Raw genomic sequence first — 57671 nt, forward strand, 5'->3', positions numbered from 1 at the left:
ATTCTGACCGACACATGGATTTTGTTTGATGACATTGTCTCTCGACACCAGGTGCGATCGCCTGCGACTTCTTGTTTTAACGCCACACTACACAGATTTTCTGTGGTATCGGTCGATGCTATCGAATGAGGCTGATCTGAACCCGGATGCCACTTGGTGCCCGGACCTTATTGATTGTGAAGATCTGATCACTAACGCCAGTTTTGATGTCATCGTCTGGGACTGTGTGTTTCATGGTGGCTCAGAGCTGGCTTTTCTGCAGTATCTGACGGTATCCAGCGAAGACCGGCCCATCCTGGCGGTGAGTGCCGAGCCTTGTTGTGAGAGAAGCGCCGATATAGTTGCAGGCGGAGCCGCAGACTACTTGTGCCGGCAGACCCTTGATAGATGGAGCTTCGCAAGGGCCGTCAAATGCCTTTGGTATCGAAAACAGTTGTCGGAGCTGGCCCATGGTCAGTTTGGTCGTGAGGTGGCGACGGGCGTGATCAACAGGGATCTGTTCTTTGACCGGCTACAGCGGGCTCTGTTGAGAGCAGAGCGGGCCAACAGCAGGTTGGTTCTGATACATGTGAATCTGGATGGTTTTCGCAGCATTAACGAAACCTTTGGTTACAAGAAGAGTGACCTGCTGATGCTTCAGCTGGCAGAGCGCTTGCGAAATAAATTGAGACGGGTGGATTCGCTGGTTCGTATTGGTGGTGATGAGCTGGCAATTATTGTTGAAAAAGTTGAAGACTCTCTGGATATCAGTCAGGTTATCCGTAAGGTGATAGAGGCGCTGGATGAGCCTGTCATCGTAGCTGGCCATAACGTTGTGGTCAGTGCCAGCCTCGGCGTGGCAACCTATCCGGAGGCTGGCGACAGCCCTGAGGAGCTTTTGCGTCAGGCTACCAGGGCTATGTATGAAGCCAAGCGGGACACTGGCACCAGCTACCGGTTCTACGACCGGGAACTGCATATTTCAGCGGGCCACCAATTGCGATTGGAGGGGGACCTTCGGAATGCCATTCGTGGTCAGGAACTGGAGCTGTATTATCAGCCCAGAATCGACCTGGCTACGGAAGAAGTGCGAGGTGTTGAGTGCCTGTTGCGCTGGAATCATCCAGAGCGGGGGATTGTGGGGCCTGATGAGTTTATCCCCGTGGCTGAGCGCAGCGGTCTGATTGTACCCATTGGTTATTGGGTGATAGAACAAGCCTGCCGGCGCTTGCAGGAAAGTGTTGAACTGGGCTTCCCTGGCCTGGTGTTTGCGGTCAACCTGTCTTTCCGGCAGTTCCACGATCCGAAAATGACTGAAACCATCTTCCGGATTATCTTCAATGCCAGTGTGGATACCAGTTTGCTGGAACTGGAACTGACCGAAAGCGCTATGATGCATGATCCTAAGTACGCCCAGCGCTGCCTGAGGGAGCTTAACCAGTTGGGTATCAGCTTCGCCCTGGATGATTTTGGTACAGGGTACTCTTCCTTGAGCAACCTGCAGCACCTGCCGATCTCTCTGGTTAAAATTGACAAGTCCTTTGTGCAGGAGCTGGGGCATTCTGCTGATGCAGAACACATCATCCGGGCCATCATCACTCTGGCTCATAGTTTACAGATGAGCGTGGTGGCCGAAGGTGTTGAGACCAAAGGCCAGCTGGAATTCTTGCGCCAGCATCATTGTGATGAGATCCAGGGTTATTATTTTGCCCGCCCTATGCCCTGGGACGATCTTGTTCAATTTCTGACCCGCCAGAATCAGTCGGCTTGCCTGTAGGGGGAAGCCGCTGTACCTTTGCGCTTTAATTTCGCAAGCGATATCACAGAGGTTGCATGAACAGTATCTCCCGGCGAATTGCTGAAGAACTCGGAGTACGCGAGCAACAGGTTAATGCCACCGTTGCTATGCTGGATGAAGGGGCCACGGTTCCGTTTATTGCCCGTTACCGGAAAGAAGTCACAGGTTCACTGGATGATACCCAGCTGCGAACTCTGGAAGAGCGCTTGCGCTACCTGCGCGAGCTGGAAGACCGTCGCGGCGCTATTCTCAAAAGTATTGAAGAGCAGGGCAAGCTGACTGATGAGCTGCGGGCAACCATCAACACCGCAGACACCAAAAACCGCCTTGAAGATTTGTACCTGCCCTATAAGCCCAAACGCCGTACCAAAGCGCAGATTGCCCGCGAAGCTGGCCTGGAAGCTCTGGCGGACGCTTTGTATGAAGATCCTACTCTGGACCCCGAAAGCACTGCGGCAGGCTATCTCAATGCTGAGGCCGGTGTCGACGACACCAAAGCCGCCCTGGACGGTGCTCGTTACATTTTGATGGAGCGCTTTGCTGAAGATGCTGAGTTGTTGGGGGCTTTGAGAAGCTTTGTCTGGCAAGATGGCCAGTTGAAAGTAACCGTGGTTGAGGGCAAAGAAACCGAAGGCGCCAAATTCCGGGATTATTTCGACCACGTTGAACCGCTTAATAAGGTCCCTTCACACCGGGCACTGGCCATTCTGCGTGGCCGCAATGAAGGTATTCTAAGCTTTGCCATTGTGATGGGTCACGCTGAGGACGACCGGCGTCAGCCACATCCGGCAGAGCAGCGAATTGCGGCGCACTGGAATATTCGTGATAACGGGCGTGCCGCTGATAAATGGCTGAGCGAGGTGGTTCGCTGGACCTGGCGGGTGAAGCTTTCTACCCAGATTGAAACTGACTTGATGTCTCAGGTGCGTGAAGCTGCCGAAGCTGAGGCTATCAATGTTTTTGCTGCCAACCTTAAAGACCTGCTGTTGCTGGCACCCGCAGGCCCACGGCCAACGCTGGGGCTGGATCCCGGTCTTCGTACCGGAGTTAAAGTGGCTGTCATTGATGGTACGGGGCAGGTGCTGGATCATGGTGCCATCTTCCCACACGCGCCAAAGAACCAGTGGGATCAGTCGATCGCTCAACTGGCCGCCTGGTGCCAGAAGTACAAGATCGAGTTAGTCGCTATTGGCAACGGTACGGCTTCCCGGGAAACCGAAAAGCTGGTGGCCGATCTGACCAGGCGTCACCCGGAGTTGAAACTGGCCCGGATTGTCGTGAACGAATCCGGTGCTTCCATCTATTCAGCTTCGGAATTTGCTTCCCGGGAGCTGCCAGACCTGGATGTGACCATTCGTGGTGCGGTTTCGATCGCCCGCCGGTTGCAAGACCCGCTGGCGGAATTGGTGAAAATTGAACCGAAATCTATCGGTGTGGGCCAGTACCAGCACGATGTATCTCAGGTGCAATTATCCCGCAGCCTGGATGCGGTCGTAGAAGACTGTGTAAACGGTGTCGGGGTGGACCTGAATACGGCATCTGTACCTTTGTTGGCAAGGGTTTCCGGCCTGAGTCAGACCATTGCCCAGAACATTGTGGATTTCCGGAGTCAGAACGGAGTGTTTACCAGTCGCAGGCAGCTGATGAAAGTGGCGCGTCTGGGTGAACGTACTTTCGAACAGGCTGCCGGCTTCCTGCGCATTGCCAGTGCTGAAAATCCGTTGGATGGCTCCTCTGTTCACCCGGAAGCCTATGGCGTGGCTGAGGCCATTGCCCGGCGTAACAACCGGAAAGTAGAAGACATTATGGGCGACTCCAGTTTCCTGCGGAGCCTGAACCCGCAAGACTATGTCACCGAGCAGTTCGGCTTGCCCACGGTGAAAGACATCATCTCGGAACTGGAAAAACCGGGTAGAGATCCTCGCCCTGAATTCCGGTTCGCCAGCTTTGAAGAGGGTGTGGAAACCCTGAGTGACCTGAAACCGGGTATGGTACTTGAAGGTTCTGTCACCAATGTAACCAACTTTGGGGCATTTGTGGATATCGGCGTGCATCAGGACGGATTGGTGCATATCTCAGCCTTGTCCCATAATTTCGTTAAAGATCCGCGCGAAGTAGTCAAAGCCGGGGATATTGTTAAGGTCAAAGTGATGGAAGTCGATATCCCGAGAAAGCGGATTGCTCTTTCTATGCGCATGGATGATCAGCCGGGTGCCGAAAAACCGGCAAAGCCGGCGAGAGGCGGCGATCGCAATAGTGGTCGGTCCTCCAGCAAGTCTCAGGGTGGTCAGGGCCAGCAGGGCGCCATGGCGGGGGCTCTGGCTCAGGCACTGGCATCTGCTCGCAAAGGCGACAGGTAACCACTTCATTGATTCAGTGGCGGATTACCCTTCACAAGGGGGTAGCCGCCCTAACAGGAGCTCACCATGGCTGATTCCCGCCACTCCCTGTTTCACCAGTTCGCCGCATCTGACTGGGACGGATTTTTAAAAGGTGTTGAAAAAGAAGGTCTGCGGGTTGATGCCAGCGGGTTTATTGCCCAGACGCCGCATCCCTCAGCACTGGGTTCAGCGCTAACTCATCCGCAGATTACCACCGACTACTCTGAATCGCTGCTGGAGCTGATTACGCCCGTTTTCAGCAATACTGATGGTATGCTTGCGTCGCTTCGGGATACCCATCGGTTTGTGCAACAGAACCTTGAAAATGAAGTGTTCTGGGCAGCCAGTATGCCGTGTGAGATCAATGGTAACGACAGCATCCCCGTTGCTGAGTTCGGCAGTTCCAATATCGGTCGGCTGAAACACGTCTACCGGCAAGGTTTGTCGGTGCGCTACGGTCGTATCATGCAGAGCATTGCAGGTGTGCATTACAACCTGTCCTTTCCCGACAGCTTCTGGCGGAAATGGCAGCAAGTAACCGGTAACGACAATGCCCTGAAAGACTTCAAGTCTGAGCAATATTTCTGGCTGATCAGAAACTTCCGCCGGCGTAGTTGGTTGTTGATGTTGTTGTTTGGCGCTTCGCCGGCACTGGATGCCAGTTTCGTGGCAGGCGTGAACCATGATCTCAGTCGTTTTGATGATCGCACCTGGGCAGGCAAGTACGCGACATCCCTGAGAATGGGGGATTTGGGCTACCACAACAATGCCCAGGCCTCGCTGAACATCTGTTTCAATGAGTTGAAAACCTATACCCGCACATTGGATCAGGCTATCCATACCAATTGGCCTGCGTATGAGGCCATTGGTACTCGCCGGGGCGATGAGTTTATCCAGATTAATACCAGTATTCTGCAAATCGAGAATGAGTATTACAGCTCTGTTCGCCCAAAACGTACCACTGAGCGTGGCGAAAAGCCGATACAGGCGCTGGACGCGCGGGGCGTGGAGTATATCGAGGTCCGCTGCCTGGATCTTGATCCATTCTCACCGGTTGGCATAACCCGGGAACAGGTCGATTTCCTGGATTTGTTCTTGCTTGACTGCCTGTTAACGGACTCACCGGTTATCGGTGAGGCTGAGTGTGAACGTTTGGACGACGGCTACAAAGATGTTGTGGCAAAAGGCCGGTGGCATGAGCTCATGTTGTGTCAGGGCGGGCAGCGGGTGCCGGTTGGATCTGCAGCGCAGGAGCTTATGGAGAGCATGCAGCCGTTGGCAGAGTTGCTGGATAGTTGGGGCGGGAGCCATACTTATCGGTCTGCACTGGCTGCCCAGCGGAGCAAGGTCGAAGGTGAAGACTGGTCAGTACCTTCGGCGCGAGTGCTGGAGGCTATGAGTTCGTCCGGCCTTGGCCATAGAGATTGGGTGCTCTCGATCTCACAACAGCATCAGAACACTCTGAACGATGAGCCCATGTCGCCAGAAGTCTTAGCTCGTTTTGAGGCTATGAGCCGTGAGTCTCAAACAGAGCAGGCCGCGCTGGAAGCCACGGACACCAAGCCGTTTTCAGAGTTTCTTGAGGACTACCTGAAGTCATGATCAGGCGTTGAGTTACGTCCCGAAAGGGACGTAACTCACAGATTATGGATTCTGATTTGCTGTCTTGATTACCTGCTGTTACTTTTGTTAACACTAGGTGGGGAGGTGCAATATGGCGAAGGATATCAAACTCGGCTGGGATGTAGAGGCGCTTAACAAAGCCTACCGCCAGGGATCTCTGGCGGGCAAGATGGGGATGGATAAAACCCGCTGTCCTTATCGTGGTGAAGTTGTGATTGCCGCCTGGGAAGCCGGCTGGGATGATGCCCAACAGGCCATTCAAGCCCAGAAACAGCATCAGGACAACAATCTCTTCGATCGTATCGCCTGACGTCCGGTTTAACGCTGCACCACAAATTCTGTGAACAACACGTCGGTAATGGATTCTCCTGTTTGTTGCTCTTCCAGTACGGCATTTATCCGGCGGGCCGCTTCTTCTCTCAGAGCCTGCTGACCTTCCATCGATGACAGTTTGTCCAGGTCTGTTTGCTCCCCGAAGAGCATGACCAGCTCATGGCGCAGGCGTGGAATATGAGCTTCTACAGCAGGTCGCACCGTTTGGCTGGACGCCCTCAGACTTACCGCAGCCTTCAGGTAATTGATCTTGTTGCCCGGCTCGCCTATATGGGTCACGAATGGGGGATCCATCGCAATGTAATCCGTTACGCCTCGTTCTTCTGGGGTATTTTCATCTTTTTCTTCGTCGGCCAGTGCCTGGCTCTGTAAGAGCATCACGGAACAAAGCGCCAATAACAGATTCAGGGCAAGTTTTCTGGCTGTGGTTGTGTGCTTGGTTATATTCATGGGTTACGATTGGGTCCATCAGCTGTACGTATCTAACATCATGATTCCGGGGTAACGTTTTGACAAGTAGATGGGTGTTTGGCTTTGTATTTTTGATGTGCGCGGCGCTATTGACTGTGGCGTTTTATATGGAACACGTCATGGGTTTAGCACCTTGTCCGTTGTGTTGGTTGCAGCGCTTCGGGTTCATGGGGGCCGGCCTGGTGAGTCTGATAGCCTTTTTGCACGGCCCGGCAGGATTCGGCCGCCGGGTGTACGGATTCTTTCTGGTGCTTACCGCTGGCGCTGGTCTGGGGGTTGCTGGCCGACAGTTGTGGCTTCAGAGCTTGCCAGCGGATCAGGTGCCTGCGTGCGGGCCATCGGTCGATTATCTGTTACAGGTACTGCCCTGGTTCGATGTGCTGAAAACGGCACTCAGAGGAACGGGTGACTGCGCCGAGGTGGTGTGGAGATTTCTGGGCTTGAGCATTCCTGGCTGGACCGCAGTGTTTTTTGGTCTGGTGATTTTGACCGGTTTATTCATGATGTTTCGTAGCGTACGCCCAAAGGGTTGGTTGCAGGGCTGAAATAGTTGCGGCTCACGGTAGCCATGGGGTAACGTGATTACACGAAAGCGAAGTCATCCGATAATTAGCCAGTGAGCTGGCAGCTTGATCGAAGGGAGGCAAGCGTCATGTTGGAGAATTGCCAGAATGCCAGGGAGCGCTGGGGTGGCGTTAACGAGCTGATTGATCGTTGGTTGCAAAATCGGCAACAGCTTCTTGTTCATTACTGCGAGTTATCTGGTGAGAATGATTTCACCCCAACTGAAGCTCTGAGCAAAAAGTTTATACGGTTGTGTGAGGTATTGGTGGATTATGTGTCCGCCGGGCACTTTGAGATTTATGAGCAGCTCATTCAGGAAGCCCGGGATTTCGATGATGGGGGGCTGGAGCTGGCTGCCAAAGTCTACCCTCAGATCGAGAAGACGACGGAAGTGGCGCTGAGATTTAACGATCATGTGGATGGGCGCGTCCTGACTGAGCAAGATGTGGCAACGTTGTTTGAAGAACTGTCGCGCCTGGGTGAGGTGCTGGCGAATCGATTCGAAATGGAAGATTTTCTGATTGAGAATTTACACAACGCACACGCTGGAAAGCTGGCTTCGGCTTGAAAAACGGGTTGTAGCTAAGTCTGAAGAATATAAAAAACCGGCCTAAGGTGTTCCTTGGGCCGGTTTTTTTATGTGCTGCCCGGAACCAATTGGCTACGGGTTGATTTTCAACAACTCAACATCAAAAATCAGCGTTTCATTCGGTGCAATCGCCTGGTTTCCAGAGGCGCCATAGGCAAGATCCGAAGGAATAAACAGCTTGTAACGAGAGCCTTCGCTCATCAGTTGCAGGCCTTCGACCCACCCAGGGATAACCTGGCCAACGCCAAAGGTTGTTGGCTGACCACGTTCCCGCGAGCTGTCAAAAACGTCGCCGTTAATCAATTCACCGGTGTAATGAACCTGAACACGGTCTGAAACGGTTGGTGTTTCACCGTCGCCTTCTTCAATGACTTCGTATTGAAGGCCGGACTCTGTTGTTTGCACGCCGTCTCGCTTCGCGTTTTCTGCAAGGAATGCTTCACCGGCCTCTTTATTTTTTTTGGCCAGTTCGTCGTACTGCTGCTCTTGCTGCCCCTGCAATTCTTCCTGATAGGCCAGCAGGGCAGTCTGAATTTCTTCGCGAGTCAGGCGCTTGGCCTCTTCATTGCCGACTTGTCCGTGCTTAAAACCTTGAATGAACTGTTGCATCTGAAGGTCAGGCAAGTCCGCACTAATGCGCTCGCCCATCACCAGCCCCATGCCGTAGCTGATTTTCTCCGGTGTTGTTTCCAGTGATGGGTCCTGCTCGGCCGTGGAGCAGCCAGCTACGATTCCGGCCATGGCGATGGCTAACAGAGTTTTTTTCATGAATGGTTCCTTTGCACATGTTTCAGGGCTCTATGGCCCTGTTGGAATTTGAAAAGGGACAAGTTAACGGGTTCGGGATCAGTATGCTACTGAACAAGTGTTAAGACGCCGGTTATCATCATGATTCGTTGTTGAAAGGTGAACCATTTAATGAAAAGGGCGCGCGGTAAGGCGATTGCCAGTCGTTATCCGGGTCGGCTGAATTGCCTTCTTTAGGTGCCGGTTCCGTACGTTCGATAGCCAAAGCGTTCCAGGGCCCTTGGGCCGGGGGTTGGTCAGCATAGTGCCAGTGGCCATCGGTGTCTTGCCATTTGAAGACGATTTCCGGGCCATCAGAAGGAATCGGGGACGGTAGTAAATCCTCGAATGGAGGCATTGGGGCTGCAGGTTGGGTTGGTGTCGGGGCTGTAACCTGCTCGGGTGTTCCCAGGCCAAAAAACATCAATAACAGCAGCAGTCCCAAAGCAGGGAAGGATAACCGAATCAGCCATTTCATCAGCATGGCTGAGGTCTCCCACAGTAATTATCAGACAATAGGCTGGCAAGCTTGGTAAGGTCGTTCATTGGCTGCGGATCTCGTTTCTGGAGTGGTGCTGCAGCAAGAAGATTTTGCACGATGGTCAAGGTGCAATCCTGCATGCTGGCGACCTCCAGGTTGACGTCGTTAAGCGTATGCCATGCCAGTGCCAATTCAGTTTGCTCGGCCTGGAGTTCGGCTTTCGCCAGTGCGTTCCGGAGTTCATGGCTGGCGGCATGTTGCCGGGGAATCGATTTTCGGGCAGAGCGAATGCGACCGGTTACATAGCGGCGCCACTCTGTTACCTTAGCGTCCTCGACGCCGGTGAACACGCGCCCGTTCACGCCTAACCAACCGGCGCACAGAATTCGGGTCACGCTCCAGCCCTGTTCTTGTAAACTAAGGCAGGTCTCAGCCAGTTCCGGTTTTTGCCAGCAGGCCAAAGCATAACGCCAGAGAGGATTGTCCGGTTCCATTGAAGCCGGCAGAGTCAGTGATTCTGTCTGCTTAACGGTCACGGTGGGGCGCTTCCCTGGCTGAAATCCATGGGTAAAGTAATGCTATGTTAACGATAACCGATCTCAGTTTACAACGAGGCGGCGTCTGGTTGCTAGAAAACGTCAGCCTGACGGTTCAGCCGGGCCAGCGTGTTGCCATTGTCGGAGCCAATGGTGCCGGTAAATCCAGTCTGTTTCAGCTTTTGCTGGGTCAATTGGCCCCGGAGCAGGGCAGTGTTTCCGTGCCTGGAGGCTGCCGGATTGCTCATATGGCTCAGGAAGTAGCGGCCTCTTCTCGTACCGCGAGAGATTTCGTGCTGGATGGCGATTTTGAGCTTCGCCGACTTGAACGTGAATTGGCTGAAGCAGAAGCCCGTGGCGATGATCACGCCATTGCGCACTTGCATGGCGAACTGGATATTCATGAAGCCTGGTCAGCGCCTCGGCGTGCTGAATCCCTGATTCGGGGACTGGGCTTTGCGGACAGCGACGCTGACAGGCCCGTATCCGCATTTTCTGGTGGTTGGCGAATCCGTCTTAATCTGGCTCAGGCACTGATGCGCCCCTCAGACCTGCTCTTGCTGGACGAACCTACCAACCACCTGGATCTGGACGCTTGTTTGTGGCTTGAGAACTGGCTGCGCAAATACCAGGGTACTTTGCTGTTTATATCCCACGACCGGGACTTTATGGACCGGGTGGCTACCCATCTGGTGCATTTCGATAACAAGAAACTGGTACTTTATACCGGCAACTATTCTGCGTTTGAGATTCAGCGTAGCGAACGTTTGGCCCAGCAACAGGCCAGCTTTGAGCGCCAACAGGTGCGTATTGCTGAAATTCAGCGTTTTATTGACCGGTTCAAGGCCAAAGCCACTAAGGCCAAACAGGCTCAGAGCCGGGTTAAGTCGCTGGAGCGTATGGAGCGGATTGCGCCAGCCCACGTCGATTCGCCGTTCAGTTTTGAGTTTCCGGTTGCCGATAAAGTGTCTAACCCGCTGCTGTCCATTCGTCACGGCGCGGCCGGGCATGGCGATGCGATCATCTTGAGGGACATCAGCATTACCCTGCTGCCGGGCTCCCGGATTGGTTTGCTTGGCCCTAACGGTGCTGGTAAATCGACATTTATGGATGCGCTGCGCGGTATGGGGACTTTATTGTCGGGCGAGCGCACCTGCGGTGAAAACCTGGCAATTGGCTATTTTGCCCAGCACCAGTTGGAATCTCTGGACCTTGATGCGAGCCCATTCCTGCACCTGCAGCGCCTGGCCCCCAGAGCTTCAGAGCAAAAAGTCAGAAACTTTCTGGGAGGGTTTGATTTTCATGGTGACGAAGCTCTGAGCCCGATCCGTTCTTTCTCCGGTGGTGAAAAGGCCCGGGTGGCTCTGGCTGTGATTGCCTGGCAGAAGCCTAATCTGTTGTTGCTGGATGAGCCAACGAACCATCTGGACCTGGAAATGCGCCAGGCGCTCACTATGGCACTTCAGAATTTTGATGGAGCCATTGTGGTGGTTTCCCATGATCGGCACTTACTACGTAATACGGTAGACGAGTTTTGGCTGGTGTCTGATGGGGTGGTGAAAGAATACGATGGTGACCTTGAAGACTATGAGCGCTGGCTGGCAGATCGCCGTAAAGATGATGAAGAGCCCCCAAAGCGGCAGGTCGCAGGTGAAAGTGCTGAAGATAAATCCAGAACAACAACTTTGAGTGCCGAAGAGCGGAAAGCCCGAAAGCGGCAGGAAGCTGAGATACGCAAGAAAATTAGTCCCTGGCGCAAAAAACAGAGCACGCTTGAATCACGGATGGATCAACTGCATGAAAAGCTGTCCGCGGTAGAGGAGGCCTTGTCCGACGCTTCTGTCTACGATGACAGTAACAAAGCGCGGTTAAAAGAGCTGCTGGCGGAGCAGGCTCGGTTCAGGCGTGAGCTGGACGATACCGAAGCGGAGTGGATGGACGTCAGTGAAACGGTTGAAAGTCTGGAGGCCGAGCTAACGGTTTGACCTCCATGGCTATTCGGCGTTGATGTCTAGGGTGAAGTCTTGTCGTGCAAGATAGTCCTGCTCATTTTTGAGATCTGCGAGGGTGAGTGGGCGTTCGTCCAGCCAGCCCTCGGGAAATGTAATGGTCAGTTTGTTTTCTTCGGCTTTTAGAATGAACTCCGGAGCGGGCTCCAGGTTCCGGGAGTGCTGGATGACCACCGCTAGCCTCAGTAGAACACACAGGTAGCGAAGCCTGGCTTTTTCTTCCGGATCTGTCCCCTCAAATACGGAGGGTGAAAATTTGCGGCGGTGGCCACGAACCAGAGTCGCCAGATCTCTCTGGAACTGTTGGGTGAACCCTGGCAAATCGGAGTAGTGAAGCAGGTAAGCTCCGTGTTTGTGGTATTGGCTATGGGAGATGGTCAGGCCAATTTCATGAAGCCGGCAAGCCCAGCGTAAAAGATCTTCATCGGCGGGTGTAAACAGGCCCCACTGGTTTGCTGTCTGTTCCCAGGCTGCCAGAGCGGTTTGCTCTACCGCAGCACCATGAGCCTGATCAACGTGATAACGTTCTTGCAGTGCGGCAATGGTTCTTTCACGGACGTCTTCATGCTGTATCCGCCCAACAATATCGTAGAGCAGGCCTTCTCGGAGTGCGCCGTCAGCAAATGCCATTTCCTGAATATCGAGGGCACGGAAGGCTGCGTAAAGAATGGCGAAGCCTGCCGGGAAAATGCTTTGTCGGTCTTCCCGGACACCAAGCTCGGAGAGCTTCTCAACGTTCCCCATATCCACCAGACGAATGCGAAGCTCGTCCATGGCTGCCCGGGTTATGGTGCCGTCAGTGAGTTTCAGGGACGCCAAAATATTGGATATTGCTTTGATTGAGCCGGACGACCCCACAGCACTTTGCCAGCCCACTTTCCTGTAACGCCGCCAAATACTCTGAAGCTCTTGTTCAGCGTGTAGAACCGCTCTGTCCATCAGCTTGCGAGTAATTTTCCCGTCCGGAAAGTACAAGTTCCGGAAAGACACGCAGCCCATGTGCATGCTGTTCAATTCCTGGGGCTCAAAGCGCTCGCCAATGATGAACTCTGTACTGCCGCCTCCGATATCAATCACCAGCCTGCGGCCTTCGTCATCGGACAGGGTGTGTGAAACACCCAGATAAATGAGGCGAGCTTCCTCTCGACCTGCGATCACCTCGACAGGGTAACCCAGCACGTCTTCAGCCTTGTCGATAAACTCCTGTGCGTTCCTTGCGACACGCAAAGCGTTAGTGCCAACAATCTGAACCCCTTCTGGAGGGGTACCCTGAAGCCTTTGAGCGAAACGGCGAAGACAATCCAGGCCCCGTTGCTGGGCCTCTTCGGTCAAATTGTTATGTTCATCAAGGCCATCACCGAGCTGGACTTTTTCGCCCATTTTTTCAACGGTACGGATTTCACCATGAACCAGGCGAGCGACAACCATGTGGAAGCTGTTGGAGCCCATATCAATGGATGCTAGCAGGTCCGGGGATAGACCTTCTTTCTCGGCAATAGATGAGGCCGTCACGTTGATAGGCGTCCTGTGTGGAATGAGCTTGGTTGTACTATAAGGGAAACTTCATCGAAGTGTCAGTAGTCGACTGCGGTCATTACTGACAAGAATCAACCGGGCAGGGGATATAACCTACTTCACATTCACGCCGCCAATCGCGTAAAGTAATGCTTTATCGAGTTTCGGGCAGGCGGTTCACCGAGTAAAGGACTGGCCATCTGCTATAGCCAACAGCGACTCCTCAGCAGCGAAAAAGCAGCCTGGAGCGCCTGAATCAGGAATAGGTAATGAGCGGAAATATCGTTAATGTCACCGACGCTTCCTTCGAGCAGGATGTACTGAAATCTGACGTTCCGGTACTGGTAGATTACTGGGCCGAGTGGTGCGGGCCCTGCAAAATGATCGCGCCGGTTCTGGAGGAAATCGCCGATGAATACGAAGGCAAGCTCAAAGTCTGCAAACTGAACATCGACGAAAACGAGCAGACTCCGCCCAAGTTCAATATCCGCGGTATCCCGACGCTTATGCTGTTCAAAAACGGCAACGTTGATGCGACCAAAGTCGGCGCCCTGTCCAAGTCGCAGTTGGCTGCCTTCCTCGACAGCAACCTCTGATCTGCTGTTGATGAAAACCGCCCCTGAACACCGTTCACGGGCGGCTTTTTATATTACATACAGGCTCGGCAGAATCTCGGCTCAATCCCAGGACTGAGCGCGATCCCTGTCAGAAGCCTTCTGCTCCACCCAATGCTCAGCGCCTCCGGTTATCTCCTTCTTCCAGAACGGCACCGAAGTTTTCAGCGCATCCATGATAAATTCACCGGCAGCAAACGCATCCGCTCGGTGAGCGCTGCAAACCCCCACAAACACAATCTGATCGGAAAGCGCTAATTGGCCCACCCGGTGAATCACCCGTACTTGCCGAATACTCCAGCGCCGCGAAGCCTCATCAATCAGGTTTTGGATTACTTGTTCTGTCATCCCCGGATAATGCTCCAGAAAAAGGCCTGTAACCCCGGACAGATCACCCGAATCCCGCACCAGTCCCGAAAAGGTTAAAATGGCCCCTGTTCCAGAGCCGCTGGCGCGTAGTGCCTCGTATTCGGTGCCTGCATCGAAATCTTCGGTCTGGATCGAAATCATCTCAACCTCCGGTCACAGGGGGAAAAAACGCTACCTCATCACCTGCTTGAACTGGCGTGTTTGGTTTTGCCATTGCCTGATTTACCGCCACCATCACAGGCTGTCCGCTTTTCAGCTGACTCCAGGCACCATCACGGTTAGCCAGCTCTGACAAAATATCGCCCACTGTTTGCCCAGGAGTAACCGGTAGCTGCAGGCGGTCAGTTTCTAACTCTTCTCGCAGACGGGCGAAAAAGCGAACGGTCAGGGTAGGTTCAGTCATCGTCAGCTCAATAATTCAGAAAATGAGTAGTAGGCAACCGGGTCACCGATTTTTACGGTTGTGTTCTCCGGTACCATGGCTAGACCAGAACCCCAGCAGGCAGAGCTGAGTACGCCGGAACTTTGGTTTGGATAGGCTGTTACTGACGCCGTAGCTCCTGAACCTTTCTTGCGGGCCCGGATAAACTCTCTGCGAATTGAAGGTTTCGAAATTTCGAAATCCGCTGGCAGGAGCTCACTTGTGGAGTAAAAATCAAGTCGGCCCTGGCGTTTTCTGATGTAAGGCATGCCCGCCACCATAAAGGTGACCAGTACTGCCGCTGGATTTCCAGGCAGGCCCAGTAGCGGCGTGCCATCCACGTCTCCAAAGGCTAGTGGCTTGCCGGGCTTGATCGCCAGGCGCCAAAGCGAGAGTTTGCCGGATTCTTCCAGCACCGCCCGTACATGATCTTCTTCACCGACAGAAACACCGCCACTGGTAATGATCAGGTCAGCCAACTCGCTGGCTCGTTTGAGGGTGCTTCGTGTTGACTCCCGGGAATCTTCCAGAGTTTCACATAAAACCACATCACAACCGGCTTCCGCTGCCAGTCCGAGCATCGTGAAACGGTTGGTATTGTAGATTTGTCCGGGTGCAAGAGGCTGCCCGGGTTCCACCAGTTCATCACCGGTGGTGATAATGGCAAGCCTGAGCCGGGTCAACACTGGAACCTGACTAACCCCTATTGATGCCAGAAGCCCCATTTCCTGAGGCCGGATCCGGGTGCCTTTGGCTAGCGCGAGATCGCCCTGCGAGAGGTCCTGGCCGCGACTGCGGATATTCTGGCCAGGTTCTACCGGTGTATGAATGGCAATCTGGTCACCGGTGCGTTCTACCTGCTCCTGCATAACTACCGCATCTGCACCTTCGGGGATTTCCGAGCCGGTAAAGATGCGAGCAGCAGTTCCTGGTTGTAGGGGCCGGGGAGCAACGCCGGCCGGAATTCTGTCAGATACGGGCAAACAACCGGCGGCACTAACGTCACGCTGGCGGACCGCATAGCCATCTACCGCACTGTTATCGGCGGGCGGAACATCTGCGGGGACACGGTGATCGCTGGCCAGAATGCGTCCCAGACTCTCAGTAAGGCTGACCGTTTCTATCTGGGTGACGACAGGTGCCTGTGTCAACAGATGGTCGAGGGCATCATCCAGAGACGTCAGGTTGGGGTTGGTCATGCTATCTCCTGATTACCGCTCGGCGCGGTTGCCGATGATTTCGTGCATACGGTTATATGGGCGCTCAGGCTTGCAAAGCACCAGTGCTGAGAAGTTGCACGGACCGTGACGGCTGTCCAGCTGAGTCTTCAGTATGCCGTTCCAGCCAGTGCGGCAGGCTCCGGTGGAGCCGGGCAGGCAAAAAATGACGGTGTTGTTGGCCAGGCCGCCAAAAGCCCGGGATTGGATGGTCGAGGTGCCAATTTCAGCGGCAGAAATGCGCCGGAACTCTTCGCCAAAGCCATCAATTGTTTTGTCCAGAAGTGGACTCACTGCCTCGGGAGTGCTGTCTCTTTCGTGGAATCCCGTACCGCCGGTGATGATCACCACGTGAATCTCAGGGTCAGCAATCCATTGAGCAATCAACGCGCGCATCAGATACACATCGTCAGGCAGTATGCGGCGTGCAATCAAACGATGCCCGGCATCCGTTACACTGTCCTCAAGGTACTGGCCTGAAGTGTCCTGGTCTGCTGTGCGGGTGTCAGACACGGTTAGTAGGGCGATATTCAATGGTTTGAGCGCGCTGCTAGAATCACTGCTCATGGAAAAGCTCCGGTTAATGCGGGTTCAGGTATGAAGGATAGTCTCCGTACCCGTGATGTTTAAGGGAAGTCGGCAATTTTACCGGTATTGTGCCCTTGATCGGTGTCATATTGTTGGTTTAATTTTGCTCAGGGTCTTGACATATCCCTTCAAGGTGGTCGATTATGCTGACTGCCCGGCGAACAGTTGTTCCCACTCTCTGGCTTCAGCAAATATTACCGGATTCCCTCTGCACCGGTTGCTCCATCTGCCAGCACCTTGTTTCAACATATTTTTGATCAACGCGTTCAGGGGCATCCCTGCAATATCAACCGTCTTTTTACTTCCATTCCTGAAAAATTCTACAAATTATGAATCTTACTGAACTCAAGCAGAAATCTGTGCCCGAATTGCTCGAAATCGCGCATGAAATGGGCCTCGACAACCTCGCCCGTTCGCGCAAACAAGACGTCATCTTCAGCATTCTGAAGAAGCACGCTAAGGGCGGCGAAGACATTTATGGTGATGGTGTACTGGAGATTCTGCAGGATGGTTTCGGCTTCCTACGCTCCGCTGACGCCTCCTACCTGGCCGGCCCGGATGATATTTATGTATCACCCAGTCAAATCCGTCGTTTCAATCTGCGGACGGGGGATACCGTGGCGGGCAAGATCAGGCCCCCGAAAGATGGAGAGCGTTATTTTGCTCTGCTGAAAGTCAACGAGATTAATTTCGACAAGCCTGATAACGCCCGCAACAAGATTCTGTTCGAAAACCTGACGCCTCTGTTCCCGAATGAACGCCTGGTGCTCGAAGTCGGTAATGGCAGTACCGAAGATCTTTCATCTCGAGTGCTTGACCTGGTGTCACCGATCGGTAAAGGCCAGCGAGGTCTGATTGTATCTCCGCCTAAGGCCGGTAAAACTCTGCTGATGCAGGGCATTGCCCAGTCCATCGTTCGTAACAACCCGGAATGTCACCTGATCGTGCTTCTGATCGACGAGCGACCGGAAGAAGTGACCGAAATGCAGCGCACCGTGCGCGGTGAAGTGATTGCTTCCACCTTTGATGAGCCACCGGCCCGTCACGTTCAGGTGGCTGAAATGGTTATCGAAAAGGCCAAACGTCTGGTTGAACACAAGAAAGACGTTATTATCCTGCTTGACTCCATTACCCGTCTGGCTCGCGCCTACAACACCGTGATTCCGTCCTCTGGTAAAGTACTTACCGGTGGTGTGGATGCTCACGCACTGGAAAAACCAAAGCGTTTCTTTGGTGCGGCCCGTAATGTTGAAGAGGGGGGTAGCCTGACCATCCTGGCGACAGCTCTGGTAGACACTGGGTCCAAGATGGATGAAGTTATCTACGAGGAGTTCAAGGGCACGGGTAACATGGAAATTCACCTGGACCGTAAGATCGCTGAAAAGCGCGTTTACCCGGCCATCAACATTCGTCGCTCCGGTACTCGTCGTGAGGACTTGTTGATGACGGAAGCAGACATCCAGCGTGTATGGATCTTGCGTAAGTTGTTGCATTCCATGGATGATGACACTGCATCACTGGAGTTCTTGCTGGATAAGCTGCGGGATACCAAGACCAACGACGAATTCTTCCAGTCCATGAAGCGCCGTTGAGTTTGAACTCCGGAGTAAGGTTTGCGCCTGAGATGTATGGAACTCAAACCTGACATTTGAAGAAAAAGCCGGGACAGGAGGCAGACATTCAGGGAAGTTATTTTTCCCGGTTTGCCCCCTGTCCCGGCTTTGTTCCAGCTTCAGAGTCAGGCCCCCTGCATAATCCAAACTCTGACTTTGTTCGAGCATTTCCTCCGTAGTATCGTAAGCTCAAAACGGAGCACAACATGAAATACAACGACCTGAGAGACTTCATTGCTCAGTTGGAAAAGCTGGGTGAACTGAAGCGTATCAGCGTAGAGGTCGACCCTCATCTTGAGATGACCGAAATCTGCGACCGAACACTACGGGCAGGTGGTCCGGCGTTGTTGTTCGAGAATCCTAAAGGCTACGATATGCCTGTGTTGGCCAACTTGTTTGGCACTCCGAAGCGAGTTGCTCTTGGCATGGGGCAGGACGACGTATCGGCGCTCCGAGAAGTTGGTAAGCTTCTGGCATTTTTGAAAGAGCCTGATCCCCCTAAAGGCTTCAAAGACGCTCTGGAAAAGTTGCCCATCTTTAAGCAGGTCATGCGCATGAGCCCGAAGGTGCTCCGCAGTGCACCTTGTCAGGATGTTGTCATTGAAAAAGATCAGGTTGACCTTTACCAGATTCCGGTTCAGCACTGCTGGCCCGGAGACGCTGGTCCGTTGGTTACCTGGCCTCTTGTGATTACTCGTGGCCCTAATAAAGAACGCCAGAATCTGGGTATTTACCGGCAGCAGGTGATTGGCCGAAACCGCTTAATCATGCGTTGGCTAAGTCACCGGGGTGGCGCACTGGATTATCAGGATTTCCGCAAGGCTAACCCTGATAAGCCATACCCGGTGGCTGTAGCTTTGGGTGCAGACCCGGCCACAATTCTGGGTGCGGTAACGCCTGTACCGGACAGTCTCTCTGAATACGCTTTCGCAGGACTGCTGCGGGGCGCCCGGACAGAGCTGGTGAAAGCCGGGCTGAGTGACCTGCAAGTTCCGGCCAGTGCAGAGATCGTGCTGGAAGGCTTCATCTACCCCGATGATATGGCGCCAGAAGGTCCGTTCGGAGACCATACGGGTTACTATAATGAAGTCGATGAGTTTCCGGTGTTTACCGTTGAGCGCATTACCCACCGCAAGGATCCGATTTACCACAGCACCTACACTGGCCGCCCACCTGATGAACCTGCCGTGCTTGGCGTGGCCCTGAACGAAGTATTTATCCCGATTCTGCAGAAGCAGTTTCCGGAAATCGTCGATTTCTATTTGCCGCCGGAGGGCTGTTCGTATCGGCTTGCCATCGTGACCATGAAGAAACAGTACCCGGGCCACGCCAAGCGGGTGATGATGGGGGTGTGGTCATTCCTGCGGCAGTTTATGTACACCAAGTTTGTGATCGTCACCGATGACGATGTGAATGCCCGAAGCTGGGAAGATGTGATATGGGCTATGACGACGCGAATGGACCCAGCCAGAGATACCACTCTGGTAGAAAATACCCCGATTGATTATCTGGATTTCGCATCGCCGGTGTCTGGCCTGGGCTCCAAAATGGGGTTAGACGCAACGAACAAATGGCCGGGCGAGACTGACCGGGAGTGGGGCGTGTCGATCACCATGGCGGAAGATGTGAAACAGCGGGTAGACGATATTTGGGACAGCCTGGGGATTGAAATCCCGGATACATCCCCAAAGTGATGGAGTAGCCCATTTGCATCGTATTCATCTGTGCCCTGCAGATCTGCGTTTCCCGGTAGCAAGAGGAAATGACCTGCTATCGGCCGCTGCAGAGACCGGCATCCGGGTGCCGGTCGCTTGCCGTAACGGAGTCTGCGAAATCTGCGAAGCCCGGCTGATCAGCGGTCAGGCGTTGAATACCCGTAACCAGCAACCCATACCCACCGGGGAGCGCCTGATGATGTGTCGGACTCAGGCCCTCTCTGACATCGAACTGGAGATACCTGCCGTTATGGCAACAGGAATGTATCAGCCCAAAGTGTATATGGCTAAGGTGGTAGACGTAAGCGCCATCAGTCACGACGTGCACCGGGTCGAGTTAAAATTGCCCCGCCGCCGGGATGTGGGCTTCCATGCAGGCCAATACCTGTCCGTAAACCTGCCAGATGCTGACCCCTGTTATTTTTCGATTGCCAGCAGTCCTGCAGAAGACAATATTGTCCTGCATATTCAGGCCGCGCCTGATTGGGTGTCGGCACAAAAGGTGATTGATGCTCTGACTTCTGGCGAAGAGATTATGGTTGAGCTTCCCCATGGCAAAGCCTGTCTGGCGGCGGCACCTGATAAACCTTTAGTGCTGGTGGCTGCGGGCACGGGGTTTGCCCAGATGAAAAGTTTGGTGGAGTACCTGAAGACAACAAACTTCCGCCATACGGTTAAGCTGTTCTGGGGGGTGCGTAAGCAAGAGGATATGTACCTGCGATCACTGGCACAGCAATGGCACGATGAATGGGGTGCCTTTACCTTTGTGCCCGTGATCGGCGATGACGAGGATAACGATTGGGGTGGGCATCATGACCAGTTGGTTCGAGCTGTTCTGGCTTCAGGTGCCGACTGGAGTAACGTTGAGGTTCACGCCAGTGGCTCGCCTGCGATGGTTTATTCTTTGATGGATGCTCTGACTGAAGCCGGGTTGCCCGAAGGGGCTTTTCTGTCCGACGTACTGGAGTATGCCCCAAGGGCCTGATGTCTCAGGCCTTGGGCATGGGGAGTTCGGGTAGGGCGTTGTCTGTTGCAAGCCCTTGCATGATCAGTTTGACGCTGGTCTCTTCTGCACCCATGTGAGCATTCAGCCGGCTTAGCTCTGCTATGGTTTCACGGTCGCGTTTGAGGTGCAGGCTGGTTTCAAAATACTCTCTGGCCTTGCCCCAAAGCTCATTGCGCAAGCTTAAGCGCCCCAATGCCAGTAAGAGCTGAGGGTTGTTGGGGCGGTCTTTAAGCCATTGCTCTGCAATCAGCAACTGTTCCTCAGGCTGATTCCCTTTCAAGCGGCCATACAGGTTAATTAACTCATCACTCCAGTGGTTGCGAAGCACCTTCCGAAGTAAGGTCTCGGCCTGGGCTTCATCGCCTAACCTGGCCAGTAAACGTGCATAATCACGGATGGTATATTCGTCTCGGCGGACAAATTTTGGTAATTCATCCCACAAGCGCGTAATCGGTTCCAGAGATGCGTCAGGGTTGCTTTCACGCTTTTTCTCGCAGTCTTCTGCCGCACGTTCAAGCAGGTTATGCCAGACTTCGCGTTCAAGGTCGTCTACTTCTTTCTCGCTCAGTACGCTGCGTTTGCGTAGCTCTGGTATCAGTTTCGAGAGCTCTTTCCAGTCTTCCAGTCGAAGGTAGGTATTTTTCAAAAGTTTCAGGACGAAAGGGTGGTGAGGGGCTTCTTTTCGTAAGCGGAGTAACGTTGCCAATGCCTGCTCGAGCCTGTTGCCAGCCAGTTGCAGTTGGGCCTGAGTCAAGCCGACGGCCAGGCTGGATCCGGGCGTGCTTTCGAAGGCTTTTCGTAGCAGGTCGTCAACACCGTCGTGGTCCCCTGATTCAGACGCAGCTTGTGCCGCAGCCAGGTAGTTGATCAGTGGTGTATCGGCATGATTTGCCGCGCTGGATAGCAGTTTTCTTGCCCTGGGCCAGTTGCCTTCAGCAAGCGCCAGCAGGCCCTGGGTAGTTCGGCGCCTTGCACGGCGTTCATTGCCTCGACTGACCCAGTTGGCCACCAGACTCGTGCCCTCACGGAAGCGCTTGAGGGTGTTGATGGTGAACAGGCTCAGCACAACCAGCAGGGCTATCAGCGCAAGCCCCACCCAGAAATTGGTTTCGATCAGATAATTGCCCAGGCTGATGCGGATATAGCCAAGATCATAAGCCAGGCCAAGGGATAGCCCGGTTCCAATCAGCAATGCGACCAGAATAATCAGCAGCAGGCGAATCATGATTCATTCCCCTCGCTGGTTGACGACTTGCTCTCTGTTGCTGCACGGCCGGCCAGCCGTTCCTTCAGCAGGTTAAGGGACTGGCTGACATCGGGCAGTTCCGGGTCGACATGTATGCCTGACAGTTCGCTCAGGGTGTCACTAACGCCCTGAATGGCCGGGTTTGTTGAATCGTACCACTCACTGACGGTGCGCCTGGCTTTATCCAGAGCCCGCTCATAAAGCGGTTGGTTGCCCCGTAACACCGCCATTTCAGCCTCTTCAAGCATTAGTTGCAGATTCAGCCGGGCCCAGGCGCTTTGATCCGGAGAAAGTAAAGGTTTAACCGGCTCATCCATCCGGCGAACAACGACGACTTCCTTCAGTGTTGCCAGAAAGCGATTCCAGCCCCGGGTCAGCATGTTGCTGTCATCTTCGGGCGCGGTGGTATCTTCAGTTATGCTGAAGCCTGGCGCTTGGTCATGAATCAGAGCCTGGTCTGTGAGTTCGTTGATGCTGGCAATGGCTGCCTCTAACTTCAGGTACAAGCCGGTGCGGTCAACGTCCTGAAGGCTCCGGAGTGACAGGATTTCTTTGGCAAGCTGTTGTCGTACCGGGAAAACACCGATGTCATCGGACTCGGCAAGTACCTCGTCAGCGGACTCAAGGGCAGACAGTGCACCTTTGATATCTTTTTCAATCATCAGGCGCTGGTTACCAACGCGAAGGAGGTATTCGGCCTCGGCTAACAGCCAGTCAGTACGGGTACGGTTGCCGGCTTCCAGCAGTTCCCGCGCGTTGTGATCGATTTGCCGCTGTTGAGTGGCAATCAGCTCTCGCTGTTCTGATAATTTGCTTTCAAGAGATTGAATGCGTTGGTTTTGCTCTCCGCCACGACTACCGTACAGGTTTTCAAGTTGTGCGGTGTCCTGCTTCAGGCCTTGTATAACCTGGACGTTGGCGTTTTGATTGTTCCACTGTTGCCAGTTCCATAAGGCCAGCACTAAAACCAGAACCAGTGCAACGCTGGCGGTCACCCAGATAGGCCAAAGGCGAGGCTTATTGGGTTGGGTTGATTCAACCGGGGCAGGCAATTGTTTTGTTGTGTCAGTCACGGGCATCCTTACTTGGTTTTCCGTTGTTACCGGCTTCCGGCGTAAGCCATGAAGCCACACTGGTTACCAGGCTTTGGTCATCCAGGCCTTCGGGAACAAGAAGATTTCTGTAACCGGCAGCCCTGGCTTGCTGGGCAACACGTTCAGCCGGAACCACCACGAAAGCACTGTGCAGACTCTGATGGTAATCAGGCGCTGTTTCATTAAGATTGTTCAGGGTTTCGCCAGAAAGCGCAATGACCACTTCGGGCTGGAAATCACCGAAAATCTCTTGTACCTGCTCTGGAGGATAGTACGGCTGAGAGCGTCGGTACAGGGGCAGGACAGAGACAGTGGCTCCTCTTTGTTCCAGCGTTTGGCGAATCAGCTCCCGGCCTTGCTCGCCTCTGGCGATTAAAACTTTGTCGCCAGCAAGGTTTTGCAGCGATGGTAATTTCAATAGAGCTTCGCTGGTCCAGCCTTGTTTGGGTTGGCGGGCCCTGATTCCGTGGCGGGCAAACTCTGTGGCGGTACCTGAGCCCACACAATACCACTGGATCCCCATTGGGATTTGTGGCCACCAGTTGTCAATTTCATTGAGCAAGAGGCGGGCAGCAAACGGGCTGACAGCGACGATATGGCTGAAGTTATCAAGCTCCTGCATCAGAGTACGTTGTTCGGGAGTTTCCGGTAACGGCTCTCTGATCAGAAGCGGCATCAGCCGGCACTCTGCGCCTGCCGCCCGGAAAACCCTCGCAAGGCGCGAGGCCTCTGGTTCCGGTCGGCAAATCAGAATCCGGCGACCCTTTAAGTTTGTAAGGGCGCGCTGAGGGTCAGGTTGGTGTGTGGCCATAAACTTCAGCCAGAATTTTATCTGCGCCCATGCTTAGCAGCTGCTCTGCCAGCTCACGGCCCAATCGTTCACCTTCGGCTCTTGGTGCCCGGCCTTCAACCTGAAGAATCCGGGAACCATCAACTGATCCCACCAAGCCGCGAAGCCATAGGGTGTCGTCGCCTTCCAGAAGTGCATAAGCCGCGATCGGTACCTGGCACCCGCCTTCCAGGCGACGGTTCATAGCTCGTTCTGCTTTTACCCGGTCAGCCGAGTCTGCATGGTTCAGAGGGGCTAAAAGCTGGCGCAGTTCGTCGTCGTTCAGCCGACATTCAATACCTAAGGCGCCTTGGCCAACTGCGGGCAGGCAAAAGGTGTCTGGCAGGCAATAGCGGATGCGATCATTGAAACCTAGTCGCTTGAGACCAGAGCTTGCCAGAATGATCGCGTCATACTCGCCAGCATCGAGCTTGGCCAGACGAGTGTTAACATTGCCGCGCAGCACTTTGATTTCCAGGTCTGGGCGGTTAGCACGGATCTGAGCTTCCCGGCGCAAGCTGGCCGTGCCGACCACGGCACCTTGGGGCAGCTCGTCAATGCTTGAATAGTGATTGCTGATGAAGGCGTCGGTGGGGTCCTCACGCTCACAAATAGCAACCAGGCCCAGGCCTTCGGGAAATTCCATGGGGACGTCCTTCATGGAGTGCACTGCCAGATCGGCACGGCCGTCCAACATGGCTTCTTCCAGTTCCTTGACGAACAGCCCCTTACCGCCGATTTTGGCCAGGGGCACGTCCAGGATTTTGTCTCCCTGGGTCTTGATTTTGATCAGTTCGACGGTGATATGGCTGTGGAGCCTTTCCAGTTCGGACTTGATGAATTCTGCCTGCCACAATGCCAGGGCGCTGCTGCGGGTTGCGATGCGAAGAATACGTTTGGACATTGCACTCACTGTCGTTCAGAAAATGGTGCTTACAAGGTTACCTTGTGATCGCAAAAAAGTCCCGTGAGAGGCTGCATTGTACCCCGTCAGGGGGAGGGCTGGTGTTCCTGGAGCCATTGTCGTACGAAGCTGGCATGTCGGCGACTGACGGAAAGACGAGCTGATGTGCTTTTAAGCTCCAGTTCGTTGTGGCCATCGTCGGTTCGGCGCAAGGCCTGAATGAAACGGACACCAACCAGCGTGTTCCGGTGAATGCGTAGCAGGTGGTCGGGGTAGGCTTGCTCCAGTTCTTTCAGGGTGTAGTCACACACCGTTTCGCCCCGGGTGTGGTGGAGCGTGACGTATTTTTGATCGGCTTCGCAGTAATGGAGGTCGGTCAGTTCAATAAGCTCTGTGCCGCGGTGTGTGCGTACGGCCAGTTGTTCACTGTTGTTTTCTGCGTCATGGCTTAATGCCTGGAGCTGTACCCGATTGATTTTGCCAGCCCTGGCCAGAGCATCTGCCAGTGCTTCTTTGCGTACCGGTTTCAGCAGGTAGGCGACAGCCCTTACGTCGAATGCCTGAATGGCGTAGTGGTCGTACGCTGTACAGAATATAACTGCGGGTGGGTTATTTAACTGGCTAAGCTTTTCTGCGGCCTCCATGCCATCCATGCCGGGCATGCGGATGTCCAGAAGCACAATGTCCGGACTGAGCTCAGCGACTTTATGAAGAGTGTCGTTACCGTCAGAAGCTTCACCGCAAACCTGGTAGCCCTCCATGGATTCCAGCAAGCGATGAATACGCTGTCTTGCCAGAGGTTCATCGTCAGCGATCAGGATACGTTGTGGATCTGTGCTCATGGTGACCCTGCTGATTGTCTCTGCTAATGGCTTTGATGGTTAACCGTACGGCGTGGCAGGCGAAGTGTCACGGTGTAGGTGTCACTCTGCTGACTCTGTTTAAGTACTGCTGGCTCGCCAAACAGAGCCTGGAGCCTGGCCCGGGTATTCACCAGCGCCACCTGATTGCCTTGATGTTGTTGCCCGACAGTGCCTGGTTTCGGGTTTTGCACCATCAGATAAACAAAGTTTCCTTTGGCGAAAGCTTCTATGTGTATTTTGCCGCCGCTGGGCCTGGGTTGAATGCCGTGATAAATCGCATTTTCCAGCAGAGGCTGCAGAGTTAACGGGGGGATGGCTTGCTGTTCAAGACCTGTTTGCACATCCCACTCCAGGGTCAGGCGGTCACCTAAGCGCAGTGCTTCAATAGCAAGGTAACGCTTACACAGTTCCAGCTCTCTTTTCAGGGGAACCAGTTGATCGTTCGTGCGGAGGCTGGCCCTGAACAGTTCTGACAGGTCCAGTACGGCATCTTCAGCCTGTTCTGGATTGGTGGCAATCAGGCTGGCAATCGTGTTCATGCTATTGAACAGGAAGTGGGGTTGAATTCTGGCCTGCAGAGAGGTCAGCCTGGCCTGCATTTCCGCCTCTGTTTGTAGCTGCCATTGGTGTTGCAGGTAAAAATAACGGAGCACTATGAGCGAAATCAACAGCGCTAAAAGGAGCTTTTTGGCAATGCTCTGCCACAGCGTGATGCCGGGTTCCGGGTATAATACGCTGTCAGCAAACAAGCTGAACGTTAATACATCCAGAAGCACAATACTGACAATAACCAGCGTGGCGTGAACGACACTCCGGCGCGCCAGCCAGGGCCGTAGCAGGCAGATAAGGGCTGTGCTGGTCAGCGTGGTCCACTGGACGAACAACGACAGCAGACCAAAGTAGTTCCAGTCAATCCAGCTACGCTCTGCCTGAACAATAGCCAGCACTAGCACCAGCAGTTCGCTGGTGACCAGCATCATGAATACCGCCCGGACCCGGCAAAGATCTGGTACAAAAAAACTGGCGGTGTCGGATGTTGCTGTAGCGTTATTCGGTTTCAGCGGAGTCTCCTTAACCGGGTCAGAATGTTATACTGCCGCAAATATTCAATTATCCATTGCCGGCGTGATGATAGCCGGGCTATCAGCGGGAAAGATAGATCATGACGGATCAGAAAAAGCCTGACCAGAGCACAACTTCCGAAAAACCTTGGGGTGGTCGTTTCAGTGAGCCCACCGACGCCTTTGTTGAACGCTTCACGGCTTCTGTAGGCTTTGACCAGCGCCTTTATCATCACGATATTACTGGTTCTGTCGCCCACGCCACCATGTTGGCGAAGGTCGGGGTGCTGACTGACGCCGAACGTGACCAGATCATCGAAGGCCTCAAGGGCGTCAAAGAAGACATAGAGGCGGGTCGTTTTGAATGGTCGGTGAGCCTGGAAGACGTGCACATGAACATTGAAGCACGTTTGACCGATCGCATCGGCATTACCGGCAAGAAACTGCACACTGGCCGTAGTCGGAACGATCAGGTGGCTACCGATATCCGTCTGTATCTACGCGATGAAATCGATGTCATTGCTGAAGAGCTGAAGCGCCTTCAGACTGGCCTGCTGGACCTGGCCGAGCGCGAAGCTGACACCATTATGCCGGGCTTTACCCATTTGCAAACGGCTCAGCCTGTGACCTTTGGCCACCACCTGCTGGCCTGGTATGAAATGTTGGTTCGTGATGCTGACCGGCTGCAGGACTGCCGCAAACGGGTGAATGTAATGCCTCTGGGCGCAGCGGCTCTGGCTGGCACCACTTACCCGATCGACCGTAATCTCACCGCAGAACTGTTAGGTTTTGATCGTGCTTCCGAGAACTCTCTGGATTCAGTCAGTGACCGGGATTTTGCCATTGAATTTTGCAGTTTTGCAGCACTGCTGATGACTCACATGTCTCGTTTCAGTGAAGAACTGGTGCTGTGGACTTCGGCTCAATTCGATTTCATTGATCTGCCAGATCGCTTCTGCACTGGCTCTTCGATTATGCCCCAGAAGAAAAATCCGGATGTACCGGAACTGGTGCGAGGTAAAACCGGACGGGTGAATGGTCACCTGATCAGCCTGCTGACTCTGATGAAAAGCCAGCCACTGGCTTACAACAAGGATAATCAGGAAGATAAAGAGCCGCTGTTCGATACCGTGGATACCATCAAGGGTTGCCTCAAGGCATACGCAGATATGATCCCGGCGATCAGGGCCAAAGCGGACAATATGCGAGTGGCAGCGAAGCGTGGTTTCTCCACGGCGACTGATCTGGCTGACTATTTGGTGAAAAAAGGTGTCGCTTTCCGGGATGCCCATGAGATTGTGGGTAAATCCGTCGCCTTTGGCGTAGCAGAAAACAGGGATCTGTCAGAAATGACGTTGGAAGAGCTGCAGCAATTTTCTGATGTCATCGCCGAAGACGTGTTTGATGTGCTCACTTTGGAAGGGTCGGTGCAGGCGCGTGACCACTTGGGCGGTACTGCGCCGAATCAGGTTCGCGCTGCGGTTGCCCGGGCAAGAGCCACGCTTTAATTATCGATTTGCAGACTTCGTGCCGGCAACATCGATACGACGTTGCCGGCACCTGTTACCCGCCTATGCGCCCGGTGCTTAAATCCACCACTGCTGGTGCCAGTTTTTCCAGTGGTTGAGGCTTGGCTAACCGATACCCCTGCCCGAAGTGAATGCCCAGTGAACGAACTTTTCTTAGCGTTTCATCATTCTCAATAAATGTAGCTACGGTTTCTTTACCGGTTGTTTCGGCAATGCGGTGCAGTGCATCGACCATGATCTGTTGTACTGGATCGTTTTCCAGGTGGTGCATGACTCGTTTGTCGAGCTTGATAATGTCGACTGGCAGGTTGGCTGCAAGGCTGTAGCTTTCAACAGAGGCTCCGGCACCCTCCAGGGCAATCCGGCAACCGACCCTATGCAGCGAATCACATAGCACGGCTATTTCATCCGGATATTGAGTAGCATGAGATTCCCGGATTTCCACGCAGAAACAGTTGGCTGCAAAGGGTGAGCGGGCCACAACCTGCTCCATGAAATCGGCAAAGGTATCATCGAGAACGGTCGCCAGTGACAGGTTAAATCCGCAGTATTTTAGTCGTGGTTCCAGTAAGCGGTGCTGGCTGAGCCATGCTATGGTTTGGCGGATAACCAGCCGATCCAGAGCTTTTGCCAGGTCATAGCGTTCAGCTACTGGCAGGAAATGCTCTGGTTTCAGGGGGGCTTTGTCCGGGCCTGCGGGAATTCGGCAGAGAATTTCGATGTGGTCACCCCAGGTAACGCTGGCGACAGGTTTCAGGGCCTGGAATTCCAGAATCAGAGATCCTCTATCCAGAGCGTGGCGCAGTTGCTTGAGCTGCCGGTCGCTTCCTGCCTCTTTATCTTGCTCTGGGGGAAACGCGTAGGCAGTGTGAATTCGATTCCGCCCTGAAGTCTTTGCTGTGTGACAAAGGTCTGCGGCCTGTGCCAGTAATATGTCGGGTTGCTCCGGGGCGTCACTGTCCATGATCAGCAAGCCGCCACTGGCAGTGGCCTGAAGTTGTTTTCCTTGCCACTCGAACTGAAACTGGCCTATCTGCTCCCGCATTTCTTCGGCGATTTTTCGCGCTCGGGATTCCGGACAGTTTTCTATGAACAAGGCAAAGGTATCTCCCGCTAATCTTGCCAGAGCGTCCCGTTGCCTGACCCTCAGGCCCAGCGTGCTCGCCAGTTCCCGTAAATACCGGTCACAGGTGCCACTGTCAGCAATAGTGCTGAACTGTTCAAAATCGTCGAGATCCAGGAATAACAATCCATCGAGTGACTTACGTTTGCGTTTGTGGCTTATGGCCCGTTCAAGGTGCTCGCTAAATGAACGACGATTCATCAGGCCGGTTACTGGATCATGGCGCATGCGGTAGTCGCCATTGCCGCTTTGTTGTACTCGGCTGCTAATGTCGCGTGCTATTCGTACTGCGCCGACCACTTCATTTTTCTCGCCCCGAATGCTTTGAAAGTGAAACTCGAAAACAGGAGAAGATTCACCGACGCAGTGCAGCGGCATTTCGGCAACATAATGGTCTCGCTCAAAAGCCCGTTGCCATAAACGCTCCATAAGGCGCCGCTCGTTTGGATATTCGCTGAGCAGTGACTTCAGATTGTCTCCGGGTTGGGGAACAAGATTAAATGCAGTTCTGAACTGCTGTTCCCAGTGGCTGTTGAAGTGCAGCAGGTTAAAGTCTGTGTCGATTGCAACCATGAGGTCTGGAGTGGCAGTTGCGGTGGCTTTTAGCAATTGCAGGGCTTGTTGTTTCTGTTGGTCGTGATGAAGGGCTTCACTATGATTGACCATAACACCGCCCAGCTTCTGAACCCGTCCCCCACTTTTCAGAGCACGCCCTGCCAGAGTGCCGCGCAATAAATGCTGGCGGGCGGTCATGACCGACAACTCAATACTGAAGGGCCGGCCGGTTCGGATGCAGCGGCGGAATAACGCACGTACCCGGTTCTGATGTGCCTGGCAGTAAAACAAGGCTTGCTCTGGTGAGAGTTCAATTCCTGGGCGCAATTCCAGTAGTCGGTACATGCCTTCCGACCAGGTTACTTCGTTAGATGAAAGATCCAGTTCCCAGAGACCGAAGTCGGCGCTTCGCTCAGCCAGTCCAAGCAGGCGCTTATCCATTTCAGCGCAATCTTTTAGCAGGATTGAGGCGTTGGCTGCCTGGTCTGCATCCGGGGTTTCCAGGCGCAGACCGAGTGTGGCAGTGAAAAAGAAGCCATCTTTGTGTTTGAAGGTCACCAATGCCTTTTGCCCATTATCAAGCAGGTGGCGGTGAATGGGAGCAAACGGGTCATCCTGCCGGGATGCCAGTATGTGTTGAACAGATAGTTCGGTGAGTTCGCTGGCATCGTAGCCGAACATGGCTTCGGCATGGCGGTCTGACTGAATAATGCGGCCGTCGTCAGCAACACGAAGCTGAGTTGGATGGACAGTGGGCCCGGAAGGGTCTGGCCGATAGCGTTGGATCAGAAATTCTTTCAAAGCACAAATACCTCATCGGGGTATTCCGGTTCCGGTCACGCCCGGAAACCGGTCGTTCTTTTATTTGTTTGCCGGTCTTGCCACGAATCGTCCATCATACTGACTATCAGTCCGAAAATAACCTCTTGCGGGAGTCGCCTTGACCGTTCAAGCATCGCCTATCGTTATCGACTTTGAGGACGGCATCGATCGTAAAACCTTACGCCGGTTGCGTGACCGTTTTCTATCGGTCAACCAGTTGCGTTGGGAGCGAGCCTGTTCGGCCTTGACCCATAGGCAGCAAATGGTGCTGGAGTTGTTGCCTATGGTTTTTCATCGGAACCACCCGGCCCTTCCAGGATATCTGGACAGGGATTGTCCGCAAGGTTTGAGCGGTTTTACACCATCAGCCCGAGACTTAGACGCCGCTCGCCGGTTTGCCCGCAGCTTCAGTGACCGGGATCAGGGTATCCAAAGGCCAGACCTGGACAGTCTGTTTCTGATGGGAAGCCCCGGTACGCTTGGGCACTCTGTTACCAGCGACCTGGATGTCTGGCTCTGTCATCGTGATGATCTTTCCGAACACGACATAAGCTGCCTGGAACGTAAAGCTGAGAAGCTTTCAAGGTGGGCCGCCACTCTGGGTGTGGAGCTGCATATTTTTGTTTTTTCAGCAGAAGATTGGCGTCGTGGGCGACAAAGAGCTGAAGTCGTCGGTGAAAACTGTGGTACAGCTCAGCATTACTTGTTGCTGGATGAGTTCTATCGCACGAGCATTCATTTGGCTGGGCAGTATCCATTGTGGTGGCTGGTTCCCGCCGAATCTGAAGCTGACTACGATCAATGTCGACGCCAATTGGTGGAATGTCGGTTTATCAAAGCTGATGAGTATATTGATTTTGGTGCTGTGCCAGAGATTCCGGTGACGGAGTTGCCGGGAGCGGGTATCTGGCAACTCTACAAAGGCATTGATGCGCCCTGGAAGTCTATTCTGAAGCTTCTTCTCATCGAGTGTTATGCCACACAAAGGGATCTTCCTTTGTTATCAGCAACCTTCAAACAGGCGGTTTACGAGGGCTGTATCAGCGCCGATGAGCTGGACCCCTATCTGATGCTATACCGGCGGCTGGAGCGCTGGCTTCAGGGTGATGCCCCCGAACGCCTGGCGCTGGTGCGCCGGAGTCTGTATCTGAAAGCAGGGTTGCCTCTGTCCAGAGCAGGAATGGTCGGTGAGCAGTGGCGGGTGGTGATGCTTCGTAGTCTGGTACAGCAGTGGGGGTGGGATACCGCAGACATTCAGACAATGGACGATCGTCAGCGGTGTAAGGCTGAGGAGGTCGCCGTGTTGCGCCGGAGTATTGTCGCAGAGTTGACCCACAGCTACCGATTACTGTCCCAAATGGCGAAGGAGCAGGGTGGCGCTGCGTCGATTAGTCCGAGCGACATTAATCTGCTTGGCCGGAAACTGTACGCAGCGTTTCAACGTAAGGCCGGGAAGATTGAGTTTATTAACCCTGGGATAGTGTCTTCGCTGGCGGAAGAAAACTTGTCATTTCATCATCAGTCTGAGCAAGGCGGTGATGGTCAGGGTTGGCTGTTATATCGAGATCTTGAAGACGCCTCTGATGCGTTCTGGCAGCCTGTCATCCGGCGTTCCAGTAACCTTACTGAGTTGTTGGTATGGTGTTACTGCAACGGATTATTAAGTCGTTCCACCCGATTGAATGTGCGGGCCGGAAAAAGCGCTGCCTCCGTTCATGAGCTCAAAGAAGCATTGGGCGTGCTGACGGAGGTACTGCCGCTTCCGATAGCTGCGGCACAGCGGGATGCTTTAGCCAGAGGTGTGCGCCCTTTAACCTGTTTGCTGCTTATCAATGTGGCGGTAGATCCACAGCTACAAATGACAGAGCGCGGGTTGCACAAACTGAGTTCGCGTTCGGACTCCCTGGGGTTTAGCGGTAGCCGCGACAATCTGGTAGTGACAGTGGATCAGGTTACCCTGAACAGTTGGCATGAGGTAAGTCTGCAGCATTATGCGGCGGGCGATACTCTGATTCAGTGTCTGAAAAATGTTCTTGCGCAGGTGGCCGTGAGCCCGGCGGAGCTTCCTGATATTCGGGTCTGGGCGCCAGGCAGAGGGCATGGCAGTGCCATTTCCCGCAGGGTAAAAGAGTTGTTTTCCGATGTTCTTCGATCCTTTTTTGCAGGTAGGGAGGGGCCTCATCCTCTGCGTTACATCATCGAGATGGATCGCCGCTATTTTGTGTTGCAGTTTTCTGGCAAAGAACCCGGATTTTTGGCGTTGGACAGCCGGGAGGCGCTGATGGATGCGCTGCTGCAGCCTCAGGAGCAATATTTGCCCGTTGTATCTGATCGCCATGCTCTGCTGGATGAGCCTGTTCTGAAAGCGGTGTGCGAAGCTTCAGAGGCCGGTAATGTTCAGGTGTTCTGGCTGCACCATGGTTTGGAATGTCAGGTTTGGGTGATTGATGAACAGGGCAGCCTTTGGTCCCAGGCTCTGAAAACTGAAAATCGCCGTCATTTACTGGCCCCGCTGCTTCGTTTTCTGAATAACCTGATGGAGCGCCGGCAGCTTCGACAAGTAGATGACCATAATGCCTTGGGCGGCATTCAGTGTTATGAGATGGTGCGTTATGACGGGCGCTGGCTTGCGGAGTCCCGACAGCCTGCAAGTGCGAGCGTGCCGGTTTTAGGGTTTGAGGTTCAGGCTGTTGGCATTCAGGAGGGAGAGGGTAATGTCAGATTTGACCTCTATTGTGATGACCGGGAGTTCACGGTACAGGAATATGGCGAGAACCTGATCCCGGCCGTGGCTCATTACATTCGTTCTTTACGCCAGGCCGGTGAGCTTTATCCGATCTATCTGACTGATCTGCACCTGCCCCACGACCTGGCCCCGCAATGGTATCAGCGGGATATCCAAACCTCTCAATATCTGCACTACCGTAGCTTGCTGGAACAGGCGCTGAATCAACATTTGCAATGAACGCATGCGTCCCTCGCGATGCGGGGCAGGTGTCGGGTATACTTCGCCTATTATTCACACAGGGGTAAGGGTATGCAGGCGGCACTGTTGCGTCGAGCGGGTTATGCGGCTCTTTTGCTACTGGCAATATTTGCGGTGAGTGGTTGTGGCCAGAAAGGACCGCTGTACCGGGAAGCGCCGCGAGATGTTGTTGTACCAGCGCCCGAAGCGGAAAGACCGCAAGCCAGTGATGATTACCGTCAAGGCGAAGCGACAATGCACTGATTTCCCCACTTTTACCCTGCCCAAGAGTTCAGGAACAGCATGGATTATTTTAACTATCGTAATGGCGAGTTATACGCCGAAGACGTACCTGTTGCCCGGATTGCCGCGCAGTTTGGTACCCCCTCTTATATATACTCCCGCGCTACTTTCGAGCGTCATTATCGTGCTTATGATGATGCCCTGAGTGGGCGTCCGCATTTGGTGTGCTATGCGGTCAAAGCTAACAGCAATCTGGCTGTATTGAATGTGTTGGCCAAACTGGGCGCTGGGTTTGATATCGTCTCTGCCGGCGAGCTCGAACGTGTACTTCGGGCTGGCGGAGAAGCCAGCAAGGTTGTGTTTTCCGGTGTAGGTAAACAAGAGTGGGAAATGAAGCGGGCTTTGGAAGCGGGTGTGCGTTGCTTCAATGTGGAGTCTGATACCGAACTGGATCGCTTGAATAAAGTAGCCGGAGAGCTCGGTGTAAAAGCACCAGTATCACTGAGAGTGAACCCGGATGTGGATGCTGGCACTCACCCGTACATTTCAACCGGGCTGAAGGAAAATAAATTCGGCATTGATATCGCTGAAGCGTCTCAAGTCTATGCCCGTGCTGCCAGCCTGTCGAACCTGGATGTACACGGTGTTGATTGTCATATCGGTTCGCAGTTGACCACAGTGGCGCCCTTCCTGGATGCGTTGGATCGAGTACTGGCACTTATTGATACATTGGCGGAGAAGGGCATCACTATTCGTCATCTGGATATGGGTGGCGGTTTGGGTGTGACCTATGATGATGAGACACCACCAGCACCTGCCGAGTATGTGAAGGCATTGCTGGAAAGAATGGGCGACCGGAAGCTGGAGCTGATTCTGGAGCCTGGACGCTCTATTGCGGCTAACGCCGGAATTCTGCTGACCAAGGTGGAATTCCTGAAATGCACTGAACACAGAAATTTCGCGATTATCGATGCAGCTATGAACGATTTGATTCGTCCTGCACTTTACAGCGCATGGCAAGAAATTGTTCCCGTTCAGCCCCGTAATGATGGTGATGAAAAAGCCTGGGATTTGGTTGGCCCGGTTTGTGAAACCGGTGATTTTCTGGGCAAAGATCGTGCGTTGACCTTGCACGCAGGTGACTTACTGGCGGTTCGCTCAGCCGGTGCCTATGGATTTGTAATGGCCTCAAACTACAACACCCGTAATCGCCCGCCGGAACTGATGGTTGATGGTGATCAGGTGCATGTGGTGCGTCGCCGGGAGACGCTGGAAGACCAGCTCGCTCCGGAAAGTTGTTTGCCCGAATGACAGGGGGGCCAGACATGACTCAATCAAGGCGTGGACAGGGGCCGTTGCTTCGGTTTACCAAAATGCATGGCTTGGGCAATGACTTCATGGTGGTGGATGCCATCAGCCAACAGTTCCGACTGCGCCCGGAGATGATTAGGGAACTGGCGGACCGTAACTTCGGCATTGGCTTCGATCAGCTGCTGGTCGTCGAGCCGCCAGGGTTGCCAGACGTGGATTTTCGTTACCGTATCTTTAATGCCGATGGCTCAGAAGTAGAGCAGTGCGGCAATGGCGCACGCTGTTTCGCCCGGTTTGTTCGGGATCAGCGCCTGACCAACAAACGAGTAATCCGGGTTCAAACCGCCAAAGGTGTGATTGAACTGAAAGTTGGCAAAGACAGCATGGTCATGGTGAACATGGGGGTGCCAGAGCTGAATCCGCCGGCTATTCCGTTTGCCGCCAATTGCCAGAAAAGCGTATACACGGTTGATGTCGATAATCAGACTGTTGAGCTGTCAGCGGTGTCTATGGGCAATCCCCACGGGGTCCTGGTGGTAGATGATGTGGATGCGGCTCCGGTGGCCACATTGGGGCCGTTGCTTGAACGGCATCCCCGTTTTCCGGCCCGGGCTAATATTGGCTTTCTGCAAATAATCGACCGTACCCATGTTCGCCTGCGGGTATTTGAACGGGGTTCTGGTGAAACATTGGCCTGTGGAAGCGGAGCTTGCGCCGCCGTGGTGGCCGGCCGGTTACGGGGCTTACTGGATTCGCGGGTGGAGGTTGAACTGCGTGGCGGTCCTTTGGTGGTTGAATGGCAGGGGGAAGGGACCCCTGTTATGATGGAAGGTCCTGCAACGACAGTCTTCGAAGGCCAGTTGCGGTTGCCGGGCGACACGTCGCCCCGTCGACGGAAAAGCCCAAAAACTCATAAAACCAGGCCCTGACGGTTCAGGAGAACACGATGACAGAACAAACGGCCCGCCAGAAGGCCGGCGAACTCACGCAGGAACAGGTTGCCGAATATCTGCGCGCCAATCCTGATTTTTTTCTCGAGCAAGACGAGCTACTGCGTAGTTTGACGTTGCCTCACGACAGCGGCCGTGCCATTTCTTTGGTTGAGCGGCAGGTGCATTTGTTTCGCGAGCAGAGAGACACTCTGCGTAGCGAAATGATGGAGCTGGTATCGATTGCCCGTCATAACGACCGGCTGTTTGAGAAGAGCAAACGTTTGCTGATGCAGGTGATTGAAGCAAAAAACCTGCAGGATATGGCTTCAGCCATTGATGACAGCATTCGTGGAGACTTCGGTCTGGACGCGGCGTCAATCCTGTTGTTCGGAGATCCCAATAATCTGGGCCAGTCACACGGTGCTCTGCATATTGTGGGTAAAAAGCAGGCCGAAGACCGGTTGGGCGCATTGCTAGAAGGCGATCGTGCCGTGTGTGGACAGTTTCGGGAAAGTGAGCGCGCATTTCTGTTTCCTGACCGGGATGAGCCGATTGCATCGGTAGCGCTGGTGCCGCTTCGCTATGAAGGGCTGGTTGGGGTGTTCGCGGTGGGCAGTTGCCAGCAGGGCTATTTCGATCAGAATATGGGTTCACTGTTCCTGAGCTACATCAGCGATACCCTCAGCCGACTGCTGCCCCCAGTGCTGAAACGTCATGGATCCGGAGCCGGAACCGTTCCAGAGCTTACTGTGGAGAGTGGCCAAGGGTGACCGTGAAAGATTTCAATGGCCAACTGCCAGAGGCGCTTTCTGCTCCTCTGGCGGGATTTTTGAGGCACTTGGAGTCAGAAAAACGTCATTCGCCCCGCACTTGTGAACACTATCTTCGTGATCTACAGCGCCTGGCCGTCTGGCTTGCTGGCAGCGCCAGAGGAGACTGGGCCAGCCTCGCCAGCCATGATGTCCGCCGCTACGTCGCCAGGCTAAGTAAAGATGGCCTGGGCGGCCGGAGCATTGCCCGCCACCTCTCTTCCATACGCCGGTTTTATCAATATTTACTTCGGGAAGGCTTGGCGAAAGACAACCCCGCCCTCGATATCCGAGCCCCCAGAAGTGGCCGCCGCCTGCCCAAGGTAGCCGATGTTGATCAACTGAATCACCTGTTAGAAGCAAACCCGGACGACCCGCTAGAAGTGCGAGATCTGGCGATGTTTGAGCTGATGTATTCCTCCGGCTTGCGATTGTCGGAGCTGGCAGGCCTGAACCTGAACTCGCTGGACCTTGTTGGCCGGGAAGTCCGAGTGTTGGGTAAGGGGAATAAGGAACGGATATTGCCGGTCGGAGGCAGGGCTGCGGTGGCAATAGCTCAGTGGCTGAAATGCCGGCCGGAGTTCGCGTTAGCTGGTGAGCCTGCGGTGTTCGTGAGCCGGCGAGGAGGCCGCCTGAGCGGGCGCAGTATTCAGGCCCGCCTGGCTCGCTGGGGAACGGTCCAGGGTGCCAACCAGCGCCTGCACCCACATATGCTTCGTCATTCTTTTGCGAGCCATATGCTGGAGTCCAGCGGTGACCTGAGGGCCGTTCAGGAACTGTTAGGGCATGCGGACATTGCAACCACGCAGGTCTATACTCATCTAGACTTTCAACATCTTGCCCGGGTTTATGACCAAAGCCACCCCCGAGCTCGTCGTCGGTTAAGTGCCAATCCGCCTCACACTGGCAGCGACCCAGCCGGTCAATAAGGGAACAGTGCATGGCATTGGAAAAGTCTTGGAAAAAGAAATATAAGCAGGCGTTAAAGGAAGCTGAACAGCAAGAGTATCAATGCCAGATACGGCGTGAGTTGCTTGAGAGAATGTTGGTTCGCACCAGTGTGGCCTCAGAAGGCCAGCGGCCAGAACTGGATCGCTTGCTACTTCAGTTGAGAGAGGACCTGCGTCGCCAGACATTCGACGTGGAAGCCTGGAAGCATTTGCAAGACCAGATAGATCGCGAAATAGCGCTGCTGGATGATGGTAAATTGAGGGCATCTAACCATGCTGGTGCCCCAAAGCCTGAGGCCTCGATGGCCGGTCATGTTGGTATCGATATTTCAGACCAGGATAATCGGATGGTGATTGCTCGCCGAGTCGGGCAATTGCTTGGGCAGCTGATTGATAAAGTAGTGCTGGAACCCGCTACCGAAGCGAAAGCCAAGGCTCTGCAACAGTCGCTGCTCTCCAGTACAGACTGGGAGGTTTTGCGGGCGGGACTGAATCATGTGGCAGACCTGGTGATTGAGGCAGTAACCCGCAACCAGCGCGAACTGGAGGCTTTCCTTAAGCGGCTTAATAACCGCCTGGAGGTTTTGCGTGAACACGTTTCAGAGCAGTCGGCCTCACAACTGTCGCGAAAAGATGACACTGCAGCATTGGATAGGGATATCCGTGAGGAATTAAGCCTCGTCACTGAAGATCTTGAAACGAGCCAGGATCTTGAAAGTCTGAAGCAGTCCGTAGGGCAGCGGCTGGATCAGATCGGTCATGTCTTGGGCGAATTCAAGCAAAGGGAAAGTGAGCGGGAAAACCTGATGGCTCAGCAGCTTGAGTCGATGCAGCAGAAAGTGACCGCCCTGGAAACCCACTCTGAAAAGATGCAGGTGCAGATTCGTAAAGAGCGGGCGCGAGCTATGACTGATTTACTGACTCAGCTGCCGAATCGTGAAGCCTGGCAGGAAAGATTGCTTTTCGAATATAGTCGATGGCAGAGATACAGGCATCCGTTGACGATATCAGTGATTGATATTGACCTGTTCAAGCGTGTTAATGACTCTTATGGACATAAAGCCGGTGATCGTGTGTTGCAACTGGTTGCCCGGGAACTGAGAGGGCGCCTAAGAACAACCGATTTCATTGCCCGTTTTGGTGGTGAGGAGTTTGTGGTGTTATTACCAGAAACCGGCATGGAAGAAGCTGTCTCGGTGATGGATGAACTCAGAGGGCATGTCTCTCGACTGCCATTTCATTTTGGCGGACAGCCGGTCACCATCACATTTTCGTCGGGTTTGGCGGAGTTCCGGGAGGGCGATACAGAAGAAGGGGTCTTTGATCGTGCTGACCAAGCGCTCTACCAGGCAAAAAAGGCTGGCCGCAATCAGGTTGCGGCCAGTTAGCACCGAACATCCTTAGAATCGCGAGGATATGCAGTGAAGTATCTCCCCCGGCTGTTATTGTTCCTGATGGTGGGTTTTTCTGCAGTAATCGCCCAGGCGGATCCCCCGCAAGAGTCTCCGGCGCCGGTTTTGGGGCTTGAAGATCTGTTATGGCTGGATGACCTGGATCGTATCCGGATTGGTATCCGTCAAAGTCAGATGCCGTTGATTTTTGATAGCGGTAGCGGCGAACTTGTGGGGATCTGGGCAGACTATCTGGCCCTGCTATCCGATAAGCTCCAGGTGCCGGTTGAGCCGTTCATGATGAAGCAGCAGGACCTTCCCGCCGACCTGGTGCTTACGACTCGGATTCCTGGTTCACCGGTTATTCCCGGGGTGCGACATACGGCACCTCTGATGAGCCTGACATACGGCGTGTTTGTGAACGCTGGTGATGCTGGATTTCGTACACTGGCGGATCTAGAAACCGCGAACCTGGCGATCATCGGTGATGATCCGAACCAGTTTCCGCTTCTGGATCCAGTCGACAATTTCACGCCTCTGCCGGTGGACAGCCTGGGCGAAGCTATCAGTCAGGTTCTGGCGGGTAAAGCCGATGCCTTTCTGGCACCTGTACCCGTAGTTTTTGATTACCTGGAATCAACCATGATCAAAGGCATCGGCCTGGCGGTTCTGCTGGATAACCGGCCTCTGGAAGTGGTTTTTCAGGTTCCGACAAAAAACGAACAGATGTTTCGGGTGGTCGACCGCGCGGTTGTATCGATTAGTCAACAAGAGCACCGGGAGGTCAGGCAATCCTGGCTGCAAGGTGATATGCCAGCTCTTGAAGGGCGGAACGTGGCTCTGACTGCAAAAGAACAGGAATGGCTGGCGCAGCACCCTGACCTCAAGGTGGGGTTACGCAGAGACTGGCCTCCGTTTGAGTTTGAGGCCGATGGCCGCGCCGCAGGGTTGGTCGCCGACTTGATTACCCGGCTGGAAGAAAAGCTGGGTACACGCTTCAAAAAAGAAATTATTGAAACCCGGGCTTCCGCGGAAGACAAGCTCAGAGCGGGTGAAGTGGATATCCTTCCCGGTATGTCCCGTACCCCCCGTACGGAACAGGAATTCCTGTTTACCCGGGCCTATGTAACTGTGCCCATTGCCCTGGCGATACGTGATAGCGGGCGCTTTATCGGTGACCTGCGTGAACTCCGGGATGAAAAAGTGGGGGTGGTTAACCGCCAGGCCAGCCATGACTATCTGCTGATCAATCATCCGGATCTGGACTTGTATCCTCAGAAAACCATCGCGGATGGTCTTCTGGCCCTTTCCAACGGTGACCTTGATGTGATGGTGACCCACATCCCTGCCGTCAGTTACACCGTGGCGCGACTGGGCCTGTCCAACCTGAGAATTACCAGTATCACCCCCTATCAATTCGATCTGCGCCTGGCTGTTAGTAAGTCCAACCCGGAACTTCACCGGATCCTCAACAAGGTTCTTGGTAGTTTGCCGGTGTCGGAAGGGGAAGCGGTATACAACCGCTGGATTCACCTCGATATCGAACAGGATACCGACTATACGGTGGTCCGGCGGATCATCCTGATAGCCATCGTTGTTGTGCTTATTTTTCTGTACTGGAACCGTAAGCTGTCACTGGAAGTGGATGAACGGATCCGTTCAGAGAATGCTCTGCGCCGGAGTGAAGACGAACTCCGGGCTGCGAAACTGGAAGCCGAACGTCTGGCCAGAGAGGCTGAAACGGCGAACCGGGCGAAAAGTGAATTTCTGGCCAATATGTCCCATGAAATCCGAACGCCCATGAATGCGGTGATTGGCTATAGCGACTTGCTTTATAACTCTGTCACAGATCCGCAGCAACGCAATTATCTGAATGCTATTCGTGCAGGTAGCCGAAGTTTGCTGATGCTGATAAATGACATTCTGGACCTGTCTCGGATTGAGGCCGGGAAAATGCGCCTGGACTTCGCTCCAGTCTCTGTTCGCCGATTGCTTAGTGATGTGCGACACATCTTCGATCTACGGGCAACTGAACAGGGTATTGCTCTGGAAGTGAGTGTTGGGGCAGGTTTGCCTTCAGCGATGGTGCTCGATGAAACAAGGCTCCGGCAGGTGTTGTTCAACCTGGTCGGCAATGCAATCAAGTTTACCGAGCAAGGTGAGGTTAAGGTTCGGGTTGTGGCGAAATTGCTGGATGAGCCTGATGAAAGCGATGCTGAGTTACGGTACTACCGTCTGGTTGTTACCGTGTCCGATACTGGAATCGGGATTGCGCCTGACCAGCAGGGCCGTATTTTTGATGCCTTTGAACAGCAGGAAGGCCAGAGTTCCAGGCGCTATGGTGGCACAGGCCTTGGCCTTGCGATCAGCCGTAAGTTGGTGGAAATGATGGGGGGGGAGCTGACACTGAAAAGTGAAGTAGGCGTTGGCTCTACCTTTAAGATCGTGTTGCCTAAGGTCGAGGCCACGGTTGAAGAGGCTGAAGATGAAGGTAGCCCAGAGGAGTCTGAACGCTTGTTAGCTCAGACTATGAGTATGCAGGAACGGGGCTGGTTGCGGGAAAGTCTTGCAAAAGATTTTGGCGATGAATGGCAGGACGTCCGTGAAAGTGGCGATCCCGAAAAAATGAAAGATTTTGCCTTGAGAGTTGTGGAGTGGGGGCAGCGCCACCGGTCACTGTCGGTCACCCGCTACGGTGAAAAATTGTTGGCAGATGTGGATGCGTTTAATCTGGATGCTGTAAATACTGCGCTTGAAACCTTTCCCCGATTATTGGGGCAGCGGTGAAGGCTGCGGTTTACAGGCAATCAAACTGAGACTGGCGATCAAAAGCCACCGACACCATGTCGTACCCGGAATCTGACAAAGATTGAATCAGTTGGGTATCGCCGAATACGGTCATACAGACTTTATGTACACTGGCCTGTAATTTCTGAGGGGGTGGTTGCTGCCCTTTAAAGCGAAAGTCCACCACGAGATATTTTCGGTCAACCGGAGCCAGTTCGGGAATGTCTTCCCGTTCGATGCTTTCATAGCCGATATAGGTTGCTTCGTTGGCTGGAAACACTTGCTGCATCAGTACATCGAGATTCCCCGCCTGCACACTGGTGGCCACAAAGCTGGTTGTCAGAGCACAAAACAGGATCAGTGGTCGGATACGCATGGCTATTCCCGCCGGACAGTTAGATTTCATCTGTAACCAAACGTAAGGATTGGTTACAGAAGATTATTGCAGAGAGTGTCGTTTTTTTCTGCACATAGCAGCGTGATTTTTCAATTGTTTGCAATGCTGAGACGGTTTACGGCCGTTAACGATGAACAGCACGCCACGCAACTGCCGCTGGATGAGTTTTCGGCTATGATGACAGCAGACCTATCCTGAAAAGAAAAATGAGGTAACGCCATGTTCCAGCTTGTATTCAAGGGCGAATGCACAACAGGCACAGATCTGGAAACCGCCCGCACCAACGCTCGGGCATTGTTCAAAGCCAGCGTGGAGCAGCTGGATCGCATGTTCAGCGGCCAGCCGGTGGTTATCCGAAACAAATTGCAGCAAGAACAAGCGGATAAGTATCAGGCCGTGCTCCGAAAGCACGGTATGGTGGCTTATGTTCAGCCGATGGCAGGTATGGCAGCCGGGCCTGACGCACAGAAGACCAGGCCTGCCGCCCAGACTGCCCCTGAGCACAGGCCTGTGCCGGAAGCTGCTACAAAAACGGGTAAAGCTCCGGAAGTAGAACCCGGCGATCGCTTACCCGTTGCCGGAGAAAAAGTGGATGACATACTTGCAGGTTCTGAGCTGAGCCTCGACCCTGTTGGCGTTACTCTGGTCGAGCATCAGGAAGCGGAAGCGCCGATGTTCGAACACCTGGATGAGTGGAGCCTGGCTCCCCCTGGCTCTGATTTGGGTGTTGAACGAAACCTGCCACCGCCGGTTGTGCCGGATGTCTCTCATCTCTCGCTGGCTGATGATGAGAAACACAAGTAATCCTGCGTCTGTCTATTTGATCGCACTCCCAAGAGTATTCGCCTTATTGACAGCACTGGCACTCTTCGGAGGCGCACCCGTACTTGGCGCTGCCCAGGAGCTTCGTCCAAAAGTTGGCCTGGTGCTAAGTGGTGGCGGAGCTAAAGGTATGGCTCATGTGGGGGTGCTCAGGGTACTGGAAGAAATGCGAGTGCCAGTGGATGTGGTGGTCGGTACCAGTGCCGGTTCGGCGGTTGCCGCTTTGTATGCGTCGGGTATGCCCGTTGATGAAATCGAGCGGCGTTTTATAGATCTGGACTGGCTGGCCAGTTTTCGTGATGATCCGGGACGTGTCTACAAACCTGTGCGGCGAAAGCAATCTGACTGGCGCTTACCGATTGCTCCGGGCCTGGGCGTCAGTGATGAAGGCATTCGTCTTGGTGGTGGTCTGGTCACCGGACAAAATCTGGGTTTTATCCTGAATGAGCTTACTCGCAATGCTGCGCTGGTAGATGATTTTGACCAGTTAGCCATACCATTTCGGGCGGTCGCCACGGACCTTGAAACGGGTGTGGAGGTGGTCCTCAAAAGCGGTAACCTGGCGGAAGCTATTCGTGCCAGCATGAGTATACCGGGTGTCTATGCTCCGGTGGAGCGTGGCGGCCGTTTACTGGTAGATGGTGGTGTCGCCAACAACCTGCCAGTAAGCGTGGCCCGGGATATGGGGGCTGAGATTATCATCGCGGTGGATATCACGGACCCCTTGTTAAAAACGGAACAGATAAAAGAAGCTTTCTCTGTTGTTGGCCAGCTGACGACTTTGTTGACCCGCCGGAACACGGAAGACCAGCTTGCCCTGCTCACCGATAGTGACGTTCTTATTCAGCCTGACCTCGAAGGTTACGGCTCCGCCGATTTTTATGATGGTCTGGTACTTTTTGAGCTGGGCGCCACCGCAGCCCGTGAACATGCAGTGGAACTGAATCGCCTGGCTGTGTCGACCGAGGAATGGCTCAGTTTTCGTGCTGGCATAGAGCAGAATAGCCAGCCGCCGGGTCTGGTGGCGAGAGTTGAGTTCACTGAGGGCCGACGCCTGGCCAATGACTTTCTTAAAAAGCGTATACGCCAGAAAGAGGGTGAAAAGCTGGATGTCGACCAGCTCGAATCAGACCTGAAACGCATATACGGTCTTGGATATTACGAAACCGTGTCATGGTCTTTGTTGCCGTCAGACCAAGGCCCTGTTTTGAAAATTCAGACCCGTGAAAAAAGCTGGGGCCCTAACTACCTGTCCTTTGGCCTGAATTATGAAGACAACCTGGATGGTGATACGCGCTTCAATCTGGCTTCCGGAGTTCGGGTGACCGAGTTGAACCGCCTGGGTGCTGAGTGGCATACCGGTCTGCAGTTAGGAACGCAGCCCTGGGTTCGCAGCCAGTGGTACCAGCCTCTTGGCTATGGTTACGATCGGTTTGCCGTGTTTGGCGTGGAGTATCAGCGCGATGATTACAGTGTTTACGAAGATGGTCAGCGTATTTCTGAGGTGGATGTAACGCTTCGTCAGTTCGACGCAGCCATAGGTATGGAGCTGGGAGGTAATGGTGAAGTACGGTTTGGTTATGTGCGGGGCGTTGTACGGGTCGATGACGAAGTCGGCGTGCAGGTTGCTCCCAAGGGAAGTATTAATCAGGGCTATGTCACTGCGCAGTTAGTGCACGATTCTCTGAGTGATGCTTTCTATCCAAAATCAGGTGCTTTTGCAGGTATTCGCGGCCGCTTCGAGCGTGAAGGGCTTGGTTCAGATCGAGACTTTGACGCGGTTACCGGGATGCTGTTGGGTACTGCCAGCTGGAGCCGGTTTAACGTAACCGGATTGTTGTTTGCCCACCAGGTGGTGCGCGGTGAATCCGGTATTGAAAACGCAGCCAGGCTAGGTGGTTTCCGGAGACTTTCAGCTTTCGCTCCGGGCGAACTGAGTGGTAATGACTCGGCTCTGGCTGCAGCCTATGCTCGCAGGGAGTTCGGGGGGCCGGTCTTGCCCTGGTTTGCCGGGGTTGGCGTAGAGGCGGGGAATGCATGGGAAAGCATGGATGATGCCCGGTGGGCTAACCTGGTGCGGTCCTGGAGCGTGTTTGGTGGTCTGGATACCTTCCTTGGCCCTGTGCAATTGTCGGTTGCTTACAACAACAAAGACAACTGGACGGCTTATATGAATATCGGTTTTTCGTTTACTCAGTTGTTTTACTGATCAAGTGCGGAAAGCACCTGCTGACATTGCTGGATGGCGTATCGGTGAAGAATGTCCGCCAGCGCTTGCTCGTCGCGAGCGCGAATGATATGAATAGACTGCTTCATGTGTGCCAGATTATCTTCAAGTACCTGTTTGCCTCCTTGGCGAAAAGCGACAAAAGCGCAGCGCTTTGCTGATGGCCAAAGATCCTCTATGGCTGAGACAATAAAGTAATTATCAGCGTAAACCAGCGATGCTTTGGTGTATTCAATACCCACTTCAAGAAACGCCATAAGGTCGTTCTTTTCATAGCAACTCTGCATCTGTTCGTGCAGGGACTCCAGTCTTTCCATGTCTTCTGGCTGCCACTGTCGGGCAAGCTTTTGTCCGGTGTGGGTCAGGTATAATTCCAGTGTTTCATAAAGGCTATTGACGAAGTGCTCGTCCAGAGGGGTTACGAAAGCGCCTTTGCGAGGTACGTTCTGCACCAGATGTCGCTTTTCCAGTAACAGCAGACCTTCACGTATGGACCCGTGGCTGACATTCAGTTCTTTCGCCATAGTGCTTTCGTAAATACGCTCGCCAGAACGAAGCTGTCCGAAAGCGATCAGGTTCTCGATGTGGCGGGCAACCTGCTCCGTCAGGGTCTCTTTGGGCTTGAATGCGTTCATGGTTTTTCAGTAACTGCGTAGACTGTTTCCGGAGGGACATGGTCGCACAAGCTCTAACGGAGAGCCAGCTCAAAGGAGGGGGGCCAGGAGCCTGACGGTGTGGCACCACAGCCGGAACAGTAGCGACCGGTTCTGATAGTCGCTCTCAGTCATCAGCCGGCAATGTCTCAGGTCGTCTTTCAACATAGTATCGACCTCCTGAATGAAGCGGGCGCTGGTGTTGATGGCGGTAATCTCAAAGTTCAAACGCATAGAGCGGTTGTCCAGATTTGCGGTACCAACGGCGGCATAGCGATCATCCACCAGAACAACCTTCTGGTGCATGAACCCGGGTTGGTACTGGTAGATGCCAATACCGGTCTGGCTAGCGTGTATAAGGTAAGAGTATGCCGCAACCCGAATCAGCGGGCTGTCGGATTTCTCCGGAATCAGGATGCGTACGTCTACGCCCCGTAATGCCGCCAATTGAAGAGCGTTCATGATCTGGAAATCGGGAACGAAGTAGGGGGAAGCAATCCACACCCGGCTGCGGGCGTTGTTGATGCTGTTCAGGAAGAACAGCGTGCACGTTTCCCAGGTATCCGCCGGTCCGGTCGGTAATATCAATACTTTCTCTTCGCCTGGTGGAGTTGAAACGGGCGACCAATTCAAATCGGGGTGGATGTCACTTGCCCAGTTCCAGTCTTCCAGCCAGGCTAGTTGCAGGCCGGTTACTGCGGGGCCTTCGATACGGCAGTGCGTGTCACGCCACGGTTCCTGGTCCATGGCGGTACCCAAGTACTCATCGCCTAGATTGATTCCTCCTACGAAACCGATGCGACCGTCACATACGAGTAGTTTTCGGTGGTTGCGGAAATTGATCTGGAAACGTCGCCGGCGAATGTTGCCCTTGCCGAACGAAGCAACATGTGCCCCGGCATCAGCCAATTCGTTCAGCCATCGTTTGGACAGGGTCAGGCTGCCGATATCGTCGTACAGAAGCCAGACGTCCACTCCCTGGGCCAGCTTTTGCTCCAGAATTGATTTAATGCGGTTGCCGACTTTGTCGGAACGAACGATGTAGAACTCAAGCAGGATATAGTGTGTGGCGTCTTCCATAGCCTGGAATAACGCTTCAAAAGTGGCTGCACCATCTTTAAGCAGAGTGCAGGCATTGCCACTGGTAAAGGGCTGGCGGCTTAATTTACAGAGCACTTGCAGCTCGTCGCCGAAATTTTCCTGGTCTGGAGCCGGAATGGAGGTGGTCTGGCCCTCGAACTGATCGAGCAGGCTGCTAAGAGCCTTGTTACCCATGCGCCGTGCTTTGGTGTAGCCGCCAAAACGGTAGCGGCCGAATAGTACAAACAGAGGTACGGCAATATAGGGCAGGGCAATGAGAGAAATGATCCAGGCGATAGCACCCTGGGTGGTGCGGTAGGTTAATAGAATCCGGTAAATACAGGCTAGCGCTGACATGTACAGCAGTGTGAGTGGGATGGCAAATAGCGTAAATGTATCGCTGTTCATTAATGGCGTTCCTTGCGTTCCGCTCTGAATTGGGCGGGTGCAGCTCCGGTCCAGCGCTTGAAGGCTCGACTGAAAGCGCTCAATTCCGAAAATCCCAGCAAAAAGGCAATTTCGCTCAGGGCGTATTGATCATCGGCGACGTAACGCAGAGCCTTGTCTTTGCGAACCTGTTCCACCAAATCCTGAAAGTTCAGCCCTTCTTTCTTTAGCCGCCGATACAGCGTCTGGCGGCTCATGTGGCACTGGCGGGCGAGAGTGTCGGCATCAATTTTGTCGGTCGCCATTTGCCGGGAAATCAGCCTGCGTACTTTCCGGCTGAAAGAGCGGCGAGTGTGCAGTCGGGCCAGAACGGCATTGACCTGTTTCAACACCGCTGAGTAAACGTATGGGTTCCGGTGGGGGATAGGGTGGCTCAGATGACGGCTGGAGAACGCCATACGGGTGATGCCACAACCAAACATCACCTGCCCGCCGAACAGTTTTTGATATTCCTTCGCGTACACGGGTTCTGGGTGGGCGATTTCAACCCAGTCGGCGGTAATGCCCCGGTGAATGAAATGCCGGGTTCGGCATAAAGCCGCAGCCAGAGTCCGGTCCATATCCAGGCGGGAGTAATCGTCAGGATTATCGGGTTGCCAGGTCAGAATGGCTTGCTCGGGAGTCTGCTCAAAACTCAAGGTTACGGACTCGTTTATCAGCCGGTGCAGGCGCACGTATTGGGTGACGGCTTCACCGAGCGTGTCACAATTGAAGAAAACATGACCCACCAGCCCCATGCGTTCAGGGTCAATGATTTGTCCTGCGTGCAGGCCAACCCCGGGGTCGCCGGTAATATGTTCAACAAGATCCCATAGCCGGTAGTGCGTTGACGCAGGTATACGAAGGTCTGGGTCATTGAGTGTGTTGAGATCCAGGCCGGTGACTCTTTCTATGCGGTCAGAGTCTAATAACCCACGGGTGTCCAGATAGTGCACAAGCGCGAGTGTGCTTGAGGCAGCAACATGGGGCGTTTGTGCTTGTTTTGCTGGGACATCCGTCATTGCCTGAGCCTGGTTTCTCTTGGTTATGCTTGATTTTGGCACAAAATGTCAAGTGAATGGCACGGGGTGTCAACGGTCATCCACACCTTAGACGATAGCATGTGTGGTATCAGGTTGTAGTAACCGAAAGGTCATAGCAGGAGAGGTTGTATGAAACAGGAAATCTTTGTGCCCCATAGTCAGATCGAACGTGAAAATATTATTGCCCTTGCAGAGTACCTTGGAAGTATTTTCTACGGCTAAGTTATCAGGCGTAATGACTGCGATGTTCTAGCCGGGCTGAATGCCCGGTTTTTTTTGACCGGATTTCAGCCCCTAATGTCCTATTGCGTCACCTTCTTTCGGTGGTAGTGTATTCGGCTTCATTGTTTAAGCCGGAGGCTACCCGTATATGAGCGTCGAATTGAATCACCGGATATCCGGACAAGGAGAGCCGTTGATTTTGTTGCACGGCCTGTTTGGTTCTCTGGAAAATCTGGGAGGGATCGCCCGCAGACTGGAAGATAGCTGGCAGATTCACGCGCTGGATCAGCGCAATCATGGCAGTTCCCCCCATACCAGTGAGATGAATTATCCCGCGATGGCTGCTGATGTGGTGGCTTATATGGATAGCAAAGGCATTGATAAAGCCTCTGTTCTGGGTCATTCCATGGGCGGCAAAGTCGCCATGCAGGTGGCGCTGAGCTATCCTGAACGAGTGCAGTCTATTATTGTTGCAGATATTGCGCCCGTCACCTATCCGCCAAGGCACGACGCCATTCTCGAAGGCATGAAAAAACTGGACCTTCATGGTGTGGCATCACGCAATGCAGCGGATGCCCGCCTGGCTGAGTATGTCGAAATAGTCGGGGTACGCCAGTTTTTACTCAAGAATCTTGAACGTATTCCCGAAGGCGAAAGAACTCAGGACGATTTGATGTTCCGTTGGCGTTTGAACCTGCCCGTTATAGATGCTGCATACAGGAATCTGGCTGCGGCTCCTGAAGGTAGTGGCCCTTATGAAGGTAAGGTGTTGTTCATTAAAGGTGCTGACTCAGCCTACATACAGGATAAACATCAGAACACCATCCGTACCCTGTTTCCTGGTGCAGAACTGAAGGTTATTGAAGGTACCGGGCACTGGCTGCATGCTGAGAAAGCCGACACTTTCGCTGCGCTGTGCCGCAGGTTTCTGGAACGGTAACCGTAAAACCGAATGGTCAGAGTCCGATATCCACTCTGGTGCCCGAGACCAGTGAATGTCTGCTAAGGTTATCGAACTTTGATTTCGCTCCTGCGAATCCTGAAGTTCAGACATAAAAACAATGGTTGGGCGTGCATCATGAAGTGGTTGATAGCTGGTTTGCTGGTTTTGTTCTTATTGTCCGGTGGCGTTTTACTGGCGCCATCACCGGTAGATAGCTTGGCCTGGGAAGCGCCAGAGGCGCCACCGATGACAGGGGTTCTGGCGCCGAATGAGTATTTACGGCAATCAGATCTTCTTGCTTTGGGACAAGTGTATGGGCCAGAGGATACTACGGTTGATGCCAACGGCATACTTTATACCGGTACTCAGGATGGCAAGATAATCCGAGTCTTCCCCGATGGCCAGGTAGATAACTGGCTGGAGACTGGCGGCCGGCCACTGGGGTTGGTGGTGGATGACCGAGATACCTTGCTGGTGGCTGACGCCGCAAAGGGGCTTCTGTCGATCTCAGCGGCAGGGGATGTAACGATACTCACCCGTGAGGCGGGCGGTACGCCGTTCCGCTTTACCGATGATGTTGTGGTTGCACCAGATGGCCGTATTTATTTCACCGATGCCAGCTCACGCTTCAGTCAGCAAGATTACCTTCTGGATCTTCTGGAAATGCGCCCTCACGGGCGTCTGCTCAGGTACAACCCCAAAACCCGGAAAACAGAAGTGCTTTTGCGCGACCTGTATTTCCCCAATGGCGTTGCTGTTTCGCCGCAGGGTGATTATGTTTTGCTCAACGAAACCTGGAAATACCGTATCCTGAAATACTGGATTACCGGACCCAAAGCCGGCAGGTCGGAAGTCTTCGCCAGCAACTTGCCGGGCTTTCCTGATAACCTGGCGGTAGATGATCAGGGCCGATACTGGGTGGCTTTTCCTACGTTGCGAAATGGCCAGGTGGATAGCATGCATCGTACGCCCTGGCTCAAGAACCTGGTTGCAAAGCTACCCGATGGGCTGAAGCCTCAACCTGAAGAATACGGCCTTGTTGTTGCTTTCGATGACACTGGGAAAATGCTCGTGAGCCTGCATGACCCTAAAGGCACACACCTGAAAGAGATCACTTCTGTAAACCCTCATGGTGGGTTCTTGTACTTTGGTTCACTTCACAATGACCGAATTGGCAGGCTACCGTTGCAAGCCATTCCCGGTATAGGAGAAGAGCCATGAGCGAATCGCCAGCCTTCGTTTGGGATCTGCCAAATCCGTTTACTCTGGATATCACTGTTCGCCCGGACGATACAGATCGTCTTGGGCATGCCAATAATGTGGTGTATGTGCGTTGGCTGGAAGATGTTAGCTGGGCTCATATTGAGAGCCTCGGTATGACGTGGGCCTTGCATGAACAAACCGGCAAAGCCATGGCGATTACCCGTACAGAAGTGGATTACCTGGCCTCAGCCAATGCTGGTGATGAGCTTGTTTTAGGCACTTGGCTAACGGATTGGGACGGCCGCTTTCGCTCTGCCCGCCAATTTCAGTTAGTTCGGAGAATTGACGGGAAAACGCTGCTCAGAGGGCTTTCTACTCATGCTTGCGTTGATCTGAAGAGTCAGCGGCCAGCCCGTGCTCCGAAGGAGTTTGCTGAAATTTTGTCGGGTGCCAGAGTTTCGGGTGGCCGGGGTCTTGGTGGCTGAAGCCAGACTCTGGAATTTCTGCTAACCTGACGCTGAAAGACACTGCCTTTTGGGCGCCGATACACTACTGTGTGGAAATTCCTATGGAACCCTCAGAATTAACGGAAGCCTCGACCATGCGACAAGTGGTCTATGACCGGTTTGGCGACAGTGATGTATTACAGGTCACCGAATGTCCGGTTCCTGTGCCCGGAGACGGTGAGGTTCTTATTCGCGTTCACGGTGCGGGGCTTAATCCCATTGACTGGAAAACCCGCCGGGGTATGGGGTTTGTCGCAAGCCAGTTGGAAAATAAACTGCCCTGGAGTCCCGGGTACGATGCTGCGGGTGAAGTTGTGGAGGTGGCAGATGATGTCACGACCCTCGCCCCGGGAGATCGTGTCATGGGCATGATTGGTTTCCCCACCTCTGGCGGAGCCAATGCACAGTTTGCTATTGCCAGGGCTGATGAGCTGGCGATTGTGCCGGCAGAGCTTGATTTGCTCTCGGCTGCAGGGGTCCCTCTGGCAGCATTAACCGCCTGGCAGGCTTTATTTGAAGTGGCCCGGCTGAAGTCTGGACAGAAAGTTCTGATACATGCTGGCGCAGGAGGCGTAGGTCACTTTGCGGTTCAGTTTGCGCTGGCCGAAGGCGCGCATGTTATTGCAACAGCTTCCGCACGGAACCGGGACTTCCTGTCGGAACTTGGTGTTCATGAGGTGATTGATTACAACACTGTGGATGTCGCTGAAGAATGTTTCGGACTGGATGTGGTGTTGGATCTGGTGGGCGGTGAAGCCGGGAAACGCTCCCTGAAGACGCTCTCGGATACTGGCGTGTTAGTCACCATCCCGACTGTAACCGCGGACGAAGTGGTGAGTGCGGCCGAGGCTTTGGGAGTCCGGGCTCACGGCATGCGCACCCGGCCTGATGTGTTCCATCTGGAAGAAATCGCTGAGTTGATTGAAGATGGCGATATTCGCGTACACATAGACCAAGTGTTTCCGCTGGAGCAGGCTGGAGAAGCCCATGATCTGCTGGAAGCGGGGCACGTCCGGGGCAAGCTGGTGCTCGATTGCCGTTAACTGACCCCGGCTTTGATCTTTTAATTGGTTGAGGCGTTGGCATCTTCCTGACTGCTGGCGCCGTTTTCTCGCTCTTTCCTCTCTTTTTGGGGCTGTGGCGGTACAAGACTAATGAGTACCCAGTCGTTGTCCGGTTCGAGAGTTTCCATATCTTTCACCGGATAGATGTGTTCCTTGCTATCGATAACGAACAGGACAAGCGCCTGCTGTTGGTATTGCTCCAGAAACTGCTCGTAGCTGAACTCTTCACTTAATTGGGTCGTCTTTACGCTATAACCCTGGCTGACCAGGCTGGCGAGCTTGGCGTAGCTTACACCGTCGAAGACGCCACGTGTGTTCTGCACCTTGCTGGCAGTCTGCAATCTGGCTTTCTGATCCTGGTCACCTTCCATCAAGCCAAACACAGAATCGTCGCCGAACCAGTCCATAAAGTGGTACGTGGCCAAGCTGTTCATCTGCTTGTAGGGCGAAAGAATCAACAAATTGCCTATCCCGTTCAGATCCATGTGGGTGGCTGCATGCTCAGAGGCGGGGTTACCAAAGTATACCGGCAAGTTTTCCATTCGAGCCTGACGTACGTTTTCCCAGTTGGTGTCTGACAGAACAATGGGGATATCGTGTTTTTTTAGCGATTGGCCAATCAGCCGGGCTATCGGGTTGGCGCCAAGAATAAGGAAACCGTGCGCGGGCGGCTCTTTCACGCCGAGAAACTCAGCCATTGGGCGAGCCGTCAGGCTTTGCAGTGTTACGGTTGCGATAATCAACATGAATACCAGCGGCACCAACGCTTCGGCACCGTCATATCCCAGCCGCTCAAGTTGGAACGCAAAGAGTGCGGAAACGGCTGCCGCGACAATACCTCTCGGTGCAATCCAGCTCAGGTACAGCTTTTCTCGCAGACTCAGGGATGTGCCAACGGCCGACAGGAAAATGCTGATGGGGCGGGCGATGAATATAAGGCACGCCAGCACGGCGATCAGGCCCCAGCCAAGATCCGCTATGGCTGCAAATTCAACCCGTGCGGCCAGAATGATGAACAAGGCTGAGATCAGCAGAACACTCAGAGATTCCTTAAACTCCAGAATGCTATCAACGGGCACCTGTTTCATGTTGGCCATCCAGATGCCCATGACGGTTACTGTTAACAGGCCAGACTCGTGGGCCATCTCATTGGATATAGCATAAACACCGAGCATGAAGGTTAGTGTGCCTGCGTTATGCAGGTATTGGGGAAGCCAGTGTTTCCGTAGCGCAAGGCCGTTCAGGTAGCCAGCAGCAGCACCAATAAGGAAACCCACCAGAAGGGTTTTCCCGAAAATATAAAGCGAGTGGCCGAAGACATTGCCCTGGCCCCACGACACGATGCCTTCAAAAAACAGCACCGCCAGCAGTGCTCCCACGGGATCAATGATGATGCCTTCCCAGCGAAGAATATTGGAAAGTTTGGCTGTTGGCCGCACGGCTCTTAACAGTGGAGCTATAACGGTAGGGCCCGTTACGACTGAGATGGCGCCAAACAATAATGCGACCTCCCAGGAAACACCCAGAACCCAGTGCGCTGAAAGGGTGCCAATGGTGCAGGTGACCAGTGAGCCCACTGGAATCAGGTTTCGCACCATATTGCCGTGGTCTTTAATCTCTTCGTAACGCAGAGTCAGGCTGCCTTCAAACAGAATGATGGCTACTGCCAGAGAGACCAGAGGAAACAGCAGGTCGCCAAACACCTCGGCCGGTTGCAGAAAACCGAGCATTGGCCCTGCAATAATGCCCCCCGCCAACAGGAACAGGATCGCTGGCATGCGTAGTCGCCATGCCAGCCATTGGCAAAACAACGAGGTAACGCCGATACCGGCGAGAATCAGAGCTGTGCTTGCGGCCATAAGGGCTTCCAGTTGATTAAATTAGAGGTTGGCCCGGCGGGCTATTCGGTTCAGTAGCCTGGAGGCTGCAAAAAAACCGAAACTGGCAGTGACAGGACTGGCGGCACCAAAACCGGAGGCGCAATCAAGCCGGACCGGGCCTTCAGTGGCTGGTTTTTGGTGGCAGACCTCGCCATCAGGAGCCGGGTAGGTCAGCTGTTCCAGTGAGTATACTGCCTCGATGCCAAAACGCCGCTTCGGATTGCGAGAAAAGTTATATTCCCGACGCAGCATATTACGAACCTTGGCCAGCAAAGGGTCCTGAGTGGTTTTGCTGAGGTCTGCGACTTGAATCTGGGTCGGGTCCATCTGGCCACCGGCCCCGCCCGCACAAACAATGGGGATCTTCCGCCGATGACAGTGTGCAATCAGTGCAGCCTTGGCTTTTACGCTGTCGATGGCGTCCACCACGCCGGTCATGTCACCGGTAATCAGTTCCTCCACATTTTTGGTGGTCAGAAATCCAAAGTGTACTCTGATGTCTGCATGGGGATTAATTGCTCGCAAGCGTTCTGCCATAGCATCGGTTTTGGTCTGGCCATAGTGGCCCTGTAATGCGTGCAATTGACGGTTAGTGTTGGAGACACAGATGTCATCCATATCGATCAGGGTCAGGGCTCCGATACCGCTTCGTGCCAGTGACTCAGCAGCCCAGGAACCAACTCCGCCGAGGCCCACAATAGCAATATGGGCGTCTCTGAAGGCCGCCAGAGCTTTGCGGCCATAGAGTCGTTCGATACCGCCGAAACGGAAGTTGTAGTCGTCGGTTTGTGGCGTGTTTCCTGCCATGGAGGCTTCCCGATAGGCAAAGAGTTCAATAACGGTTCGGGGACGATTGTACAGCAGCCTGGCAACCAGCGGCCATGTAGAGCAGGAATAAAAAGCGGACTCATTTGAGTCCGCTTGATGGGTTGCTTCCGCTTGTTGCGGATTAGGAGTTACTTGGTCTCAGTTAAGATTACGAGCCCGAGTTCATCCGGATTGCCCTTGGTTGGGGCCCAGCGCAGTGCAAACAATCCGATAGTGGCGTCTGCATTGAAGAACCCGTCCAGAGTTGTCGAACCGTCAGTATCACTGATGGTTACTGTTGTTGCACCGTTAGGCTCGATACTGACGAAGGCGTTTGCGTCTTCAACGGAATCGGTTGACACGGATAACTGGCCGGCCAGGCCAGCTTTCTCAATTTCCAGAATATTTCCATTGACCGTGCCTTCGGTTTCACTGCTCATCTCGAGAAAGGTATTGAACTTACTGCTGGAGAGCAGAAAACGTTCCTGGTTACCCAGGGCCATGGAAACAAGCTGCATTCTGTATTGTTTACCGGCCACGCTGGGTGCACCATCGGCGGCCAGTTTGGTCATCAGGGTCAGATCAGCTTCAGAATAACTGTCAAACTCGCCATCGCCGCCCCAAATGGCAATGAAATCTCCCTCGTCGTTAATAAATCCATCTGCGGGTTCGTCACTGATTTCTGTGATATCGCCGGAGCTATTGATTACGAGTGTTCCGGAGCTCGCCGGGTCGGTAAGTGGGGTGTAGTCGGGGCCGGTAGCGGAGAGGCTGATCTCGTGTCCGTGGCCTTCGCTAACCTCTGTATAGTCAAAGCTACCATCGCCTGGAAAGGTCAGTGTGTTCACCTCGGTTGTAAGGCGCAGTTCTCCGTCGTTGATGCCAGAGGCGATATAAACCCGACCGAACTCCCCAGACAGGTCGCTGTCCTTAAAGTTCGTGGGTAGCCGCGCAAAGATCTCAAATGATCGAGAAACTTCATCGCCCAGCTTTTGATCCGGATCGACGGCATCTGGTTCGTCATCGCCGTTGGTATCGATCACCGCATAGCGAACACTGGCTTCATTTGGTTGATTGATAAACAAACCTCGCTCACCAGCCTGCACGAGACTGTAGGTTTGTGCTGGCCAGCGCCATCCGGTATCGTCATCGATCTCTTCCTCAAACTCGCCCTCAACGGCAAGAATGCCGGATTGCGTGAGTCTGCCGCTAAAGGTCTCGTCAATATCTTCTTCGAATTCTGCCACATGATTCAGCCATGGTGCGTTGGCTATGGATGTTCCACTCATGCTGCCATAGACAGTATCTTCGTACCCAAGAGTAATGTTGACAATATTCTCGCCGCCGTCCTCGAATCGGAAACCGTTAGTCCACAGGTCGTGAGCATAGGTGCCGGGATCGTTGTTATCGGAATCGTGCAGTTGCAGGGCAAAGGCGACACTGCGGTATTCACCAGTGATTGTTCCAGCCTCGCCTTTGCCTCCGGCAACCACGGCGACCTCATTTTCCACGAAATCGCCAATCTCACGTTCCAGGGTGTCGAACATTTCGTCCAGATTTGCGCCGGCCGTCATGTCAAACTCTTCCACCCTTCCACTAAGTTTGACCACATCCGTGACAATCAACTGATCGAGATCCGCACCTGTTTCAATAAATTTGCGAAGTACGAACTCAGAGACTGGGCTGATATCAACGTTTTTCTCGACAACTTGTGCACGTAGTTGTTGGTTGTTCCTCCCGGTAATGCGAACGATCAGGTTACCGGCAAGATTAACGTTCTCAGGGAGCGTCAGAGTGTAATCGCCGGTGACTGAGGTAGTGGTGCTTGTGAGAACATCACCGATCTGGGTACCTTCGTCATCGACCCGAATCAGCTCTACTTTGGCGCCTTCAATGGGCTCGAGTCCGGTGATGGCTGCAGCCACTGGTGATACAACAAAGTTAAGCGCAATGTCGAAAACGGTTGGTTGCACAAGGCTGGCAATCACGCCGCCAGGAGCACTTGCGGTGCCTGAAATCGTTTCTCCTGAGGGTGCACTGCTACCACTGCTGTTACTGCATCCGGTGATGGCCACCGTAGAGGATACGGCCAGCGCTAGAGCCAGTTTTTTTAGATGATTCATAACAACTCCTTGGTTCAATGAAATGACCGGTTCGCTGCATGAATCCGGCCCCGCCCGAAGGCCCCTGAAGAAGGGTTATTGATGTATAGCAAGGAGAGCGTGGCGGCGCCCCCCCCGTTTGGGGGGGGAGTGCCGTGTGTTTTGTAGTTAATGTGTAACGGTATCAGGGTGGAACATTTCATACACCTACACTAACTTATACGTTATAAACAGCACGAGAGCCGTCTGCGGTGAACCTCCCCGACCCTAAAGC

General features: G+C 53.8%; 50 protein-coding genes (1 of these 50 running past the window's edge). 27 read left to right on the forward strand and 23 right to left on the reverse strand.

Features of this window, described 5'->3' with window-relative positions:
- The first annotated feature begins 28 nt into the window (after window positions 1-28).
- The 4 genes from ABYA77_RS05905 to rmf all read left to right on the forward strand — a co-directional run bounded on the left by ABYA77_RS05905 (window position 29) and on the right by rmf (window position 6091).
- On the forward strand, window positions 29-1756 hold the full coding sequence (locus tag ABYA77_RS05905) for a putative bifunctional diguanylate cyclase/phosphodiesterase (protein WP_372965029.1): 1728 nt from the start codon (window positions 29-31) through the stop codon (window positions 1754-1756).
- 56 nt (window positions 1757-1812) lie between these two features.
- The gene (locus ABYA77_RS05910) at window positions 1813-4137 is read left to right on the forward strand and encodes a Tex family protein (protein ID WP_372965030.1); all 2325 of its coding nucleotides are present in this window, start codon (window positions 1813-1815) and stop codon (window positions 4135-4137) included.
- A gap of 66 nt (window positions 4138-4203) precedes the next feature.
- Entirely contained in the window at window positions 4204-5760 is a 1557-nt protein-coding gene (gene gshA, locus ABYA77_RS05915) for a glutamate--cysteine ligase (protein WP_372965031.1), read from the forward strand.
- Window positions 5761-5872: 112 nt separating this feature from the next.
- On the forward strand, window positions 5873-6091 hold the full coding sequence (gene rmf, locus ABYA77_RS05920; protein WP_372965032.1) for a ribosome modulation factor: 219 nt from the start codon (window positions 5873-5875) through the stop codon (window positions 6089-6091).
- A gap of 8 nt (window positions 6092-6099) precedes the next feature.
- Here rmf and fliL read toward each other — a convergent pair whose 3' ends face one another.
- Entirely contained in the window at window positions 6100-6564 is a 465-nt protein-coding gene (gene fliL / locus ABYA77_RS05925; protein WP_372965033.1) for a flagellar basal body-associated protein FliL, read from the reverse strand.
- 59 nt (window positions 6565-6623) lie between these two features.
- On the opposite strand from fliL, the gene ABYA77_RS05930 reads away from it, so the two are divergent.
- Together ABYA77_RS05930 and rsd are read left to right on the forward strand one after the other, a co-directional pair.
- Window positions 6624-7130, forward strand: coding sequence for a disulfide bond formation protein B (locus ABYA77_RS05930; protein WP_372965034.1), 507 nt, complete (start codon window positions 6624-6626; stop codon window positions 7128-7130).
- Between the two features lie 107 nt (window positions 7131-7237).
- On the forward strand, window positions 7238-7717 hold the full coding sequence (rsd, locus tag ABYA77_RS05935) for a sigma D regulator (RefSeq protein ID WP_372965035.1): 480 nt from the start codon (window positions 7238-7240) through the stop codon (window positions 7715-7717).
- A 93-nt stretch (window positions 7718-7810) separates the two neighbouring features.
- On the opposite strand, the gene ABYA77_RS05940 is transcribed toward rsd, so the two are convergent.
- From ABYA77_RS05940 to ABYA77_RS05950, 3 genes are all read right to left on the reverse strand, one after another.
- Window positions 7811-8506 (reverse strand): FKBP-type peptidyl-prolyl cis-trans isomerase, encoded by a 696-nt coding sequence (locus tag ABYA77_RS05940; protein ID WP_372965036.1) that lies wholly within the window; start codon window positions 8504-8506, stop codon window positions 7811-7813.
- Between the two features lie 118 nt (window positions 8507-8624).
- Window positions 8625-9008, reverse strand: a complete 384-nt coding sequence (locus tag ABYA77_RS05945) for a DUF4124 domain-containing protein (RefSeq protein WP_372965037.1) — start codon at window positions 9006-9008, stop codon at window positions 8625-8627.
- Window positions 9002-9541, reverse strand: a complete 540-nt coding sequence (locus ABYA77_RS05950; RefSeq protein WP_372965038.1) for a DUF2390 domain-containing protein — start codon at window positions 9539-9541, stop codon at window positions 9002-9004. Before ABYA77_RS05950 ends, ABYA77_RS05945 begins: the two co-directional genes overlap by 7 nt.
- Before the next feature lie 44 nt (window positions 9542-9585).
- On the opposite strand from ABYA77_RS05950, the gene ABYA77_RS05955 reads away from it, so the two are divergent.
- Window positions 9586-11526, forward strand: coding sequence for an ATP-binding cassette domain-containing protein (locus tag ABYA77_RS05955; RefSeq protein ID WP_372965039.1), 1941 nt, complete (start codon window positions 9586-9588; stop codon window positions 11524-11526).
- A 9-nt stretch (window positions 11527-11535) separates the two neighbouring features.
- On the opposite strand, the gene ppx is transcribed toward ABYA77_RS05955, so the two are convergent.
- Window positions 11536-13062 carry an exopolyphosphatase gene (gene ppx, locus ABYA77_RS05960; protein WP_407070181.1) on the reverse strand — a complete coding sequence of 509 codons (1527 nt, stop codon included), beginning with the start codon at window positions 13060-13062 and terminating at the stop codon, window positions 11536-11538.
- Window positions 13063-13334: 272 nt separating this feature from the next.
- On the opposite strand from ppx, the gene trxA reads away from it, so the two are divergent.
- Window positions 13335-13661, forward strand: coding sequence for a thioredoxin TrxA (gene trxA / locus ABYA77_RS05965; protein ID WP_014420340.1), 327 nt, complete (start codon window positions 13335-13337; stop codon window positions 13659-13661).
- An 81-nt stretch (window positions 13662-13742) separates the two neighbouring features.
- On the opposite strand, the gene ABYA77_RS05970 is transcribed toward trxA, so the two are convergent.
- Genes ABYA77_RS05970 through moaB form a run of 4 tightly spaced genes read right to left on the reverse strand, consistent with a single transcriptional unit; the run spans window position 13743 to window position 16253 of the window.
- The gene (locus ABYA77_RS05970) at window positions 13743-14189 is read right to left on the reverse strand and encodes a molybdenum cofactor biosynthesis protein MoaE (protein WP_372965040.1); all 447 of its coding nucleotides are present in this window, start codon (window positions 14187-14189) and stop codon (window positions 13743-13745) included.
- Between the two features lies 1 nt (window position 14190).
- Window positions 14191-14451, reverse strand: a complete 261-nt coding sequence (gene moaD, locus ABYA77_RS05975; protein WP_372965041.1) for a molybdopterin converting factor subunit 1 — start codon at window positions 14449-14451, stop codon at window positions 14191-14193.
- Between the two features lie 2 nt (window positions 14452-14453).
- Window positions 14454-15668 (reverse strand): gephyrin-like molybdotransferase Glp, encoded by a 1215-nt coding sequence (glp, locus tag ABYA77_RS05980; RefSeq protein WP_372965042.1) that lies wholly within the window; start codon window positions 15666-15668, stop codon window positions 14454-14456.
- A gap of 12 nt (window positions 15669-15680) precedes the next feature.
- Complete coding sequence (moaB, locus tag ABYA77_RS05985; protein ID WP_372965043.1) at window positions 15681-16253, reverse strand: molybdenum cofactor biosynthesis protein B; 573 nt, start codon at window positions 16251-16253, stop codon at window positions 15681-15683.
- A gap of 350 nt (window positions 16254-16603) precedes the next feature.
- Between moaB and rho the strand changes: the two genes are divergently transcribed.
- The 3 genes from rho to ABYA77_RS06000 all read left to right on the forward strand — a co-directional run bounded on the left by rho (window position 16604) and on the right by ABYA77_RS06000 (window position 20587).
- Complete coding sequence (rho, locus tag ABYA77_RS05990) at window positions 16604-17866, forward strand: transcription termination factor Rho (RefSeq protein ID WP_372965044.1); 1263 nt, start codon at window positions 16604-16606, stop codon at window positions 17864-17866.
- Window positions 17867-18093: 227 nt separating this feature from the next.
- Window positions 18094-19581 carry a 4-hydroxy-3-polyprenylbenzoate decarboxylase gene (ubiD, locus tag ABYA77_RS05995; protein ID WP_372965045.1) on the forward strand — a complete coding sequence of 496 codons (1488 nt, stop codon included), beginning with the start codon at window positions 18094-18096 and terminating at the stop codon, window positions 19579-19581.
- A 13-nt stretch (window positions 19582-19594) separates the two neighbouring features.
- A complete protein-coding gene (locus ABYA77_RS06000) occupies window positions 19595-20587 on the forward strand; it encodes a 2Fe-2S iron-sulfur cluster-binding protein (protein ID WP_372965046.1) in 993 nt (330 codons plus the stop codon).
- Window positions 20588-20591: 4 nt separating this feature from the next.
- On the opposite strand, the gene ABYA77_RS06005 is transcribed toward ABYA77_RS06000, so the two are convergent.
- From ABYA77_RS06005 to ABYA77_RS06030, 6 genes are all read right to left on the reverse strand, one after another.
- Window positions 20592-21833: a heme biosynthesis HemY N-terminal domain-containing protein gene (locus tag ABYA77_RS06005; protein WP_372965047.1), complete on the reverse strand. Its 1242-nt coding sequence runs from the start codon at window positions 21831-21833 to the stop codon at window positions 20592-20594.
- Window positions 21830-22933, reverse strand: a complete 1104-nt coding sequence (locus ABYA77_RS06010) for a uroporphyrinogen-III C-methyltransferase (protein ID WP_372965048.1) — start codon at window positions 22931-22933, stop codon at window positions 21830-21832. The genes ABYA77_RS06005 and ABYA77_RS06010 overlap by 4 nt, the downstream gene beginning before the upstream one ends.
- On the reverse strand, window positions 22920-23759 hold the full coding sequence (locus tag ABYA77_RS06015) for a uroporphyrinogen-III synthase (RefSeq protein WP_372965049.1): 840 nt from the start codon (window positions 23757-23759) through the stop codon (window positions 22920-22922). Before ABYA77_RS06015 ends, ABYA77_RS06010 begins: the two co-directional genes overlap by 14 nt.
- Complete coding sequence (gene hemC / locus ABYA77_RS06020; RefSeq protein WP_372965050.1) at window positions 23740-24681, reverse strand: hydroxymethylbilane synthase; 942 nt, start codon at window positions 24679-24681, stop codon at window positions 23740-23742. The genes ABYA77_RS06015 and hemC overlap by 20 nt, the downstream gene beginning before the upstream one ends.
- Before the next feature lie 86 nt (window positions 24682-24767).
- A complete protein-coding gene (locus tag ABYA77_RS06025; protein ID WP_372965051.1) occupies window positions 24768-25523 on the reverse strand; it encodes a LytR/AlgR family response regulator transcription factor in 756 nt (251 codons plus the stop codon).
- 23 nt (window positions 25524-25546) lie between these two features.
- Window positions 25547-26524 (reverse strand): sensor histidine kinase, encoded by a 978-nt coding sequence (locus tag ABYA77_RS06030; protein ID WP_372965052.1) that lies wholly within the window; start codon window positions 26522-26524, stop codon window positions 25547-25549.
- Between the two features lie 182 nt (window positions 26525-26706).
- Here ABYA77_RS06030 and argH point away from each other — a divergent pair, with 182 nt between their 5' ends.
- On the forward strand, window positions 26707-28113 hold the full coding sequence (gene argH / locus ABYA77_RS06035) for an argininosuccinate lyase (protein ID WP_372965053.1): 1407 nt from the start codon (window positions 26707-26709) through the stop codon (window positions 28111-28113).
- A gap of 55 nt (window positions 28114-28168) precedes the next feature.
- Here argH and ABYA77_RS06040 read toward each other — a convergent pair whose 3' ends face one another.
- Window positions 28169-30613: an EAL domain-containing protein gene (locus tag ABYA77_RS06040; RefSeq protein WP_372965054.1), complete on the reverse strand. Its 2445-nt coding sequence runs from the start codon at window positions 30611-30613 to the stop codon at window positions 28169-28171.
- A 139-nt stretch (window positions 30614-30752) separates the two neighbouring features.
- Between ABYA77_RS06040 and ABYA77_RS06045 the strand changes: the two genes are divergently transcribed.
- From ABYA77_RS06045 to ABYA77_RS06080, 8 genes are all read left to right on the forward strand, one after another.
- The gene (locus ABYA77_RS06045) at window positions 30753-33599 is read left to right on the forward strand and encodes a class I adenylate cyclase (protein ID WP_372965055.1); all 2847 of its coding nucleotides are present in this window, start codon (window positions 30753-30755) and stop codon (window positions 33597-33599) included.
- Between the two features lie 72 nt (window positions 33600-33671).
- On the forward strand, window positions 33672-33863 hold the full coding sequence (locus ABYA77_RS06050) for an LPS translocon maturation chaperone LptM (protein WP_372965056.1): 192 nt from the start codon (window positions 33672-33674) through the stop codon (window positions 33861-33863).
- Window positions 33864-33902: 39 nt separating this feature from the next.
- Window positions 33903-35153, forward strand: coding sequence for a diaminopimelate decarboxylase (gene lysA, locus ABYA77_RS06055; protein ID WP_372965057.1), 1251 nt, complete (start codon window positions 33903-33905; stop codon window positions 35151-35153).
- A 14-nt stretch (window positions 35154-35167) separates the two neighbouring features.
- Entirely contained in the window at window positions 35168-36082 is a 915-nt protein-coding gene (gene dapF / locus ABYA77_RS06060) for a diaminopimelate epimerase (RefSeq protein WP_372965058.1), read from the forward strand.
- A 17-nt stretch (window positions 36083-36099) separates the two neighbouring features.
- A complete protein-coding gene (locus ABYA77_RS06065; RefSeq protein WP_372965059.1) occupies window positions 36100-36855 on the forward strand; it encodes a DUF484 family protein in 756 nt (251 codons plus the stop codon).
- Complete coding sequence (gene xerC / locus ABYA77_RS06070; protein WP_372965060.1) at window positions 36852-37823, forward strand: tyrosine recombinase XerC; 972 nt, start codon at window positions 36852-36854, stop codon at window positions 37821-37823. Before ABYA77_RS06065 ends, xerC begins: the two co-directional genes overlap by 4 nt.
- 11 nt (window positions 37824-37834) lie before the next feature.
- A complete protein-coding gene (locus tag ABYA77_RS06075; RefSeq protein ID WP_372965061.1) occupies window positions 37835-39232 on the forward strand; it encodes a GGDEF domain-containing protein in 1398 nt (465 codons plus the stop codon).
- Between the two features lie 66 nt (window positions 39233-39298).
- A complete protein-coding gene (locus tag ABYA77_RS06080; RefSeq protein WP_372965096.1) occupies window positions 39299-42022 on the forward strand; it encodes an ATP-binding protein in 2724 nt (907 codons plus the stop codon).
- A 10-nt stretch (window positions 42023-42032) separates the two neighbouring features.
- Here the strand turns inward: ABYA77_RS06080 and ABYA77_RS06085 are convergent, their stop codons facing one another.
- Window positions 42033-42398, reverse strand: a complete 366-nt coding sequence (locus ABYA77_RS06085) for a hypothetical protein (protein WP_372965062.1) — start codon at window positions 42396-42398, stop codon at window positions 42033-42035.
- A gap of 240 nt (window positions 42399-42638) precedes the next feature.
- On the opposite strand from ABYA77_RS06085, the gene ABYA77_RS06090 reads away from it, so the two are divergent.
- Window positions 42639-43223 carry a hypothetical protein gene (locus ABYA77_RS06090; protein WP_372965063.1) on the forward strand — a complete coding sequence of 195 codons (585 nt, stop codon included), beginning with the start codon at window positions 42639-42641 and terminating at the stop codon, window positions 43221-43223.
- Complete coding sequence (locus ABYA77_RS06095) at window positions 43180-45450, forward strand: patatin-like phospholipase family protein (protein WP_372965064.1); 2271 nt, start codon at window positions 43180-43182, stop codon at window positions 45448-45450. The genes ABYA77_RS06090 and ABYA77_RS06095 overlap by 44 nt, the downstream gene beginning before the upstream one ends.
- On the opposite strand, the gene ABYA77_RS06100 is transcribed toward ABYA77_RS06095, so the two are convergent.
- The 3 genes from ABYA77_RS06100 to ABYA77_RS06110 all read right to left on the reverse strand — a co-directional run bounded on the left by ABYA77_RS06100 (window position 45444) and on the right by ABYA77_RS06110 (window position 48649).
- Window positions 45444-46103 carry a GntR family transcriptional regulator gene (locus ABYA77_RS06100; protein ID WP_372965065.1) on the reverse strand — a complete coding sequence of 220 codons (660 nt, stop codon included), beginning with the start codon at window positions 46101-46103 and terminating at the stop codon, window positions 45444-45446. The two genes, ABYA77_RS06095 and ABYA77_RS06100, sit on opposite strands and share 7 nt — an antisense overlap.
- Window positions 46104-46172: 69 nt before the next feature.
- Window positions 46173-47609 carry a cardiolipin synthase gene (gene cls / locus ABYA77_RS06105; RefSeq protein WP_372965066.1) on the reverse strand — a complete coding sequence of 479 codons (1437 nt, stop codon included), beginning with the start codon at window positions 47607-47609 and terminating at the stop codon, window positions 46173-46175.
- Window positions 47609-48649: an AraC family transcriptional regulator gene (locus ABYA77_RS06110; protein WP_372965067.1), complete on the reverse strand. Its 1041-nt coding sequence runs from the start codon at window positions 48647-48649 to the stop codon at window positions 47609-47611. Before ABYA77_RS06110 ends, cls begins: the two co-directional genes overlap by 1 nt.
- Window positions 48650-49040: 391 nt before the next feature.
- On the opposite strand from ABYA77_RS06110, the gene ABYA77_RS06115 reads away from it, so the two are divergent.
- The 4 genes from ABYA77_RS06115 (at window position 49041) to ABYA77_RS06130 (ending at window position 52587) form a co-directional block, all read left to right on the forward strand.
- On the forward strand, window positions 49041-49832 hold the full coding sequence (locus ABYA77_RS06115; protein ID WP_372965068.1) for an alpha/beta fold hydrolase: 792 nt from the start codon (window positions 49041-49043) through the stop codon (window positions 49830-49832).
- Window positions 49833-49970: 138 nt separating this feature from the next.
- On the forward strand, window positions 49971-51056 hold the full coding sequence (locus ABYA77_RS06120; protein WP_372965069.1) for an SMP-30/gluconolactonase/LRE family protein: 1086 nt from the start codon (window positions 49971-49973) through the stop codon (window positions 51054-51056).
- Entirely contained in the window at window positions 51053-51523 is a 471-nt protein-coding gene (locus tag ABYA77_RS06125; protein ID WP_372965070.1) for an acyl-CoA thioesterase, read from the forward strand. The genes ABYA77_RS06120 and ABYA77_RS06125 overlap by 4 nt, the downstream gene beginning before the upstream one ends.
- 83 nt (window positions 51524-51606) lie before the next feature.
- A complete protein-coding gene (locus tag ABYA77_RS06130) occupies window positions 51607-52587 on the forward strand; it encodes an NADP-dependent oxidoreductase (protein WP_372965071.1) in 981 nt (326 codons plus the stop codon).
- Between the two features lie 20 nt (window positions 52588-52607).
- Here ABYA77_RS06130 and ABYA77_RS06135 read toward each other — a convergent pair whose 3' ends face one another.
- From ABYA77_RS06135 to ABYA77_RS06145, 3 genes are all read right to left on the reverse strand, one after another.
- Window positions 52608-54467: a cation:proton antiporter gene (locus ABYA77_RS06135; protein ID WP_372965072.1), complete on the reverse strand. Its 1860-nt coding sequence runs from the start codon at window positions 54465-54467 to the stop codon at window positions 52608-52610.
- A 21-nt stretch (window positions 54468-54488) separates the two neighbouring features.
- Window positions 54489-55295, reverse strand: a complete 807-nt coding sequence (tcdA, locus tag ABYA77_RS06140; protein ID WP_372965073.1) for a tRNA cyclic N6-threonylcarbamoyladenosine(37) synthase TcdA — start codon at window positions 55293-55295, stop codon at window positions 54489-54491.
- Between the two features lie 149 nt (window positions 55296-55444).
- A complete protein-coding gene (locus tag ABYA77_RS06145; RefSeq protein WP_372965074.1) occupies window positions 55445-57418 on the reverse strand; it encodes a hypothetical protein in 1974 nt (657 codons plus the stop codon).
- Between the two features lie 230 nt (window positions 57419-57648).
- On the opposite strand from ABYA77_RS06145, the gene ABYA77_RS06150 reads away from it, so the two are divergent.
- Window positions 57649-57671, forward strand: the start of a protein-coding gene (locus ABYA77_RS06150) for a helix-turn-helix transcriptional regulator (protein WP_372965075.1). 1168 nt of this gene lie beyond the right edge of the window; 23 of the gene's 1191 nt are visible here — the first part of the coding sequence; the start codon lies at window positions 57649-57651; its stop codon lies beyond the right edge, outside the window.

This window comes from Marinobacter sp. (assembly GCF_041595835.1).
Lineage (GTDB): Bacteria > Pseudomonadota > Gammaproteobacteria > Pseudomonadales > Oleiphilaceae > Marinobacter.

Bases quoted from the DNA above. Each gene is read 5' to 3' on its own strand.
- ABYA77_RS05905 (WP_372965029.1), top strand. From the start codon at position 29: ATGACATTGTCTCTCGACACCAGGTGCGATCGCCTGCGACTTCTTGTT.
- ABYA77_RS05910 (WP_372965030.1), top strand. From the start codon at position 1,813: ATGAACAGTATCTCCCGGCGAATTGCTGAAGAACTCGGAGTACGCGAG.
- gshA (WP_372965031.1), top strand. From the start codon at position 4,204: ATGGCTGATTCCCGCCACTCCCTGTTTCACCAGTTCGCCGCATCTGAC.
- rmf (WP_372965032.1), top strand. From the start codon at position 5,873: ATGGCGAAGGATATCAAACTCGGCTGGGATGTAGAGGCGCTTAACAAA.
- fliL (WP_372965033.1), bottom strand. From the start codon at position 6,564: ATGAATATAACCAAGCACACAACCACAGCCAGAAAACTTGCCCTGAAT.
- rsd (WP_372965035.1), top strand. From the start codon at position 7,238: ATGTTGGAGAATTGCCAGAATGCCAGGGAGCGCTGGGGTGGCGTTAAC.
- ABYA77_RS05940 (WP_372965036.1), bottom strand. From the start codon at position 8,506: ATGAAAAAAACTCTGTTAGCCATCGCCATGGCCGGAATCGTAGCTGGC.
- ABYA77_RS05945 (WP_372965037.1), bottom strand. From the start codon at position 9,008: ATGCTGATGAAATGGCTGATTCGGTTATCCTTCCCTGCTTTGGGACTG.
- ABYA77_RS05955 (WP_372965039.1), top strand. From the start codon at position 9,586: ATGTTAACGATAACCGATCTCAGTTTACAACGAGGCGGCGTCTGGTTG.
- trxA (WP_014420340.1), top strand. From the start codon at position 13,335: ATGAGCGGAAATATCGTTAATGTCACCGACGCTTCCTTCGAGCAGGAT.
- ABYA77_RS05970 (WP_372965040.1), bottom strand. From the start codon at position 14,189: ATGATTTCGATCCAGACCGAAGATTTCGATGCAGGCACCGAATACGAG.
- moaD (WP_372965041.1), bottom strand. From the start codon at position 14,451: ATGACTGAACCTACCCTGACCGTTCGCTTTTTCGCCCGTCTGCGAGAA.
- glp (WP_372965042.1), bottom strand. From the start codon at position 15,668: ATGACCAACCCCAACCTGACGTCTCTGGATGATGCCCTCGACCATCTG.
- moaB (WP_372965043.1), bottom strand. From the start codon at position 16,253: ATGAGCAGTGATTCTAGCAGCGCGCTCAAACCATTGAATATCGCCCTA.
- rho (WP_372965044.1), top strand. From the start codon at position 16,604: ATGAATCTTACTGAACTCAAGCAGAAATCTGTGCCCGAATTGCTCGAA.
- ubiD (WP_372965045.1), top strand. From the start codon at position 18,094: ATGAAATACAACGACCTGAGAGACTTCATTGCTCAGTTGGAAAAGCTG.
- ABYA77_RS06005 (WP_372965047.1), bottom strand. From the start codon at position 21,833: ATGATTCGCCTGCTGCTGATTATTCTGGTCGCATTGCTGATTGGAACC.
- ABYA77_RS06010 (WP_372965048.1), bottom strand. From the start codon at position 22,933: ATGCCCGTGACTGACACAACAAAACAATTGCCTGCCCCGGTTGAATCA.
- ABYA77_RS06015 (WP_372965049.1), bottom strand. From the start codon at position 23,759: ATGGCCACACACCAACCTGACCCTCAGCGCGCCCTTACAAACTTAAAG.
- hemC (WP_372965050.1), bottom strand. From the start codon at position 24,681: ATGTCCAAACGTATTCTTCGCATCGCAACCCGCAGCAGCGCCCTGGCA.
- ABYA77_RS06025 (WP_372965051.1), bottom strand. From the start codon at position 25,523: ATGAGCACAGATCCACAACGTATCCTGATCGCTGACGATGAACCTCTG.
- ABYA77_RS06030 (WP_372965052.1), bottom strand. From the start codon at position 26,524: ATGATGCTGGTCACCAGCGAACTGCTGGTGCTAGTGCTGGCTATTGTT.
- argH (WP_372965053.1), top strand. From the start codon at position 26,707: ATGACGGATCAGAAAAAGCCTGACCAGAGCACAACTTCCGAAAAACCT.
- ABYA77_RS06050 (WP_372965056.1), top strand. From the start codon at position 33,672: ATGCAGGCGGCACTGTTGCGTCGAGCGGGTTATGCGGCTCTTTTGCTA.
- lysA (WP_372965057.1), top strand. From the start codon at position 33,903: ATGGATTATTTTAACTATCGTAATGGCGAGTTATACGCCGAAGACGTA.
- dapF (WP_372965058.1), top strand. From the start codon at position 35,168: ATGACTCAATCAAGGCGTGGACAGGGGCCGTTGCTTCGGTTTACCAAA.
- ABYA77_RS06065 (WP_372965059.1), top strand. From the start codon at position 36,100: ATGACAGAACAAACGGCCCGCCAGAAGGCCGGCGAACTCACGCAGGAA.
- ABYA77_RS06075 (WP_372965061.1), top strand. From the start codon at position 37,835: ATGGCATTGGAAAAGTCTTGGAAAAAGAAATATAAGCAGGCGTTAAAG.
- ABYA77_RS06080 (WP_372965096.1), top strand. From the start codon at position 39,299: ATGGTGGGTTTTTCTGCAGTAATCGCCCAGGCGGATCCCCCGCAAGAG.
- ABYA77_RS06085 (WP_372965062.1), bottom strand. From the start codon at position 42,398: ATGCGTATCCGACCACTGATCCTGTTTTGTGCTCTGACAACCAGCTTT.
- ABYA77_RS06090 (WP_372965063.1), top strand. From the start codon at position 42,639: ATGTTCCAGCTTGTATTCAAGGGCGAATGCACAACAGGCACAGATCTG.
- ABYA77_RS06095 (WP_372965064.1), top strand. From the start codon at position 43,180: ATGTCTCTCATCTCTCGCTGGCTGATGATGAGAAACACAAGTAATCCT.
- ABYA77_RS06100 (WP_372965065.1), bottom strand. From the start codon at position 46,103: ATGAACGCATTCAAGCCCAAAGAGACCCTGACGGAGCAGGTTGCCCGC.
- cls (WP_372965066.1), bottom strand. From the start codon at position 47,609: ATGAACAGCGATACATTTACGCTATTTGCCATCCCACTCACACTGCTG.
- ABYA77_RS06110 (WP_372965067.1), bottom strand. From the start codon at position 48,649: ATGACGGATGTCCCAGCAAAACAAGCACAAACGCCCCATGTTGCTGCC.
- ABYA77_RS06115 (WP_372965068.1), top strand. From the start codon at position 49,041: ATGAGCGTCGAATTGAATCACCGGATATCCGGACAAGGAGAGCCGTTG.
- ABYA77_RS06120 (WP_372965069.1), top strand. From the start codon at position 49,971: ATGAAGTGGTTGATAGCTGGTTTGCTGGTTTTGTTCTTATTGTCCGGT.
- ABYA77_RS06125 (WP_372965070.1), top strand. From the start codon at position 51,053: ATGAGCGAATCGCCAGCCTTCGTTTGGGATCTGCCAAATCCGTTTACT.
- ABYA77_RS06130 (WP_372965071.1), top strand. From the start codon at position 51,607: ATGGAACCCTCAGAATTAACGGAAGCCTCGACCATGCGACAAGTGGTC.
- ABYA77_RS06135 (WP_372965072.1), bottom strand. From the start codon at position 54,467: ATGGCCGCAAGCACAGCTCTGATTCTCGCCGGTATCGGCGTTACCTCG.
- tcdA (WP_372965073.1), bottom strand. From the start codon at position 55,295: ATGGCAGGAAACACGCCACAAACCGACGACTACAACTTCCGTTTCGGC.
- ABYA77_RS06145 (WP_372965074.1), bottom strand. From the start codon at position 57,418: ATGAATCATCTAAAAAAACTGGCTCTAGCGCTGGCCGTATCCTCTACG.